Genomic DNA, 57671 nt, shown 5'->3' on the forward strand with positions numbered 1-57671 from the left:
TTCAACTTTTTCGCTAAAGAAATATGGCTTTCTGGATCATTATATGCTGCTTCCGTTGGAGTACGATAAATCTTTGCTCCCAAACGCTCAAGTACCGATTGTTTTTCCTGACTCATTTTTTCGGGCATCGTGATGATTACTTTGTACCCTAATACCGCACCTGCTAGTGCAATACCGATCCCTGTATTTCCGGAGGTCGGTTCAATCAATGTATAGCCAGGTTTGATATGGCCATCTCGTTCTGCATTAATAATCATTTCATATCCGATACGATCTTTAACGGATCCGCCTGGATTAAAAAACTCACATTTTGCAAAAAGTTCACAATCGAGCTCACGACCAAGACGATTAATTTTTACTGTGGGGGTTTGGCCTATGGTGGCAAGAATATTGGGATAAATCATATTAGTCCTTTAGTGAGAGAAATTTGATTTGATTATATGGTTTTTAGTTGAAAAAAAAAATTCTTGTATGATTAGGTGGTGATTTTAAATTTTTTAATTTATATTTAATTTCGAACTAACTGAAGCAGGGAGCTAAATATGATCAATTTAAAGTCACTTAAGTGGTGTTTGGGTATTGCTGTATCTTTAGGCTTGTGTGCGTGCATGGACATGCAACGTTCAGAACATGCAAATGCTCAGCACTATGAGCAAATGAATGCTCAGAAAGCACAACATACAACAGCGAAGCCTAAAGCGCAAAAAACTTACGCTTCAAAGGATCCTACTCAAAAAGCAACTCCAGGACCCAAACGCAACACTGCCCCACAGATTCCTGTAATACAATAATGTTGTGGCCTGGGTTAGGTACTCCCTAACTCGGGTTCTCTTTCCTGAGTTTTGTTTTTTCTTCACAGGCCGTATTCCTTAAAAAAACTGGCAGTAACATCAACATAGGTGTTAGTTTACCTAGGCTTGTAGTTTTTGACTTGCAACGGAATGACCTTCAATCTATGAAAAAGATGCATAGAATCACAAGGACTGTTTTATGCTTAGCCTCCTTTTTATTATCCTATAAATTTTTATTAGGGCCTGTAAACAGGCCCTAGTCTGTCCTACTTTGGTGCAATCATCTCTTCAGGTTTTACCAATTCTGCGAAACGTTCGGCGGTTAAAATGCCAAGTTTCACTGCGGCTTCTTGTAAAGAAGAGTTATCATGATGTGCGGTTTTAGCAATTTTTGCTGCGTTGTCATAGCCTATGTGTTGATTGAGAGCGGTGACGAGCATTAAAGAATGATGCAGGTAATAATCAATCACTTTATGATTGGCTTCGATTCCTTCGGCACAAAACTCTTGGAATGAATGACATGTATCAGCCAATAAATTGAGGGAGTGCAGTACATTAAAGATAATCACGGGTTTAAACACATTCAGTTCAAAATTGCCTTGGCTGTCTGCGATGCCAACAGTTGCGTCGTTGCCCAGTACTTGCGCGCAAACCATGGTCATGGCTTCACATTGGGTAGGATTCACTTTTCCAGGCATAATTGATGACCCAGGCTCGTTCTCAGGAATGATTAACTCGCCAATACCACAACGTGGTCCTGACGCTAACCAACGAATATCATTTGCAATTTTCATTAAAGCGCAAGCCAGGGTTTTCATTGCACCGTGTGCATTAACCAACGCTTCGTGCGATGCAAGCGCGGCAAATTTATTATGTGCGGTAACGAAAGGCAATTGGGTTATTTGAGCAATGTGTTGGGCTACTTTTGTTGCAAATTGAGGGTGAGTATTTAAACCAGTTCCTACAGCAGTTCCTCCTGCAGCTAATTCATAAAGCTCAGGTAATGCCCCTTCAAGTCGTTGCAGACAGGCATCCAGTTGGGCAACATAACCAGAAAACTCTTGCCCCAAGGTGATTGGCACGGCATCTTGTAAATGAGTTCGGCCTATTTTGACTATATCTTTAAATGCTGCCATTTTAACCGCTAAGGCATCACGCAAATTTTTTACTGCGGGGATCAATTTCTTATTAAAAGCAATTGCTGCCGCAATATGCATTGCTGTTGGGAATGTATCGTTTGAAGATTGAGACATATTTACATGATCATTAGGATGAATAGGCGATTTACTGCCCATGGTCCCACCTGCCAATTCAATGGCGCGATTTGAAATGACTTCATTGGCATTCATATTCGATTGAGTACCACTTCCTGTTTGCCACACGTGCAAAGGAAAATGCTCGTCTAACATGCCTTCACTGACTTCACCCGCAGCTTGCACAATTAAATCTGCTTTATCTTGAGGTAACTTCCCTAAGTCCAGGTTGGTTAATGCCGCTGCTTTCTTTAAGATGCCAAAGGCGTGAGTGACTTCACGCGGCATAATGTCTTTGCCTATATTAAAGTGATGTAATGATCGTTCGGTCTGCGCACCCCAATATTTGTTAGCAGGGACAGCAATTTCACCCATGCTATCAGATTCTATGCGTGTTTTGCTCATGGTTTTTAATTTCCTTAATGGCGTTTAGTGAAATAAAAAATTCTATCACATAGGGCAAAAATAAGTAATTTTTGTTATAGTGTTGCCAATTATAAATACGTAGCCTGGGTGCAGCGAAGCGGAACCTGGGATAGCATATTTTTCCGTCTCCCTAGTTCTGCCTCGCTGCACTCAGGCTACATCAAGAGAAACCAGTGCATGAGAGCGGTACGTATTTATCAACCTGGAAACTACCATACAGGCCAACTTTTAGAATTATCTCCCGAAGCCAGTCAGCACGTAGGCGTTGTTTTACGCATGCAGGTAGGTGAAAAGCTCACCTTATTTTCTGGTGATGATCGCGAGTTTGATGCAACGATAGATGCTGTGAAAAAAAAGCAGGTTATTGTAGTTGTTGGCTCGATAAATAAGGTGAGTCGTGAATCGCCATTGACTATCCATTTGGCACAAGCTGTTTCTAAGGGTGAGCGTATGGAGTTTGTCATGCAAAAAGCAGTCGAACTCGGTGTGGCCAGCATTACGCCTATTGTCACGGAGCGTTGCGTCGTTAAACTGGATAAAGAACGAATGAGCAAAAAGCTCCATCAATGGCAAGCAATTGCCATCGCCGCGTGCGAGCAATCAGGGCGTAATCATGTTCCTACAGTAAATCCACCTATTAGTTTGGCGTGTTATATCAGTGAAGTACCAGTTGGATTGAAGTTGATCTTGCATCCAGGTGAGAATAAAAACTGGCGAGATTATGAGATTGGCTCTTCTGCAATTGCGTTACTTATTGGTCCGGAAGGGGGATTAAGTGAGCATGAGGTTCAATTGGCTTGTCAGCATGGATTTCAGCTTTTATCCATGGGGCCAAGAATTTTACGCACTGAAACTGCGGCAATTACTGCATTAAGTGTATTGCAAGCAGTCGGAGGTGATCTATAATAGTACTTGTAGTCCATCTCTCTCAATGCGAAAATCTAGAAGCATAATGGATTTTGAGTGCAGGTCGAATGAAAAGCCTTTTTAAAAAAAGCGCCTTTATAGATGATGTAGATAATTTTCCGAAGATTTTTCATTCAAACTATGCCAATATTCCTTGATGCAGAGTGAGTTTTGGTGATTAACTAATTTTAAACAACAGAGGTTGACTCATGAGTGATCTTATTAAAACAATATCAGATGCAAGTTTTGAACAGGATGTAATCAACGCAAATAAGCCCGTATTAGTTGATTTTTGGGCTGAGTGGTGTGGTCCTTGTCGTGCATTGACCCCTATATTAGAAGAAGTGGCTGCTTCTCATGGTGAGCAAGTAACTTTTGCCAAAATTAATATCGATGAGCATCCACAAACTCCTGCGAAGTTTGGTGTGATGAGTATTCCTACATTGATTTTATTTAAAAATGGTCAGGTTGAAGCAGTTAAAATGGGTTTGCTTTCAAAATCTCAATTAAGTGCTTTTGTTGAGAGCCACGTTTAATTTTTTATTTTTCTATATAAAAAATGTTGTATCTTTTAGTAAAGCTGTGATAGCCTGTTGCAATATGTGATATAATGTAAAATATATCACATAGGCAGCAGAATCCTTAGCTGCATTCTTGAATAATATTTTTCCCGGATACCCAATTCAAAATTAATCAACTAATCAAGTGAGAAGTATGAATCTTAGTGAACTTAAGCAATTGCCTATTGCCGATCTCTTTAACATCGCACAAGAGATTGGTGTCGAGAATCCTTCGCGTATGCGCAAACAAGAAATTATTTTTGCCATTCTTAAGGCCCACGCCTTAAAGGGTGAAGACATTCACGGTGATGGTGTTTTAGAAGTCCTGACTGATGGTTTTGGTTTCTTGCGTTCTGCCGACGGTTCTTATTTGGCAGGCCCTGATGATATTTATGTATCACCCAGTCAAATCAGACGTTTTGGTTTGCGTTCCGGAGATACGATTTCAGGTAAAATCCGTCCTCCCAAAGACAGCGAACGTTATTTTGCTTTGTTGAAAGTTGATGAAATCAATTATGATTCACCTGATAGTGCTAAACGGAAAATTTTATTTGAAAACCTTACTCCTTTATTTGCAACAGAGCGCTTGGTTATGGAGCAAGGAAATGGCAGCACTGAAGATTTGACGGCGCGAGTTGTTGATTTATGTGCTCCTTTCGGTCGAGGACAACGTGGTTTGATTGTTTCTCCACCCAAAGCAGGTAAAACATTAATGCTGCAAAACATCGCACGTTCTATAGAAAAAAATTATCCTGAATGTTACCTGATTGTCTTATTGATTGATGAGCGTCCTGAAGAGGTGACTGAAATGCAACGCTCGGTAAAAGGGGAAGTGGTTGCCAGTACCTTTGATGAGCCTGCTAACCGTCATGTGCAAGTTGCCGAAATGGTTATTGAAAAAGCTAAGCGTTTGGTTGAGCACAAGCGTGATGTGGTCATTTTACTTGACTCGATTACGCGTTTGGCTCGAGCGTACAACACGGTGATTCCTTCATCTGGTAAAGTACTCACCGGGGGGGTTGATGCCAATGCATTGCAAAGACCTAAGCGTTTATATGGTGCTGCACGTAATATAGAAGAAGGCGGTAGCTTGACCATTATTGCTACGGCACTGGTAGACACAGGCTCTAAAATGGATGAAGTGATTTACGAAGAATTCAAGGGAACCGGTAATATGGAAATCCATTTGAGTCGTAATATTTCTGAACGTCGTGTTTTCCCTGCAATTAACATTAACCGTTCAGGTACACGTCGTGAGGATCTGTTATTAAGCCCAGAAGACCTACAACGCACTTGGATATTGCGCAAAATTCTGCAATCTATGGATGAGTGTGATGCGATTGAATTCTTACTTGAGCGCATGAAGAATCATAAAACCAATGCTGAATTCTTTGATGCAATGAAACGTCAAGAGTAGCATCTGTTATAAAAATTGTAGCCTGGGTGAAGGCGCAGCCGTAACCCGGGAATGGTTGAGTTCTTTTCAAACTGCCATTTGAAACAATAAGTCAGATAAAAAACTGAATTAGCAAAGCAGTTTTTGGCTTTGAAAGAAGGTTTATTTTTTAGTTTTGGTATAAACTTTCCCCGGATTACGGCTGCGCCTTCACCCAGGCTACTCACCATCATTAAGTTAAGAGTCCCTCCCACGCTTGTGAGGAGAGGCTTAAACTTTCTTCCTTATAGGAGGAAGGGAAATTTCTTGATTCAATGGCAGCTAGGTTACTAGGGGATAATTAATGAAATACTCTGACTTAAGAGATTTTATTGCACAACTCGAATCGCGTGATTTATTAAAACGCATATCCTATCCTGTATCACCTTATCTTGAAATGACGGCAGTCAGTGATCGAGTGCTCCGTGCTGGCGGTCCTGCGCTTCTTTTTACGAATACTCCAAACCATCACATGCCAGTTTTAACTAATTTATTTGGTACTGTTGAACGTGTGGCTATGGGCATGGGTGAAGACAGCATTAGTGCCTTGCGTGAGGTGGGTAAATTATTGGCTGCTTTAAAGGAGCCGGATCCCCCCAAGGGATTTAAAGATGCTTTTAATAAACTCCCATTGTTAAAGCAGGCATTGAATATGGCACCAAAATATGTGAGTGGTGCAGAGTGTCAAAATCATGTTTGGGAAAAAGATGAGGTTGATCTTACCTCGTTACCGATTCAAACCTGCTGGCCTAAAGATGCTGCTCCATTAATTACCTGGGGACTCGTAACGACCAAGGGACCTCAGCAAACGCGTGAAAATATGGGGATATACCGTCAGCAATTGTTGAGCAAAAATCAATTGATTATGCGTTGGCTCTCCCATCGAGGAGGGGCATTGGATTATCAAGCATGGCAAAAAGCTTATCCAGGCGAGCGTTTCCCTATTGCAGTGACTCTTGGAGCAGATCCCGCAACAATACTTGCAGCAGTTACACCTGTCCCTGATACTTTGTCTGAATATGCTTTTGCAGGATTATTACGCGGCCAACGTACCCGTTTAACACGGTGTATTGGCAATGATCTGCATGTCCCTGCGAGTGCTGAGATCATTTTGGAGGGTTATTTAGAGCCTGGAGTTGAGGCGCCTGAAGGACCTTATGGCGATCACACTGGCTATTATAATGAAGTACAATCGTTTCCAGTGTTTACTGTGGAACGCATGACCCATCGAGATAATCCTATTTATCATAGTACGTATACTGGTCGTCCGCCCGATGAGCCTGCCATTTTAGGTGTAGCATTAAATGAGGTGTTTATTCCCTTATTGCAGAAACAGTTCCCAGAAATTGTTGATTTCTATTTGCCGCCGGAAGGATGTTCTTATCGTTTGGCGGTAGTTACTATGAAGAAGCAGTATCCTGGGCATGCGAAGCGAATTATGATGGCGGTGTGGTCATTCCTAAGGCAATTTATGTATACCAAATTTGTGATCGTCTGTGATGATGACATTGACGCGCGCAACTGGCAGGATGTAATTTGGGCGATGACGACACGTATGGACCCTGCACGAGATACGGTGATGATGGAAAATACTCCAATTGATTATCTGGATTTTGCTTCACCAGTTTCCGGGTTAGGCTCAAAAATAGGAATGGATGCAACCAATAAATGGCCAGGAGAAACGCAAAGAGAATGGGGAGAGCCCATTGTGATGGATGAAGAGATCTTAAAAAAGGTCAATGGTTATTGGTCTTCTTTGGGGTTAGATAAATGAAGGAACGAACGATCAAAGCGCTTGTCGAAGATATTTCGCCGTTGACAGATAGCATTATGCGCTTGGTTTTAACACCAGAAAACTATTTAGATTATCAAGCAGGACAATACTTACAAATTGTTTTTGGTGAAGAAGCGTTTAGCTATTCTATTGCTAATGCACCATTAGGCTCTCACAAATATGAACTGCATATTCGCCATAGTTTAGATAACCCTTATAATCAGCGATTATTTGCCCATATTAAAAAGTATGGTTCGGTGAATATTCGGTTGCCTTTTGGCACATGTTCCATTGAACATTTGCATCCGCAACGCCCTATATTATTTATCGCAGGCGGTACTGGGTTTGCGCCTGTAAAAGCAATGATAGAGCACTTATTATCAACATCGGATGTCCGACCTTTCGAACTGTTTTGGGGGGCTCGCTTGCAAAATGATTTATATATGGATGAAAAGGTAACGAGTTGGCAAACACACGTGAGTCGTTTTAACTATTTTTCTTCTGTATCGGAGGATAATAGTGTGCCTCTTGTTTCCTTTGTACTTGCCAAGCATCCACATGATCTTGGTGCCTGGCAAATAGTCATTAGTGGACCTTTTGATATGGTGTACAGTACACGTGATGCATTAGTAAATAATGGTGTTTCACCGGCTCATTTATTTTCAGATGCATTTAGTTTTGAAGCAAAATAAGGAAGTATTCTATGGAGACTTTGTACCAGGTTCTAGGACTTATTGGTGCCGGATTGATTATTTTCATTTTATACCGCACGATAAAAGGAAAACCCGAGCAATTTAGTAAAGAAAGTTTAAATAAAAGTTTTTTTACGATGGGCGTCTTGGCACTTGTTTTGATTGGCTTTATTGCACTACTCATTTTAATTTTAAGAAATACATAGATTGTAGCCTGGCTGCAAGCAACCAGGCTACGCATTGTATTGCGTCTAATGTGAAGGCGTTGCCTTACGATAATGTCCTTCATTTTCTTTTAAATAAAAGGCAACATGTGGATTGTTGATGGGCACTCGACTGGTGTCCGCAATCAGCATACATTCTTCCACATAAGTAATTTGACTGCTGTCATCAACCAATAAACGATACCAAGGATTTCGCGTAGCAAATTCACGTTTATGTGCTTGCGGATTATAACGACCGGAAGCCTGAAATAGCGGATCAACGTCCACTACAATTGCTCTGTAGCGGCTGTGTTTATGAATGACTAAATCCCCAATATTGAATTGTGCAATTTTATCCATATAAGCCTCTTTGTTGGGCATCTTGAACAATATATCGGTAGAAATCAAATAAGCTTGAAGGTTATGGGAGACGGCAAGGAAGAAAATAAAATAATTGCGCGCGATCGCCTGTTGTATTCCTGTGCCCATCGCATAGTCAGCTAAAATTGTTCATATTTCTCGTGGATTAAAGACTCTATTCAGTATGTTCTTTAATAACGATGGCGAACATTTTTATTAACATAAATAGAACGAGTAACACAGCGAACAAACTGGCAAGTTCATAAAAAACTTTAGGGTAGGCTGGACTATCTGGTGTAATAGGTTGAGTCGTGCGTATTAAGCTATTTTCAGACGTATGCATATTCCACAGAACATATACTTGTTGCGTCATATCAAATTCTGCTTGGGCAAATTTTAAGAGTAGTTTTTTTTCTTCCCAAATATTATCGTGTACCGGCATTTCAGGTTGTTTTTTTATTTGCTGTAATTCCCATGCCGCAGCAATTAATTTTTTTTTGGCTAAATCTAATCGTTTTTGAATTAACTGCTTTTGGGCCTCTGCCCCTTCTTGTTCAATTCTATGAAACAAATTGCTTGTTTGCTGCATGATGGCATCAAGTAGCATTTTGGCTTCTTGCGCAGAAAAAGCACGTACAGTAACGGTTAATTCATTAGTAATTGGATTAATATTGGTTATTACTTTTTTATTGTAGTAATTAAGCAGTTCATTTTGAGATGCATTTGTTTTTAAGCGGGATAAAAAATCAATATGATGAGCGCTATAACGATTTTTTATTTCCACCATCTTTTGTAATTGTAAAAGTAAATTAAGCGAATGAATGTATTCTTCCAGTAAAAAAATACTGGTTTCTTTTGGTTTTGAGTTAAATTGGATATTTTTATTAAAAAAACTACTTAGTCTATTAATAGGGACCAGTTTATTATTTTGTTTGAATAAAATACCGGCGCTGGATTCATACTCTGGTGATTTGATAAATTCCAGGTAAGTTGCTGTAGATACCCATGGAGCAAGCACGACAAGGAAAAATAATACATTTTTACGAAGCCACGAAGTGAGGTAATGAAAATGAATTTTTTTTAAGCGTTGATATATCAAGAAAATTACGGCAGCTTTATTATAAGATTTTGATTTATCAATCGGTTGCAAACACTCCATTCTTTTAGCCCTTTCTAGTATAAGGTATTAATCATTTCTTAATTGGTTTTTAATTTGTTGGTTGAGTGGCCGCCAGATGTTAAACATATAAAAATGTGAGGTTATTAATCAATGTACTTACAAATACCTTGAAATTTTAATGTTCCATAATTTCTATCATCAGTTTATTACGAAAAACAGTATACATCCCTAAGCCTAGAGTCATCGAGATGGTAGCACATTTAAATAGGTAAAAAACATCACCAAATGTATTGTACTCTAGAGCGCTGTTAGAAAAGCATTCTCTGGATATAGTAATAAATTGAAACATAGGATTCAGCGCAAAATAGATTTTATATTGTTCAGGAAGCATCTGGGCACTAAAGAAAATGCCCGAAAATAGATACATAATGCGCATAAAGGTTTTAACTGTTTTTTTCACATATTTTATAAAAAAAGCGGATACCGCTATAAATAATCCTAGTCCTGCGATAAAAAGAACATAGAGCGCAACCGCAGTTAGCCAACGTAAGGGATCTTGTATTTGCCAACCGATCCCGAGCAAGGAGAATACTAAAAGAGTGCTACAAAAAACTAATCCCATAATCCCCAGCTCGGTAATAAGTAAAGCAAAAACAGGATCTAGGGGTTTAATCTGCCTGAAAAAAAATAGCCCTCTATTTTCCGCAATGATTATGGAGCAAGAATTAAATATATTATAGGTAAACAACCAGGGGATAGTGCCTAATAAAATGAATGTTGCTAGTGATAAGTTGTTATAAATTTCCTGATTACGAAATACTCTAATCATAGTCCACACTAGAACATGTACCCCAGGCTCTAAAAAAATACCTAATAAATCAAATATTCGTTTGTTACTGGCATTCATTGTAAAACGTTGCTGAAGATTACGAATAATTAAGGCGTACACCGATGATTTCATTACTGCCCAAGAGGTTTTGTTGCGAGTAGAAAGATTGGAGCTGATCATTGCGAGTCATTTTCGTCAGTTGCTGTAATGCCTTATGATACCTATTGCTCGACTCATTTTCTATTTTAATTAGGTTATGCCAGCTTACTATCGAGATCGTGAGAAGCAAGATGTTCTGCAAGACACAATTTTTCTATATAAAGGTTAAGGATTTTGCCAGTGTCGAGATGGATGTCTGATTATTCATCGTATATACTACCTCGTTTATTAGGCTAAACTGATTTAAAAAAGCCGGATTATATGGATTTTTCCACTAACATCGAGACATTTTTATCTGACAATATATCGGATACGGTATTCATCCAAAAAGCCTATTACTATCTTTTAGGCAGAGAACCAGATCCTCACGGAATGCAGCATTATCTTTCTTTGCTTCATGATGGCGCAGATAGGATGTCGATCTTGTCTTCTTTACGTTTTTCTGCGGAGGGTAAGAGAAGATATAAAAGAATCAAACAGTTTGATCAAGCCATCATACGTTATAAACGGCGCTCTCGCATTCGACGTTTAATCATTCGTTTAATAGGACGGAAAAAAAAGAGTCCTTCCACTAATATTCAACCGCTGTTATCAGCACGGGAACAAGTAATTTATTTACAACTTCAACAGGCACTTCATTCAAACAGGGAGTAGTTATTATAAATGCGCATTGTATTGGATTTGCAAGGGGCACAAACAGCGAGCAGCATCCGTGGTCTTGGTCGTTACTCACTTTCACTTGCTAGGGCAATTGCCCAGAATCCTCGTGGGCATGAAATAATCATAGCACTTAATGGCCACTTTGAAAAAACAATTGAACCTATACGTGGCTTATTTTCTGGAATACTTCCTCAAAAAAATATTCAAGTTTGGACTCCTCCCGTTTATCCTGCTTCTAGTGACAATTCTCTATTACAACAAAAAATATCGGCACACATTTATGAAGCATTTTTGGCTAATTTAGCCCCTGATTTAATTCATTTTCTCAGTTTCTTTGAAGGATATGGTAATCCGGCTACAACCAGTATTGATCAGTTTATTTCTGTATGCCCTATCGTAGTGAGCCTACATGATTTAATCCCTTTAATTTATACTCAGGATTATTTAGAGCCTAATACACACTATAAAGAATTTTATCTGCGTAAAATAGAACAGTTTAAACAAGCAACAGCATGGTTTGCAGTATCTAATTCAGCGGCACATGAAGGCGAATCACTACTAAAATTAGACAAAGAAAAAATAGTTAATACTTATGAAGGTTGTGACTCCATTTTTAAAAAAATAACGATTCCTCACGTTGAAGAGACAATTCTGCGTAAAAAATTTCATTTGGCTCAAGCGTTCATCATGTGTGCCGGTGCAACAGATGTACGTAAAAACCATTTAAGTTTAATCAAGGCATATGCGAAGTTACCTGCGCTGCTTCGTAAACAGCACCAACTCGCGATTGTTGGGGATTTACCTGAACATGATAAAACAACCTTTTTAAAGCTTGCCAAAACTTGTGGTTTAAAAGAGCATGAATGTGTCATCACCGGCAAGGTTACTGATCTTGAGATGGCCAAGCTTTATAACCTATGCCATTTATTTGTTTTTCCTTCGTGGCATGAAGGATTTGGACTGCCGGTATTAGAGGCAATGAGTTGTGGTGCAGCAGTTATTGGTTCTAATACCTCAAGCATACCGGAGTTAATTAATGATGCAGACGCTTTGTTCAATCCTTTTGATGAATTAGCGATTACCAATAAAATGGAGGAAGTACTTACTAATGAATCCTTTAGATTATCGTTGATTGAAAATGGATTAACACAAGCGCAATTATTTTCATGGGATAAAAGTGCTCAATGTGCTGTGACGGAGTATGAAAAAATCCATGCCATGATGCTAGAAAAAAAACAGCCATTAAACGTCGGGAGTAAATCTCGTCCTCGATTAGCATTTGTATCTCCTTTGCCTCCGGAAAAGACGGGTATTGCTGATTACTCTACGTCATTACTGTCAGTTTTAGCGTGTTACTATGATATTCATGTAATCGTCGAACAAAAAAAGGTCGATTCGGCGATAAAAGCAAAGTTTCCAGTACATGATGCGGCTTGGTTTATGAAGCATTCTAAAGAGTTTGACCGCATAGTCTATCAGTTTGGTAATTCACCATTTCATCAATACATGCTTTTTTTGTTAAAAAAAGCCCCAGGAATTGTAGTACTGCATGATTTTTTCTTGAGTGAGTTGTTTGCTTGGGACACTGCAAAAGATGAGAGTGTTTGGCTACAAACTCTTTATCAGGCTCATGGTTATTTGGCTTTAAATTGTCACTTAGCACAGAAAAACATTAAGAAAAAATATCCTCTTAATCTCAGTGTATTACAACAAGCACAAGGAATAATTGTTCATAGTGAACATGCACGCCAATTGGCGAATCAATGGTTCCCTAAAAATAAAACTGCTCATTGGGCGGTCATTCCTCATTTCGCAGCGCCTCAATCTGCACCGGTAAATCGTATCCAATCACGGGCGTTCTTAGGTCTAGAAATGAATGAGTTGGTGATCTGTAGTTTTGGATTTATTGCACCAACTAAACTGCATCAGCAAATAATAGAAGCCTGGAGTCATTCAACTTTAGCACGGAATAAAACGTGTAAATTGATTTTTGTGGGCGAAAATCATGGTGGTAACTACGGTAGCAATTTATTGCAAATGATAAAGCAATCACCCAATGCAGAAAATATTCTTATAACAGGATGGGTTGATAAAGCGATCTTTGAGCATTATTTGGCCGCTGCAGATATAGGAATACAATTGCGAACTGATTCTCGAGGAGAGACTTCCGGCGCTACCCTTTATTGTATGAGTTATGGGATCCCCACCATTATTAATAAGCATGGTTCAATGGGAGAGTTCCCAGATGACGCATTCTGGGCTTTGCCTGATGAGTTTACCAAAGAACAACTCGTCGAGGCATTAGAGCGATTGCACGATGATCTCGATTTACGGATCAGTTTAGGAAAAAATGCGCGAAACATTAGTGAAACTCAGTATGCTCTTAATCTGTGCGCTAAACAATATGAGACGGCGATAGAGGGTTTTTACAAAAAATCAAAAGCCAATACTCCTCAATTAATTCAATCATTAGTACATATTGAGCCAGGTAATTTTTTTATGGATCCTCAAGAGGAGCTAGCTGTTGTGCGTTCAATAGCACAAAATAGTTCTTTACCTGTTGCCAGTAAACTATTATTTCTTGATATTTCAGGAACAGTTGGTACGCAACTAAAAACAGGCATAGAACGGGTATCCCTTGCTTTAACCCGCACACTTATTTTGTCTCCTCATTCAGGATATCGAGTAGAACCGGTATATTTAAGTAATCAAAATGGTCAATGGCATTATCGGTATGCACGTCAGTATACAGCGACGCTTTTGGGATTACCTGCTCATACCTTTGTTGATGATATTGTTGATTTTAATAAAGATGATATTTTGTTAGGGCTGGATCTGGATCGAGATAAAGTGATTCAGGCTAGTCAACAGGGTTTATACCGTCAATTAAGAAATTGGGGATTATCCGTTTATTTTATTATCCACGATTTATTGCCTATTTTACTTGAGCAACATTTTCCACCAAATACATATGAGACTCACTTTTTATGGCTAAAAGCAGTAGCACAATTGGATGGCGCCATCTGTATTTCAAAGACCGTGATGAGTGAGATGCAGCAGTGGCTTGAAGTGAATCAGCCAGAACGTTACCTTGCTTTTAAACTGGCATATTCTTATTCTGGGGCTAATTTTGCGAACCCTTTGGCCACCTTATCGATACCTAATGGCCAATCTTCAATAGTCGATACAGTCAATTCTCAACCTGCTTTTTTAATGGTGGGAACAGTTGAGCCACGCAAAGGACATTTACAAGTAATCGAGGCCTTTAGTTTATTATGGCAACAAGGCTATGAGGTGAATTTAATTATTATTGGTGCAGAAGGCTGGTTAGATTTACCAGATAATCAACGGCGTACTATCCCTCATATTGTTCATGTCTTAAATACGCATCCAGAAAATGGGAGACGGTTATTTTGGTTTAAGAGCGTAAGCGATGAGGCATTGCAAGAAATGTATCAACATGCTTCCTGTTATATCGCTGCAAGTGAGGGAGAGGGGTTTGGTTTACCTTTAATGGAGGCTGCAAGCTATCACCTTCCAATTTTAGCTCGAGCAATTGCGGTATTCAAAGAAATTTTGGGAGACAATGCGACTTATTTTGAGACGCGAGACAGTCAGAAACTAGCTAAAGTTATCATCAATTGGCTCGATGAATTTGATAAAGGATCATGCCCTACGCCACAATTGCTCAAAAGCCTTACTTGGGAAGAAAGTGCCAAAAATTTACTAGAAATACTAGGAGGTGATCAATGGCCAATCCGCTGGATGCCAAGACCGATAACCAAGGTGCATGATGTACAGGAAGAAACAGTCAGTTGAGTATATGTAATCTATTTTAAACGGCGAGCTCATGATTAATACCGATGCTAATAATGCAAAAGAGTATATAAGAACTTTATATCGAGGCGTGCTTCATAGGGAGCCAGATGCGGAAGGTTTTAACAATTGGCTACATCAGCTAAATTCGGGGGCTATGCAGCCCTATGAAATTTTTGAATGTTTTTTAGCTTCGGATGAAAAAAAAATGTTAGCCAGTAAGCTTGCTGGGGCTAATTATCATGTTCCTGATGAGCTCATGATAACTTCTTATCCTATCAATCGAGTTCTTTGTATTGGTTCTTGTCTTATCGAATCATGGATTAACATCATTGCTCATGTCGGAGGCGGGACGGTTTGTGATCATATTTTGTATAATAATGTTGCCGAATTGCCTGAACAACCACCAGTGCCAATCGATGAATATAATTTTCAAGTGATTCAGATACCGTTAAGATCCGTTTTACCAGAGACTGCTTTTTGGGGCTTGGACTATACCACAGAAGAGCCTTTTCAGGCTTTATTTGCAGAAACGAAACAAAGAGTAATTTATTTTCTGCAAGCCGCATTGCGCTGGAATGTGCAGTATGGATTATTAACTTTTGTATGTAATTTTCTTACACCACAACAAAATCCTATGGGAAGACTATTTCCGCGTCATGATTATCGTAATATGCTTTATTTTATTGAACAGCTAAATGTTTTTTTGTCACGAGAATTGTGTTCTTACCAACAGGTATATTTTCTGGATATCAATCAAATTTCTTTTATTCATGGACAAAAAAACGCTCGAGATGATGTGTTGTGGTTATCAGTACATAGTTCTATCTTATCTGATTGGGACTATCAGTTTGATCAAGATAGAGTTCAACCAATACAGCCAGCGAGTTATTCATTTATCACCAGACAAAAAGAATATATTGAAGCAATCTGGTTGGAACTGGTTGCCATGTATCGTTCAATCCGACAAGCTGATGCAATTAAATTAGTGGTTTTTGATCTGGATAATACGCTTTGGCGAGGCGTTGTTGCAGAAAGCGAGCAAAAGGGGTATTTAACTTTGGAAGGCTGGCCACTTGGCCTGATTGAAGCAATTCATGTGTTAAAAAAGCGTGGTATTTTGCTGGCCATAATTAGTAAGAATGACGAACAGCATATCCGTATGCTCTGGCCGGAAATTATGGGTGGCTTAATTGATTTAGATAGTTTTGCTTCCATCAAAATCAATTGGAATTCTAAAGTAAATAATATGCAAGAGATTATTAATGAGCTTAATTTACTTCCGGCCAATGTTCTTTTTATCGATGATAACCATGTTGAGCGGGCGCATATTAGGAATAGTTTCCCAGAAGTTCGTCTATTAGGTGATAATCCCTATTTGATTCGACGAGTTTTATTGTGGAGCCCTGAGCTGCAGGTTGCCCAATTGACGAAGGAGTCTGCGCGTCGCACAGAAATGGTGCAAGCGCAAATGCAAAGAGCACGGGATCATCAAAAACTATCCCGGTCTGAGTTTTTATCATCATTGAATATCCAAATAACTCAGAATAAAATTCACACTACAAATCATCAACGCTTCTCTAGAGTTCTCGAACTTTTAAATAAAACGAATCAATTTAATACAACCGGTCAGCGTTGGACTCATGAGCAATGTGTGGCGCATTTTTCCTCTGGGGGGGTAATTTATTTTTTTGACGTTGCTGATAAATATTCTAATTATGGTTTGGTGGTTGTGGTCATTCTTGCTCACTCCTCTATAAAACAAATGGTTATGAGTTGTCGCGTCATTGGCTTGGATATTGAATTGGCAGCAATTAACTCAATTTGTCATGAATTATGGAATGATGGCTATGTTGATGTTGATGCCGAGTTTGTTGAAACAAAAACGAACCTCCCAGCACGAAATCTTTATAAACAATGTGGGTTTATTGCTCATGGCACGATTTGGCGCAAGCAGCTGCATGAACATATCGCTGAACACATATGTCGCGAAATCTAAAATCAGGCACCAAGACTTGTTATTATTGGCAAGCATAGTAATATCCTTGGCATTCTTTGGCCATACTCGATCGTTGTGCACAATTTATTGACCCGACTCAATTTGCTACGTAGTTCTTTTAAAGAAATGCAATTTTATGTGACGTTCCGCGCGCATTGGCGAAAAATTGAAATTACAACAGCAAAATATAGGCATTGGCTTCGTCGATTGGGGAGAAATTTATTTTGGATTCTAACCCATCGTTTTTATATTAAAAAAAATCAAAAAAAATCGTTATCTTTACTACGCCTCATGAATAACTCATCCCAAGAAGCAGTGATAGATAAAACTAAAGTGCAACGAGTTTTAGATGATCTTACAAAAAATACTGCTTCAATAAATATGGGTTCGCCAGTGTTATTGGCGCATTTGCAAAGGTATGTTAGGGATGCAACTGTTTTGCACGATGCACCGCAATTATTCATTGATATATCTGAGTTAGTTAAAAAAGATTATGCAACGGGCATTCAACGCGTAGTCCGCTCTATTTTAATTCACTGGCTTTTAGCTCCCCCTTCAGGTTGGCGGGTACAGCCGGTGTACGCCACTAAATATGATGGCTATTTATATGCTCATCACTTTACGATAAAACTATTGGGAAGCGATAAATTTTTTTTAAAAGATACTCCTATAGCCTATCGTGCGGGAGATATTTTTTTAGGATTGGATCTTTGTTATGAAATAGTGATCGCGCAACAGAACTTTTATCAAAAACTGCGAGCATGTGACGTTAAAACTTGCTTTTTAGTCCACGATTTATTACCGGTTTTAATGCCACATTATTTTCCTAATGTAGCAAGCAAGTTATATCGAGATTGGCTTGAGGTAATTGTTAGCAGTAATGGTCTTTTTTGTGTCTCGCAAAGTACGGCCCAAGTGTTAGAAGAATGGATAACAAACAATAAACTAAAGCCAAGGGGTAACGCGCCGATCTCTTGGTTCCATCTGGGGTCTGATCTACAAAATTCGGTACCAAGTTTGGGATTACCTGCAGATGCAGAATTATTTCTTAAACAACTACAGCAGCATGTGAGCTTTTTGCTTGTTGCGACTTTGGAACCACGAAAAGGCCATAAGCAAACCCTGGATGCTTTTGAGTTGTTATGGCAACAAGGTCATTCTATTAATTTAATTTTAGTGGGCAAAACCGGTTGGATGATGAACTCTTTTGTAGCACGCATCAAGTCTCATCCTCAATACGGCATTCATTTATTCTGGATAGACAATGCGAGCGACCAATATGTGCAACAATTATATGAGGCTGCCACGTGTCTACTTTTTCCTTCAGAAGGGGAGGGATTCGGTCTACCAATAATTGAAGCGGCTAATTATGGATTACCTATTTTGGCGCGTAACCTCCCAGTATTTAGAGAGATTGCGGGCGAATATGCTCACTATTTTAGTGGTTATAAGGCTGCTGAACTCGCGGAAGCGATAAGTAATTGGATACGGCTTTACCAACAGGGGTTAGTAACCGACTCATCAGCAATGCCCAGATTAACTTGGGCGGAAAGTTCTGCTCAATTATTAGCCCGTATTAACCCTGGCGATTATATAAATCAATAGCGTCATCTATCCGATGATAAACAGATAATTGTTGCTTATTAAGATAGATGGCCTGATTACAAAACTGTTTCACAGTTTCCATATCGTGTGACACCATAATAATGCCTTTATCTGCAGCTTTATCTTTAAAAACATCTAAACATTTTTGTCTAAAATAAGAATCACCTACAGCTAAAGTTTCATCGATTACATAATAATCAAAATCAAAAGCCATGGACATGCCAAAGGCTAATCGTGAAGCCATTCCTGAACTATAAGTTGAAACCAGCATGTCAAAATAATTGCCCACCTCAGCAAAATCTTCAACAAATTTTATTTTTAATTCTTGCTCTGCAGAACTACAAGAAAAAAGGCGACATATAAAGCGAATATTCTCTCGCCCTGTTAAGTTATTAATAAATCCGCTGCTTAAACCAATTGGCCAAGAAATAGTACCAGAGCGCGTGATTGCTCCCTCGTTAGGCCGTTCCACATCACATAACAAACGTAATAAAGTAGATTTTCCTGCCCCGTTGGGACCGAGCACAGCAAGCTTATCTCCAAAATTCAAAGTAAAGGATAATTTTTCAAAAAGGGTGTTACGCTTGCCGTGTACTTTATAATATTTAGTAATATTATCTACAATAATCATTTTGCCTGCTCATTATATAATGTAATAACAACAAAAATTCTTTTGTCAAAACGTGTTCTTATCACAGTTAAGTTTATAAGGTGACTTAATCCAGTCCTCAAGCGCATGAGAGGATTCTACTTTATTAATTATTGTGGTAATAGTCTGTCTTAACTCTTTACGCGATACCTAATCAACTAAAAAGGATAGTGTAAATGATTTGACCTAACACTTGGCGCGTTTTGTCTTATCTGTTCTGATGGCTCTGTTACCAACATTCCGAAAATAAAATAACTGTGAGGGGGCGCTCATTATGGTGATGCCGTCGCTCAGTTGGATTGTTAAAATATTCCATGATAGAATTTTAATTACATTAATTTTCAACTTTATCCTTATGAATTTTATCAAATTTTCTTGCACTGCTGCTCTGCTTGCAACCAGTTCTTTGTTAGCTGCAGCAGCTGCCCCTACTGTAGGATGGACTGGCTTTTATGCTGGCATTAATGGTGGTTATGCCAATGCGCGTAATAAAGTACGCACACATGTTTCTACGCTGCGCACCTTACCCTTGCCCATTGCTTCTCCTGCACTAGGAGCGTCTACTTCGGTAACTGCAGGCACATTTTCTTTATCACCAACGTATCAAGACTTTATCGGTGGCGGACAGGTTGGATATTTGTACTCTTTGAATCATTTTGTTCTGGGGGTAGAAACGGATATTCAAGGCATAACTCCTGGAACTAAAACAAGTTCTGCACACCAAATTGTTCCCATTCCTAGAGCTACCACGTCAAAAATAGAGTCAAATTTGGCTTTAACTCAGGATATTGATTATTTAGGAACAGTACGTGGACGCTTAGGCATTCTAGCTACCCCTTCCTTGCTTTTCGCGGCAACAGGCGGTTATGCCTACGGGGGAACTCGTTTGGATGCTGAGCTTGCTCAGAATTATCTGGGAACGGCAAATAATTTAGTAAAACGATTTACCAGTGATGTGCATTCCTCTTCGACACGGAGTGGTTGGACTGTAGGGGGGACTTTAGAATGGCGTTATCAAGGGCAGTGGAGTACGAAATTAGAATATTTGTACTATGACTTAGGCTCCAAAACATATAACGCAACTCCTCTAGTCAGTATGATTAATGGGGGACCCAATGCCGGGGATGCATTTTTTGTTAATGCCGTAAGTGCTACCTCGCAATTCAATGGCCACGTAGTTCGTTTAGGTATTAACCACTTATTTGCGTGACGCTTATTTACGTGCCCGAAAAAAGCATGAAGGTCGGGCCCTGGCCCGACAATATAATTGTTGCAAATTGGTCTTGCTGCTCCACCTCAATGCGCGGAAAATTTTTTAATTGTGCCATTCAGGATTCGACCGAAAATGGTCCAGCTCAATCGAGTTTATTCCCTTTGCAGCATAGGCTTGCTGAACTGCTGTCCATGTTTCATCATATGCATTCACACTTGGAATAATGAGATAATGGACACAGGGATCAAGCACACATACTTTTTCGCCTGCTTCGATCAAGCCTTCGGCAGCTTGTTGAACGCAAATATTTCCGCAAATTCCCGTAATCATCAGCTCGTTGTATGCTTGATTTTGAAAAAACTGGAGAAAAGACAGCGCACACTCATCATAAATAGGATTTGTTGCATTTAAAAAGCATGGATCACTTAAATCAATTCCCTCTTTCAGTTTCATTCCTGCGGTAGGTGCAGAGAAATTGATTTTAGCAAAGCGATAGATTGGGATTTTTCCTTGCAAGCGCTGTAGCCGCTCTTCGATGGGCTGTGAAATAGCTGCACCTATGGTACCGGTCACACAATGTAACCCATATTGATTCGCTTCTGGATTAGCTTGCTGTAATTCATTATATTCAATATGCAGGGCTCGCTGAGTATGTATTTTCCCATAACTTTGCATCATTATCTGCGCGTCGATGCTGTCCATAGTTCGCTGTGCCACATGCGCATCTTGCGTGGTAATAATCTCGATTTGACGGCAAAGTATGGGGCGATTTGCAATAAGTTCGGCAAGCGCATCAAGTAATGCCATATTGCGAACCAGCGTTGTTTCGCCACCCGGGGCATATAAAGCAAAACCTTGCAGTACGAAGTCATTTTGTATATCGACTAAAATAATAGCTAATTTTTTAGTTTCACTTAGTTTTTCGCGGACAATTGTTTTTAATTCTTCTTTCAGCCAAGGATCTGATTTACTGTATTGCTGTTTGATTTCATGAAAATGAGACGAGACATGTTGACGTAATAATTCTTGTGTCTGAAGATGTGCTACCAGCCTTAATTCATTGGACATATTCATCTTATCTTAAATAAGAAAATTAAGCTGAATGATACAAATATAAACGGTTTATTTCTATTCTATGATGAGAATTTTATATTCAATGGATGTAGTTGCAATAGCTGTCATTCCCGTCTACACGGGAATGACATGAAACTTAATGGCAGTGCTGCTACACCTAGCCGCTTACAGTATTGAATAGGTTTCTTATATCTTCCAGAGCCTCATCCGCAGGAGCTTCGCTTTCTTTTTGCGTCTCAGCCTCATCACAGAAAAAGATTGCTCTTTTCATTACCTCATTTGAATAAATCAATTTACCTGTTGTAACCAGGTTAAAGACAAAGCTGGCGATAATCACAGGCCAAGATTTATGTTCACTCATGACATCATCATGACTGTGTAAGCGTGCTTTAAATTTCATTTCAAATTTTTGATATGCCTCTTTTTCTGGCATCCCAGTGCGATTTTGATAAATAAAGTGCTCGATATCATTTCTAAGATCCGCAGCAAGCTGTTTCATGATTCCATTTTCATGTTCAGGCAAGGTTTCTGCATAAGTTTCTATATCCGCAATGTTTTTATATAAACGGCGCATTTTCAGAGCATATTGCCGATGTCGTTCATCTTTTCTTTGTAAAGTTGACAGTGCTTGTGTCGCTTGTTGATGAAGATTTTCTACAGCTTCGGGTTTAGAATCTACATCCATGAGCATCACTACAATTCGATTAAGGACGGCCTGCATTTTGACACCAGGAAATTTATCCATGCTCGTAGTAATTTTGTCAAGCACTGCGTCGTTGTTGCCGTTCTCTACATATGTCTTTAATAGTCCATTTTCTTCATTAACCAGTTCACCAATGAATATATCGCGGTTATCCTTATCTTCAGAAGTAAAAAAATCTTTAACCAGATACTGATCTTCACGTTCCTTCTGATACGTTTTAAGCATTTGCATCACGGTGGTGGTAAGGGTTCCGCGTTGTGCCATTGCCTGTTGCTTCGCTACGTTCTCTTGCATTGCCAGGTTTTCTTGTATGTCTGGCCGTTGTGCGGGTATTTGTGGTTCTTGCTGTCTTGCTAATTCTTGTTGGCTTTCTAGTTGTTGTCTTAGTAGCTCTTGTTGTCGTGCTAAATTCTGCTGTCTTTCCAGTTCTTCTTGCTGCTCTATTTCCCCAATTTGTCGCTCAAGCTCTGCTGCTTGCTCTGTAAGCTCTTTAATTGTAACGCTATCTATTTGCGTTATCTGCTGGCTCAGTTGCATTACCGTTGTGGCAAGTTTTTCTTTTTCCTCATAATTGCTGGTTAGTTTTAATTGATGAGTCCCTAATGCTCTTGAAGCCGAGGAAAACTCCCTTAAACTCTGCTCGTCAACACTAAGAGGGTATACAAGACTAGCCAGTTTTTTGGAAACGGCGTCTGATAAATTACGTCTATCTGTAGAATCCAAGGTCCAAGTATATTTGTCTAGAGTTTCTCCGAGCAGTTCCAGTAAAAGAGCAAAGCCTTTATTTTGAGCGGATGCAGAACCTGATACACCCGATTGATTTACAAGTCTTGTAACTTCCTCTTTGCTATATCCGGTTTTTAGATGTTTTGCGACACTTTTCAGTAATTCATTGAATTTACTTGTTTTATTATAAAGACTTTTAGTACGTTCTTCCTCTACACTTAAAGTAGCCATTTGTTTTTGGGCATAGTCTAAGACTGCTTGCTTGTCTTCCAGATTCAACCTGTTTGATGGGCCTGCTTTTATCTGCACCAATTGTAAAGCTAAGGGTATTCCCTGCTCTATGATGCTTTTATTGTCGTGATTAAGGGCGGCTATGGCCTCTTCGTTTTCACGTTTTGTTTTTTGTAATTGAGCACCATACTCTCTTTGTAATTTAATTTGTTCTTGTTTTGCTTGATATTGGCGTTTTAATTCTTTTTTTTCTAACATCTTACATCCACATGCTTAAATTATGAGCGGGCGATTATAAAGCACAATGATTGATTGGTCATTAAGCGGGCATCTAATTTATTTAAAAAAATGCGCAGTGGGCTAAATTAAATAAATGGCGAGAATAATTCCTGCCTCATAAAGCAAGCAAAGTGGTACGGCGAGTATGATTTGCGAAAAAACATCGGGGGGAGTTAGTAACATGCCTACAATAAAAGCAGCAACAATGACATAAGGTCTGATTTTTTTGAGTGTCATCACTTCAATGATTTTTAAGCGCACTAAGACAAAACAAATCAACGGTACCTGAAAGCAAAGTCCAAAGATCATGAGCATTCTAGTGATGAAATCCAATGCATAGGTCATATCAGGCATGTAGCGCACTCCTTTAGGCAAGGCGTGGGCAAAAAAATGAAACATAAATGGCAGTACCAAATAAAAACAAAACAACACCCCAGCAAGAAACAGTAAGAGGCTGAAGATTAGAGCAATACGCAGTGTCGTTTGTTCTCTTCGATAAAGGCCTGGACTAATAAAACGCCAAAATTGAAATAAAGCAATGGGGGCGCTTAGTAATATTGCTGCATCCGCAGCGAGCTTGAGTGGGGTAAATACGGGTGAGGTGACTTGCGTAGCAATTAAGCCCTCTTGCGATGAAAGCGTATGCAATAGTGGGCTAACTAAGGCCTGAAATAAATCATTTGCCCAAAAAAAGAAAATAAAAAATAAGCTGCCAAACCAAATTAGAGTTTGTAATCCACGACGGCGTAATTCTATGAGATGATTGAGCATGAGTTTTTTTTATGTATATTAATTTCCCTTCTCCCCATGGGGAGAAGGTGCCTGCTAGGGTGGATGAGGGCGTTTTTAAGCCTCAGCAAGCTCTTTGTTTTTAACGCCAATTTTTTCGGGTCTGATTTCTCTTAAACGATTAAACTGATCAACAAAAACCACGGTTGGAACTAGACTGGCGCAGTCTTCTTCCAATACTTGACTAAAAGAGGCAATAATAATTAAATCTCCGGGAGTTACCAGATGTGCCGCAGCGCCATTAACGCAAATTTCCGTAGATCCCGGTCTGCCAGTGATGGCATAAGTCTCAAAGCGAGTGCCGGCAGTAATGTTCCATACATTGACGGCTTCATAAGGCAATATATTTGCTGCTTTAAGAAGCTCTGGAGAAATTGTAATGCTTCCTTCATAGTCCAAATCGGCTTCTGTGACACAAGCACGATGAATTTTTGATTTTAACATTTTTCTATAAGCCATAATTATTCCAGCCTTGTTCATAGTGGCCGAATTTTACACCAAATTGATAAGTTTATGCTATACCCAAGAAACGCAAAAAAAGTGATAGGCTAAAAATAGCATTTTGGATTTTCTTGGGTATATCAATTTGCGCTTGGATTTTACAACCGATTGTGAACGGAGTTATGGAAAACCAGGACTCTGCTTTGCTTGCCTAGGCTACTTTTTATTAGGGATGCACGGTATAATTAGCTTTTTACTTTATGGGATGAACTAAGGTGAGGCATAGCCCACGCAAGCGGTTTGGCCAGAATTTTCTACAAAATCGGCACATTATTGATGACATTGTACGAGCAATTAATCCGCAAGCAGAAGATAATATGCTGGAAATTGGTCCAGGCTTGGGTGCGTTAACTGAACCATTGTTGCGGCGTTTAAATCATTTAACCGCTGTCGAAATCGATACCGATTTACAGAAATATCTTGCAGATCTGGCTATTGCGCAGGGGAAATTGCGTTTGGTTGCCGCTGATGCATTAACCCTTGATTACAGCCAATTTGGCTCCCAACTCCGTGTGGTAGGTAATTTACCCTATAATATTTCCACACCTTTGTTAATCCATTTATTACGCTTTACATCATCTATAGAAGACATGCATTTTATGTTGCAAAAGGAAGTGGTAGAGCGTATCGCAGCAGAGCCAGGTAGTAAGGCCTATGGCCGTTTAACGGTGATGCTGCAATATCATTGTGCTGTGGATTATTTGTTTGATGTTCCCCCGGAAGCATTTGATCCACAGCCCAAAGTAGATTCCGCGGTGGTCCGTCTTATACCCCATCGCGTTTCTCCCTTTGAAGAAGTTTCTAAAGCGCAGTTGGAGCGACTAGTGGCTAGTGCATTTGCTATGCGCCGAAAAACGCTTAATAACAATTTAAAGGGGATAATAACGGCTGAGCAATTGAGCACTTTGGGAATTGATGGAAGTAAAAGACCAGAACAAATTTCTATTTCGGAATATGTTCAACTAGCGAAATTTATTTCCAATTAGTGTAAAATTAATCATCATGGACATAATTTTTCAATTTGGAGTTATTAAATTATTATGGAGATGGCCTTGTTTCACCGTCAACGTCAGCGTAAGGGTTCTTTGTCCTCACAAGGTAAATCCTTAAAAGATTTAACCCGCATTGTGAATGCGAATCTTATTTTATCAGAAGATAAGCGGCAGACATTGCTCAAAAAAATTAGAATGTTATCTGGTCTGGAAACTGCGCGCTATGATAGTTTGTGCGGCATGCTGATTAATAATTTAGCCAGTTATTGTCAAAACCTACCTGAAACATCAAATAGTTATTATTCACAGCAAGGTGGACTCATCGATTATGCGCTAAACCGTACCGAAGCGGCACTGAGTCTTTTTCAGGAGTTCATGCTGCAGGATCAGCCTGATTTATTATCTGAAGAACAAAAGCTTTGGCAATATGCGCTTTTTTCCGCAGCAATTCTTCAAGGTATAGGCAAATTGTTTGTTGATTACCGTGTTAGTTTTTATGACGCGAACGGTCAATTTTTAAAAGAATGGAATCCTTTGCTGGAGAATATGAGTAATACCGGCGTTTATTACTTTTACGAGTTTGAAAAAGAGCCCGAAATAGAATTTCGACGTCGTCTCAATTTATTGTTGGCAAGAGCCCTTATGCCAGCCAGTGGATTTGCCTGGTTAGCATCTAATCCGGAAGTTCTCTCGGTATGGCTTGCTTTATTAAATGAAGATGAGCGTTCGGCCGGGACTTTAGGTGCCATTTTAATTCGTGCAGAAGCGATTGCCATCCAGCGTTATTTACTTGAGTTTATGGTGAGGGGCACTGCGGCTCATAGCGGGGGTCGTTACCGTGCAGGTACTTTTTCTGGTGGTCAGCCTGAAAGTTTATTAGAAAAAGAACAAGCAATGGGGATGGAATTTATCCAATGGATGATAAAAGCCTTGGATGAAGGCCGAATTATGATTAATAAAGCGCCATTGTTTATGGTACCTGGTGGTATGCTAATGTGTGCGGAAATGTATCAATTATTCGTACGTGAACATCCTGAATATAAAAATTGGCAAGCAGCCCAAAATGGATTCTTATCCTTAGGCTTACATACTCGTGCTGCTGATGGTGGTGTGCTCAGCCGATTTGAAACAAAAAATCAAATGGAAACCGGAATTGTATTTTCTAAGTATGCTTTAGCTTTACCAGAATCAGTAAAAGTAATGCAAATGAATACCGGAAAAGTAGAATCTATGTCTGCCACGGAATTGATTCATAAAGCACAATTTAGCAGTCAGTTTACCCAGCAACAAAGCCGTGGGTTGACTAATTCATTGCAAAAATTGGATGCGGCAGGGAAATGGCAAGACGTTGACCATGATGGACATACGCCTAGGCCAGGAGCAAAGAACGGTGCCTGATTATGCAATTGGTGATGTGCAAGGTTGTTATGAACCTTTACAACGGTTATTGGAACTCATAGATTTTGACGATAAAACAGATCGCCTATGGTTTGTTGGTGATTTGGTGAATCGAGGCCCAGAATCTTTGGCTGTCTTACGTTTTGTGAGTTCTTTACCCGTTACGCCCCGCATCACCCTTGGCAATCATGATTTACACCTGCTTGCTTCGCTCTTTGGTGGTAGACCATGGCAAGGACATGATGATACTTTGCAGGAAGTAATGCATGCTGCAGATGCTGAAGTTCTTGGGCATTGGTTAAGAAAACAATCCATTTTATATTATTCCCCAGAGCTGCATGTGCTTATGTGTCATGCGGGAATTTGTCCTTTGTGGGACTTGCCACAGGCGGTACAGCTTGCCAAGGAGCTTGAAGAAGTACTTGCTGGTGAACATTATCGCGATTTTTTGTCGCAGATGTATGGCAATCAACCCAATATATGGTCTGATGGTCTCAGGGGAAGTGACAGACTGCGGGTGATTACTAATTATTTTACACGTATGCGTTTTTGCGATGCACAAGGGCAGCTTGAGTTGAGTTATAAAGGAACTATTGCTCAGGCGCCCGCAAATCTTTATCCTTGGTATGAGGTACCGCATCGTAAAGAACTTGATGTGGATCTTGTTTTTGGACATTGGGCCGCTTTAATGGGGCAATGTCCTAATCCTAAAATTCATGCAATAGATACCGGATGTCTTTGGGGTGGCCAATTAACTGCATTACGCTTGCAGGATATGCAGCGATTTGCAGTCTGGAATAAAAAATGATGTTACTAAAAAATGTGCACTCCATCGCTGCATCTTTCAGGTCACGGTATGTTTTGGGGAACAGAAAGGGCATTACGTTTTTCTTAGTTTGCCTCCTCTTAGGCTTTAATGCCTGGTCAATTCCAGTTAATGACGATTTACAAGTAAAACAAGCGGAAGAGCGGCTGCAGCAAGCAATAAAAAATCCTGAATTTATGTTACATAACTGGATAGAGCTCCCCACTTCTCCTGCCGCACGTAATAAAAAAGTTCATCATTTGAGTCTAAGGGATGCGATTTTATTGGCTTTACGTTACAACCCCAATATTCAAAATGTGGAACTGGATCGCATTGTGCAACGTTATCAATTGCGCCTGGCGCACAATCAGTTTGAATTACAATATGCTTTAGGTGCTTCGGGCGTGTTGCAAAAAAGCAAGTTCAATGGTGTGGGTACCGATACCACGCATACTCTGCTCGCCAGCCCCGAATTTAATTTGAAAACAAAACTCGGTACTGAAGCCAATTTATCGATAAATAATAACGTCTCTGAAAATAATAATTACAATCCTACCTTGAATTTTTCCTTGACCCAGCCCCTATTGCGGGGGTTTGGGAAATCAGTCAACGAGGCAGCACTTTTAGATGCAGAAGATAATGAGTGGTTAAACAAATTAAACTTACAACAGTCAGTGGCAGATCAGATCACACAAGTCCTTATGGCTTATCGCATGCTTATTTTGAGTGGGAATAATTTACAAAATCAGCGTTTGCAGCTAAAAGAGGCCAAAAAGTCTTATGAAATTAATGAGAAAAAAATAAAAGCGGGGCAATTAGAACCGACTGGTAATATTCAGCAATCCTATCAAATCGAGTCATTAAGTTTAATGGTGGAACAGGCGGAAAATGATTTTCAAACGGCATCGCAGGATCTTTTACAGACCATAGGCCTTGACCCAGAAATGCACATCTCAGTTCCTAGCGATGTTGTTTTAGAAAAACTCACAGTACCTAATTTACAGCAATCTATTGATCAAGCTTTAAGCCATAATACGATTTATTTAGCACAAAAAATGACATTGCGGGCTGATGAGCGTGCCTATAAAGTAGCTAAGAATCAACAACTCTGGCAATTGGATGTGTCAGCCAATGTGCAAAGTGGGGTTGTGAATGATGTGACCGGCGTTAATGGAGGTATTAGTGGAATTTACAATGGAAATAACCTCACTGAGGCTGCTCGTTTGACCCTAACTGTGCCTTTGCATGATATTGGTCGGCGCAGCCAATTAATTAACGCTAAAGTGCGCTTGGAAAAAGACCGTTTAAATTTACTTGCTACAAAACGCGCTTTAATAACGAATATAACCAATACGATTAACAACATAAATAGTTTGGCAAAACGTTATCAATTGGCGCTAAAACAAGTGAAGCTGGCAGAGCAATCGTATGCATTGGAGAAGAAAAAACAACAGGCAGGCATATCCAGTGCGTTGGATGTAAATAACACGCAAAATCAGCTGATTCAAGCGCAGTCTGGGTTAATCAATGCAAAAATTGCATATCTCAATCAGATATCTAATCTGCAAAAGACTTTGGGAACAACGTTGGAGCATTGGCAAATTAAATTAAGGTATGGTGGATGAATAGGTATCTCAACAAGTCAAAACTTATAATTTTATTATTGATAGGATTTCTTTTATGTTCATGTGGGCATCGTGAAAAGCAAAAAACGGTCGCATTACACCAGTATAAAGTTACAGAACAAACCATGCATAAGACCTTGCATTTTACCGGAACGGTTCAGCCTTTGCATGAAGATACAATTGCCAGTCCAATTGAAGCTGTGGTTGAAACAATGAATTTTCATTATGGGCAGTTGGTTAAAAAAGGCGATATCATTTTAACGCTTAACTCAACTGAGTTACAAAGGCAATTTAATGACACTTTAACTGAATATTTAAAAGCTAAAGACAGTTATACCATAGCAAAGGCCAAATTTGTTGGAACTCAGGATTTATGGGATGCAGGCTTATTATCCAAAAATAACTACATGAGTGAAAAATCCAATGTGGATACTGGTCGGGTTACCTTAATGCAAACCACGCGTAAGTTGACGGAAATGTTGGAAAAACTTGATGAAAATGGCCCCAAAAATCTATCTGCTTTAAGTTTGGCTGATTTCGATAAGATAAAAAACATTTTGGCCGCAAATCATAATATGATTCGTTTAAAAGCACCCAATGAAGGAGTATTGCTGTACCCACCTAAAGCCGGTGAGGATAAAAGTGCGCGAGTTACTGTAGGAACTACCGTAAAGCCGGGCCAAGTTATTGGTTTAATTGGTGACTTATCTGGGATCCACGTCGAAATTGATGTCCCAGAAATTGACATCACTCAGATTCAAACTGGCATGAATGCTACAGTAAGCGGTGTTGCATTTGGTAAATATCAATTAAAAGGACAGTTGGTTACCGTGAATGCACAAGCGTCAACGAGCAATGGGCTGCCTTTTTTTACCGCAGTAGTTGAGGTTAGAAACTTAACTCCCGAACAACAACGTTGGATCAAAGTAGGTATGAGTGCATCCATAGAATTAAGCGTAGATAATGGCAAACAGCTGCTGATACCTATTGCTGCCATAAAACGTGAAAAAGGCCAAAGCATCGTGCAGCTACAAACTAAGCCAGGTACTAGTGAAAAGCGCGTGATTACAACAGGCGCTGCGCAAGCAGATTTAGTGGTTGTCGAGACCGGCTTAAAGGTCGGTGATGTGGTGGTTTATGAGTGATCTCGTTATAAGTCGCGATAAAAACGCTGTTTCTGAGTTAGACGGGGATATGCGTGCTCTGAAACAACGTTTAAATCCTGCATTGAAACCGCTGGATGGGCGTCATGCAACCAAGACTCAGCAGCCATTAATGGCGCTGTCTAATATTATTAAAACCTACCACTTAGAGGGAATCAGCACGACGATTTTAAAAGAAATATCGCTTACCGTATATGAAGGCGATTTATTGGCTATAGTCGGTGCCTCTGGTTCAGGCAAGTCGACTTTGATGAATATTATGGGCCTTCTGGATAAAGCAGATTCTGGCACTTATTTATTGAAAAATCGTAATGTTGCTGCATTGACTGACGATGAATTAGCCGAGTTACGCAATCAAAACATTGGATTTGTTTTCCAACAATTCAATTTATTGCCAAGATTTAGTGCCATGCAAAATGTGGCATTGCCATTAGTTTATCGCGGTGTGGGCGCTGCAGAAATTAAGGAACGAGTTCTTGTTGCCCTAGAGCGCGTAGGGATGCATCAATATGCACAGCACCGACCCACACAATTATCAGGTGGACAACAACAACGTGTTGCGATTGCTCGTGCTTTGGTAACGGAACCACAAGTGATTTTGGCGGATGAACCTACCGGTGCTCTTGATTCACGTACCGGTAATGAAGTAATGAATTTATTTTTAAGTTTGCATGCTCAGGGACGTAGTATCATTATGATTACCCATGATGAGCAGGTTGCTGCATTGTGTCAGAGAAAAATCACTCTTGTGGATGGTTTTGTGATGGCGGAGACTGCATCATGAATTTTGCTGGACATTGTCAGCAAGCCTTAGTTAATTTGACCGCTGCCAAATTACGTTCTTTTTTAGCTGTTTTAGGCATTTTGGTGGGTACTGCTGCGGTTGTTGCTTTAATTAGTAGTGGTCAGCTTGCTACGGAAAAAGCATTAGCGCAATTCAAGGCCTTAGGTACCGATTTATTGGCGGTTGCTGTTTATCCAAAAACGACTGACAAATCCGGAAGCATGGAATCAATTTCTGCGGCGCAATGGGAACAATTACCTGAACGCATACCCTCTATTATTGATATGGCGCCCTATAGTACAGCGTATCAACCTTTAAGTTTTCAGGGAAAACAAATGCAAGGAGCGGTCATTGGCGCGAATGAGCATTTGGCGAAAATTGTGCATATTAAGTTAGCGGCCGGCCATTTTGTTTCTTTTGTTGAATCTTATGAACATTATTGTGTGATTGGTGCGGGTTTGGCACGGCAAATTCAAGAGATCAGTTTTGATGATCCCATAGGCAAACAATTACGCATAGGACAATCCTTATATACGATCATCGGTGTGGCTGAGCCTTGGAAAGAAAATGGCTTTTTTAATGAAGATGTCAATCAGGCTGCCATTATTCCTTTGGCAGGAATTAATCTCGTCAGTAAGGATGCGAAGGTAAATAATGTGGTGTTGGAGTTGAAACCTGATAGCCCTATAGATGAGGTGATTGAGGAAATAAAACAAATTGTTGGTTCGATAGCCCCCAAGCTGAGCGTTTTCTCGCGTAGTGCCAAACAAATTATTGCCAGTATGGAAAATCAAGGGCACATTTTTACCTTATTGCTGGGGGTCATTGGTGGCATTTCATTGCTGGTTGGTGGCATTGGGGTGATGAATGTCATGTTGGTTTCAGTCAGTGAGCGAAAAAAAGAAATTGGTATCCGTAAAGCAGTTGGTGCCAAAAATAGTGAGATTCAAGCGCTATTTTTAGTCGAATCAGTCATGCTTTCTTTACTGGGTGGTATTCTTGGCGTGCTTTTAGGGCTAACTTTTACACGTATTTTGGCCTATTTTAGTGATTGGAATTTTTCAATCTATCTTCTTCCGCCGATAGCGGGTTTTTTAGTTTCGGCCGCCACCGGAATTTTCTTTGGTTTTTATCCCGCACGACGCGCTGCAAAATTAGAACCGGTAGTTTCTTTGCGTAGCGAGTAATGCTTGAGCGTTATGTTCGTAGCCTGGTTAGCGTAACGAAACCCGGGGAAGAATGGGTTGCCAAACTAGGTTCCGTTACGCAGCATCCAGGTTACATGTACACAATTTATCTCTCTATTGCACTGAATTTATAAGTAACTTATGATGAAAAATTCTTTTTATCATTAAATGGACTTGCATATGGTTAAAAAAATTTTGTGGGTGCTGGTCTTAACATCAGGTTTTATTTCTTTTTCTTTTGCTGATTCTGCCTCGCCACAAACTGCGTCTTCAAATAATGCCCAAGTCCCTTCAAGTTATATGCCGGTAGTGATTCACGAGACTTTTGCGAGTATTTTGCAGCGTATGAGTAGCGCCAAAGAGGCGATCAACACGCGTCAACAAGAACTGTTAAAACGGCGTTATGACTTGAGTAATAACCCGTCTAAAACGGTGACGATGTCTGGCGGTAAACCGATACAAGAAGGTGTTCGCGTGAAGCTTGCGGAAGGGGTTACTTGGGACCAGCTCGCGAAAATGAGTCCTGATGATATTAAGAAAAAAGGCCTATTCCCACAAGGATTTTTACCGCTACCGCACCCCAATCATCCTGAAGGAGGGATGTTATTTCCCAAATTTGTTATTGATGAAATTAAGAAACAAGAAGATCGCGATCTGACCCGTTTTGATTTGGATTTTGATATTCCGGATCATTTTTTACCTCCTTACCCTGCGCCGATTTTTCTGACAACAAGGCCCGATCTTGGTGATGTATCACAAGGTAAAGTGGTCACACTCGAAAACTATTATGAATTATTTAATGGGATATTGAATCCGAAACAAATCGAGGGATTACGTTTATTACTTACGCCCTTCCCACAACAGCAGTTTAACCAAACCGAAGACCGACGTTCCGTAAGACCAAGTCGTGGCGTGGCGTGTTTTGATTGTCATACCAATGGGCATACGAACAAAGCAACGCATTTGGCAGGTGATGCTAGACCTCAAGAATTTCGTCATCGCATCGATACCCCGACTTTACGCGGTGTGAATATTCAAAGATTGTTCGGCTCCCAACGTGCATTAAAAACGATTGAGGACTTTACGGAGTTTGAGCAACGAGCAGCTTATTTTGATGGTGATCCTGTTATTGCCACTAAAAAAGGAGTCAATATTCTGGAGCGCGGTAGTCAAGTTCACTTCATGGCGGAATTCCAAGAAATTCTGGATTTTCCTCCAGCACCTAAATTGAATTGGGAAGGCAAACTGGACCCCGCCAAAGCAAGTCCTGCAGAATTACGTGGGCAAGAATTATTCTTTGGTAAAGCAAAATGTTCCACTTGCCATACACCACCGTACTATACTGACAACACCATGCATAACTTACAGACAGAAAAATTCTACCAGCCACAGTTGATTAACGGTATAAAAGCAGTTGGCGATGGACCAATCAAAACATTTCCTCTACGAGGAGTAAAAGATTCTCCACCATATTTACACGATGGTCGCTTGTTAACTCTGGCAGATACAGTTGAGTTTTTTAACTTAGTCTTGCAATTGCAGTTAACTCAAGACGAAAAAGCTGATTTAACAGCATTTATGGAAGCGTTGTAATACTCAAGGTATAATCGCTTAACTTGGTAGCCTGGGATACGTAGCCTTGGCTGCACCCAGGCTACAATAAATGTCAAAACTACGGTTTTAAGATAAATGGTCTATCTTATATTAAGATGGCAGTTCGATAACTAAAAAATCAGGGGGAAGGGCTATGAAAAAATGGGGACTTGCGATTATCGCATGTGTTCTAGTACATCATGCTGCCTTTGCACAACAGAATTGGAGTAGTTGGGTTGCAGAAGTCAGAACAGAGGCCTTGCAAAAAGGGATTTCACCAGAGATTTTTGATGAAGCCTTTGCAGGGATCCATGAGCCAAGCCATCAAATTAAAGGACTTTTACGTTCGCAGCCAGAACATCGCCTTACCTTTATGAAGTACCGCAGCACACGCGTCGATCCCTATAGAATTACTATAGGACGCAAGGAATATAAAAAGAATCAGGCAGTATTGGAAGCAGTAGCCAAACAATATGGGGTAAATCCTTGCTTTATCGTCTCATTTTGGGGAATGGAAACGAGCTATGGTACTTATATGGGGAATTTTCCCGTTGTGAAAGCTTTAGCGACGCTTGCTTATGACTCCAATCGTAAAGATTTTTTCCGTAAAGAGTTATTTATTGCCTTACGTATTCTGAATGAAGGACACGTTAGTTTGACTGACTTCAAAGGGGAGTGGGCTGGCGCCTCTGGGCAGCCACAATTTTTACCTTCGAGTTGGGTTAAATATGCTGTGGATTATGATGGCGATGGTCGAAAAGACATTTGGAGAAGCAAACCCGACGTATTTGCTTCAATTGCAAATTACATGAAGCAAAATGGATGGCAAACCGGAGAGCCATGGGCAATCCAAGTCAAGTTACCGCGTAAATTTGATATGGCAATGGAGGGTAAAACCATTGTCAAACCTGTGAGTGATTGGAATGCTATGGGGGTGCGAACAGAAGATGGTAAACCGTTACCTTATCAAAATCTGCAAGGTAGTATCGTGCAACCATTAGGTGGGCCAACCTTCTTAACCTTCCCTAATTACAAGATGATTTTGCATTATAATAATTCCATTTATTATGCAGGGGCGGTGGGTTATTTAGCAGACAAAATTTGTCAAGCGCAACCAAGGTAAGCTATGGACGATTATCTAGATAAAACAGCCAGTTTGACTCCTTTAGCAAAAAGGATAATTTGCGATAAAGCCACAGAGTATCCTCACACTGGGTCTTATAATTCGGTTATGACTATCGGCACTTATTTGTGCCGACGCTGTGGTTTGGCCTTATTTCGTGGGTCAAGTCAATTCAGCTCAGGGTGTGGCTGGCCTAGTTTTGATGATAACATCGTCCATGCAGTGAAACAGATTCCAGATAGCGATGGCAGGCGTATGGAAATACTCTGCTCGCGTTGCGATGCCCATTTAGGGCATGTCTTTACTGGCGAATATTTTACGCAAAAGAATTTGCGTCATTGCGTTAATTCAGCCTCCATTGATTTTGTAGCATCCAACCTGGTTTTAGATACTGAAGAAGCGATTGTGGCTGGTGGATGTTTTTGGGGCGTGGATCATTTTTTAAAGCAAATCCCCGGCGTTCTTCGCGTTGAGGCGGGCTATACTGGGGGTATTACTACAGAACCAAGTTATGAGCAGGTGTGTCAAGGTGATACAGGGCATTACGAAGCCGTACGGGTTATCTATGATAAGGCCAAGACCGATTACCATCAGGTTCTGAAACGCTTTTTTGAAATTCATGATCCTACACAAAAATCGGGACAAGGTCCTGATATAGGCCAGCAATATCAAAGTGCTGTATTTTATTACAATCAAGAACAATTAGAAGAAGCGGAAACCTTAATGCAAATGCTGCAAAAAAGAGGTTATCAAGTGGCTACCCGTCTTTTTCCAGTACAAACATTTTGGCCGGCAGAAGAATACCATCAGGATTATTATGCCAAACATCATAAAGCCCCTTATTGTCATCAACCAGTAAATCGTTTTGACTAAGATTGTATGGTGGAAAGGAGTAGCAAATGGAGTTTACTTTTCGCATTGCTAAGAAAAAAGACAAAGAAGAAATCTTTTTTTTAGTAAACAAATTGGCGGAACATGAGCGCAAAAAACCGGAAGAAGTCAATTTGACTCTAGATAAAATAGAGTCTCATGGTTTTGGGCTAACGAGGTATTTTTATGTCTTACTGGCTGAATATAAGGAAAAGCCAGCTGGTTATGCCTTATTTTTCTTTTCCTACTGCGCCTCAGAAGCAGCCCCCATTCTTTATGTCGAAGAGCTATTTGTAGATGAACTCTATCGTAACCATGGCTTGGGTTCTGCATTGTTGTCAAATCTTGCCCACATAGCAATCGAGAAAGAATGTTGTCGCATGGAAGGACATACAATGACCTGGAATAAGAAAGGAATTGAGTTCTTTGAATTTATAGGGGCATCTCCGCGAACCGATTTGCTGCAGTTTCGGTTAGCAGGCGAGCATTTGCAAAAATTGGCAGCACAAAAATAGAGGTATTTATTTTTTCAATTTGCTCATAACGATACCTAAGAAAGGAAATGCCAACAATTGAATTGCAATGGAGAAGATAACCAGTGCAGAAATGGAAATGTCATAGAGTACACCCATAGCCACACTCCCCAAAAACCAAAAAATGCCAAATCCGGTATTGAACACTCCATAAGCTGAACCTCGTTTTTCTTTGGGTATCATGCCTGCAACTATAGCCCGCATCAGTGATTCATGAGCACATACACCAATGCTCCATAAAATAACTCCTGATAAAGCCAGACTGGCATTGCCCAAAAAGACTAAAGGTGCAAAAAAGCACGATAAAAAAGAAACGATAACTAAAATAATAAAACCATAACGATCATAAAGATGGCCAAGTAATGGAGCACTTACTATGTTAAATCCTTTTGCTATTGCATAAGAAATTGGGATCCATAGTGGAGATAAAAGACCTGTTTTTTGAAAATGATAGGCGATTAAAGGAAAATCGGCATAGCCTGCTGCTATGAGTGCTGCTCCAGATAAATACAACCAAAAAGCGGTATTCATACCCATGCCCGCCACTTCAAGTGTATCGTGGTGTACCTCTAAATCCTGAGGGCGTGGATAGAGCCAGCGTGCGAGCAATAAAGTACTTAAGGCACATAATGCGGGGATTAAGAGTAAGGCAAAGCAATACTGATAGCCTATTTTAAAATAAAGTGCCAGGGCAAGAATCAAAGGACCTAACATCGCACCTGTTTGATCCAATGCTTCATGTAAGCCAAAAGCCCAACCCATTCCTTTTTGGTGTCCTGCATGAGCTAGCATTGCATCACGAGCCGGGGTACGAATTCCTTTACCTATACGCTCAGTAACAATCAAGGTGGCAGCAAACCACCATTGGTCTGTTATTGCTAACAAGGGGACGGCTAATAAATTAAGGGTATAACCTAAAATAGTAATGGTCCAATACTTGTGTGTGCGATCAGTAAGATAACCTGAAACCATACGGAGTACATAACCCAATAACTCTCCAAAACCTGATACAAAGCCAACTACAGCAGCATTGGCCCCTAATAATGCTAAGTATGGGCCGGTGATACTGCGCGCTCCTTCATAAGTCATATCTGCAAAGAGACTTACAATACCCGTAAGAATAATGAATTTAAGGGCTGCATCTTGAGATAAATTTTTTTGAAGACTCATGAGTTTGTCTCTATAAAGTCATTATCTTGTAGCCTGAGCGAAAGCGAAGCTGTAACCCGGGGCAATATGGTTACGGCTGCTTAATCTTTTTCTACGCCCCTCAGTCAAGTGGGAGATGTAGGATAAGTGTCAATGCTTATACTCAGATTACAATTCATAAATCTATTATAAGCTTCTTAACGAGTATTTAAATATATATGTTCAAATCCTACGATGATGCATTTTTGTTGTTGTGTGTGCTCCTACAATCTTGCATATAAATCCAGATTTCATGAGGCTACAATGAGATACACTCATTGCATGTAAGTAGCTTACAGCCTTTATATGGAAATCATTCGCTAAAATGATTAATTATGGCAAAAAAATATCATAAAAATTAAACAATAAGATTTAAAATAAATCTGTTGTAGCCTCAAAACAATTTCGTTAGTGTAAGTACAGTGGTTGCATTATCCACTTTCTCTGACGCATAACTAAAATTTAGGATGATTGTTCCTTTTTATACTGCTCATCTGCTTCTTTGGCTTTACGCTGATTTTCTTGCAATTGCAGTACATCAAGTTGCTGTTGCCAGAGTGCCACAGCCTGTGCTTTAAGTTGATGAAACTTTCTTACTAGTAATCCTAAATGTGTTGCCAGCATCGGAAGCTTCTTAGGCCCAAATACAATGAAAGCAACAATCAAAATGACAAGAAGCTCACCGCCGCTCATGAGAGTTTATTATCCTCTTTTGCGGGCTCATTGCTTTGTTCTTCATTCAAAGCTTTGCGGAAGTTTCGAATAGCTTCACCAAGATCAGTACCTATGGTTTTCAATTTGGAGGTGCCAAAAAGAGCAATGATAATGACTAGAATTAATAATAAAGACAGAGGGCTAATACCACTTAATCCCATGTTAGTTCCTCGCGTTACGGTTAATAAGTACAAACAGCCCCGTTAGAATGGCTCCAGTTAGAGTAAGCGGAGCGAGCTGTTTGTGATGGATAAGATGCAAATAGTCTAAGAGGCTAACTAAAAGGAAAGAAAGCCCCGCACCAAGTGCAATGCTGTTCCATTGTACTGCTGGTTTTTCATTTTCTGGCTGCGCGTTGGCGCGTTCTTTATTTATTATTAATTCTTCTTTTTTAAGCTCTAGATAATCAAAAAGCAGTTTGGGCATGTGCGGTAACTGTTCTGCAAAGAAGGGTAGATTCTGTTTTAATTGGTTGAGAAATGCTTTGGGGCCTATTTGATCTTTTACCCATTTTGCAAGAAAAGGTTTAGCAGTAGCCCATAAATCCAATTCAGGATAGAGTTGACGTCCTAGCCCTTCTACAGCCAGCAAGGTTTTTTGCAATAAAATGAGTTGTGGTTGTACTTCCATATGGAAACGTCGTGCAACCTGAAAAAGACGCAATACCACTTGTGCAAATGAAATATCTTTTAAGGGCCGTTCAAAAATGGGTTCGCATACCGTACGAATGCCGCTTTCGAACTCTTCAACACGCGTATCACGCGCAACCCATCCGGACTCAACATGCAATTCGGCGACTCGTCGGTAATCTCGATTAAAAAAGGCCAAAAGATTTTCAGCTAAGTAGCGCTTATCGTTATTATTTAAAGTGCCCATGATGCCAAAGTCTATACATATATATTGTGGCTCTTTGGGATTTTTATAGGAGACAAAAATATTCCCTGGATGCATGTCTGCATGAAAAAAGCAGTCACGAAATACTTGCGTAAAGAAAATTTCTACGCCACGTTCAGCAAGCTTTTTTATATCTACTCCGTGTGCTTCTAAACTTTTAATATCTGATACCGGGATGCCATGAATTCGCTCTAGTACCATTACATTGGGGCGAGAATAGTCCCAATATATTTCTGGAATGTACAAAATGGGTGAATTTTCAAAGTTTCGTCTTAATTGCGCCGCATTTGCGGCTTCTCTTGATAAGTCCAGCTCATCAAGTAGCGTGTGTTCAAATTCTGTGACAATTTCCTTAGGTTTTAAGCGCCTAATTTCAGGCCAGTAGCGATCTGCCCATTTGGCTATAGTATGCATAATGCTCAAGTCTTGCTCAATAATGCGGCGCATATTAGGTCGCAGAACTTTGACAATCACGTCTTCACCAGTTTTCAGGGTTGCTGCATGGACTTGCGCCATAGACGCTGATGCAAGGGGAATGGGATCAAATTCTGCAAAGACTTCGTAGGGAGATAAGCCATAGGCTTTTTCAATAATAGCCATTGCTTGTTCGCTGGGAAATGGAGGTACTTTATCTTGTAATTTACTCAGCTCAAGAGCGATATCTAGAGGCAAAATATCGGGGCGAGTGGAAAGTGCTTGCCCAAATTTGATGAAAATAGGCCCAAGCTCTTCCAATGATTTACGCAGGGCTTCGCCATGTGTCAAATGTTCTTTGCGAAACCAATTCCAAGGATTTAAATAAACAATGAAGCGCAGCGGTGCAAACAATCTTAATGATACGACCACATTATCCAGCCCGTTTTTCGCTAGGATGTAGTTGATATGAATAAGACGAATGAGTTTTTTAATTGATTTCATAGCGGCTTATTAGTTGATTGACATGGGCTTGTAGGCGTTCAACGCGTAAGGATAACTCATCGACTTCTGCAAAAAAATCTTCCAATTCATATTTTGTAGGAATGACGCGTAGCTCTTCTTGGAGGTATTCGGACATATTCTGGCGCATGGACTCATCAATTTTCTTTTTGAATGATAATCCCTTACGCACAAAAGAACCAATTTGATGTGCCACCACATCGCCGGTAAAATGAGCCAGATGGCCTTCCCAATCAATGTCCATTTCATCAAATAGCTTTTTTACTTGCTGCCCTAATTCCGTGTCTCCAGTCATGCGGATTTTATCATTAAATAAAGAGCGAGCTTTCGATGCGGGCAATAAACTGAGACGGATTAAACCCAAAGGATTGCTGTGAATTACGGTGTCTGCCTCTTTGTCGCAGCGATCAAGCAAAATGATTTCGCCATCTTTAAATAGAATGAAAAAATTAACATTTAAAGGGCTGATTATCATTTCAAGCGTTTTGTTATCAAGCGATTTTAGCTTGACTGGCATTTGTTCATCCAGTTTGGTGGCTTTATTAATGGCTATTTGAAGCGCTTTTAAGGAGTATTTTTTTAACATAATGCACTCAATATTTATAGGCAATGTGCAAGGCAACTATGCCTCCACTGAGATTGTCATAGTGGCAGTCTTCAAATCCCGCACACTCAATCATTTCCTTTAGTTTCGTCTGATCTGGATGCATGCGTATGGATTCAGCAAGGTATTGATAACTGGATTTGTCCTGCGCAATAAATGCTCCTATTTTAGGTAAAATATTAAACGAATACCAGTCATAAATTGGTTTTAAGCCAGGAAATGTCGGCGTGGAAAATTCAAGAATCATCACTTTCCCGCCGGGCTTGCATACACGATACATGGAGCGCAGGGCTTCTTCTTTATCGGTGACGTTTCGCAAACCAAAACCCATGGTAATACAATGAAAACTATTATCAGCAAAAGGAAGGCATTGGGCATTACCTTGTACGTAATCAATATTTTTGTATAACCCTTCGTCCAATAAACGATCACGCCCTACATGCAGCATGGCCGAATTAATGTCTGTAAGAACAACACGGCCTGTTTCCCCAACTTTCTTGCATAATAATCGTGTCAAATCGCCACTTCCCCCTGCTAAGTCTAAGACAGACTGGCCTGGATGTACTTGGCTTAAGGCAACAGTATAACGTTTCCATAGATGATGAATTCCTAAAGACATTAAGTCATTCATCACATCATAGTTTTTTGCTACAGAATGAAAAACTTCAGCTACTTTTTTCTCTTTTTCACCCCAGGAAACCGTAGAGTAACCAAAATGGGTTGTTTTTTCTTTATCAGTCATACAGAGAGCATAGATTTGTTATTTAATGCACCATATTAACTGATCTTTACTAAGATACCCAGCCCTGTGTCGTTTTTGACGTGGAAAAAAGTGTGAATTGAATGTCACAGAACATGGATAGTACATTCAGAGCTTGATATTCAATAAAAAATATCTAAAATTAAATATATTATTATTGATAAACAATAATTATTGGTTATAATCCTTGCTAATTATTACTTACAGGATATTGACCATGCAAAAAATAAAAAACACAAGCCATGTACTTTATTTATTATTTCGTACTCTTTGTTGGCTTATTCCATTAGCGACCACATTCTTGATCCTCTTAAAATTTGATTGGATGTGTCATATAGGGGCTTGGTCTTCGGTGATTTCTGCTGAACAAATTCGTGATCCGGCTCATTTTTCTTGGCTGCATCGCTGTATCCTGTTGGCCATTGAATGGATGCCGATGACCATTACAATTTTAATTTGCCATAAGCTGGCTAAATTATTCAGACTTTTTGAACAAGGATATTTATTTGAAGAGGAAAATATCAAGCTAATTAAACATGTAAGTATTTATATGATTGTGGGGGAATTGGTGCAGTTGTTTTATCAGCCATTAATGACCGCAGCACTCACCTTTACTAATCCTAAAGGAGAACGTTTTGCTAGTATTACCTTGAACTCAGCAAATGCATCCACTTTAATTACTGCGTTTATTATTTTGGTGGCTTCCTGGATTATTCAAGAAGCCCATCAACTAAAATCTGAAACGCAATTAACAATCTAAGGAAGATGCTCGTGTCTATTATTGTTAATTTGGATGTGATGATGGCAAAACGCAAGTGCAGGCTGAAGGAACTGGCTGAGGCAATAGGCATTACTGAAGCGAATTTGTCTATTTTAAAAAATGGTAAAGCGAAAGCGATACGCTTTGCAACACTGGAGGCGATTTGTGCTTATCTAAATTGTCAGCCTGGAGATATCCTTGAATATCAAATGGAGCAGCACGATGACATCCGGTAGCCGGTTGCTTGCAACCGGGAATGGAGTCATCTCTTCTTAATGGCTGAATTATTCAATCCTGGTTGCAAGCAACCAAGCTACAATGTGGTGATAAGTAAACTAACTCAAAGGCTTGCTAATGCTTGTAGGTAATGAATTTCATTGGGAGGAATATTATTTTTTTGCGCAAGCCACATGCATTCGGCTAATTGCTCCATCATTAAATGTTCTACTTCTAAAGAATCATTATATTTTTTGATTAAATTTTTATAGATGTCGTGAATGCCGGCAGGGCGATCAGTAACTATTTGTTCTCTGATTGCAAGATGAAGTCCCATATGCAGGAATGGATTGGGGGCTCCTGATTCTGGGAAATAAGATTGTTGCTGAAATTTTTCCTGATTTTCTAGTATCTTATGGTATTCAGGATGGGCTAATATCACTTGTACAATCTCATTTTCTAAAGGTGACAACAATTTTTTATGTTGGTATTTTTCCCAACTGGAAAAAAACATTTGTCGCGTTTCTTGGATGGTATCGCCGTAAAACATGTATTGCTCATATTCATGAAAGCTTGAGTTTAACCGAAGTGAGTTGGAACAACAATGGGACCTCTTAAACGCTACTGCCTTATTGATGCGGCGCGTGCGCACAATCCAGTTATTCTTACTCCTCTCTCAGGCACTTCACTTGCTGGTTGACATGGATAAGGGGTTATGAGATATTCACGCTGCGAGGTTGGACTTGCTATGTGTCATTCCACTGGGTCAATTGGCGACACACTGATTGGCCCTTTCTACTAAATCGATTTTCCAATCATCTCTGAAATTAAGCTTAAACAATCAGTACCCAGTTTAATCCCTATCAAGGCCATCAATACACCACTAAGTAGCTCAATTCCTTTCCACACAGTCGCTTTAGTTAATACATCTGAAAAATATCGCGCGGTAAATGTTAATGAACTAAACCAAATAAAACTTGAAGTAAGCACACCTAATAAGAAAATATGTTCCTGATGGGGGTATCCACTACTGCCGCCACCAATAATGACTAGAGAATCAATAATCGCATGGGGATTCAGTATACTAAACCCTAAAGCGAGGAGAATGATTTGGGCTCTGGTACGTGGTTGATAGGTGCTTTCTGTATTTTTTTCTGACTTTGAAAATGCATTGGTTAACGCTTTTGCAGAATAAAAAAGTAAAAATCCTGTGCCTAACAGCATCATCCAGATTTGTAGAACGGGGCGTACGAGCAACAATTCATGCAAGCCGGCAATACTCGAACAAATTAAAATTAAATCACAGATAAAGCATATGACGGCGGAAAGAATGGCGTGATTTTTTAGGGCGCCTTGTTTAATCAAAAAGACGTTTTGCGGCCCTAGAGCGATAATTAAGGATAAACCTAAAAGCAAACCATCAAGATAAACAAACATAATCACAATATAAAAATAATTAAAGATAGCGATTATAACATTGCAACTTATGCGTTGTGGAGTATAAAATGCGACGATTACTCTATCTCCGCAAGAGAAGCGTACAAAATAAGAACAAATAGGAGGGGGCGTGGGCTCTTTGTTACTAAGAAGGCTAATTGTCACAACTTTGACAGTGCTTGGCATGGCGGGTCAATTATTGCATGCAGAAAATGCTGCACCTGCTCAAGAGAAATTACAAGTTCATGATGGATATTATCCGGTTTATCCACCAACTGCCCCAGCTACGGGCGAACAGCAAGATTTAATTCAGCGTGGAGAATACTTATCAAAGGTAGGCGATTGTATTTCCTGTCATACTAATGTTAAAGCAGGCACTCCCGCTTATGCAGGTGGACTTCCTATCGAAACTCCTTTCGGGACATTTTATAGCCCTAATATTACTCCGGATAAAGAAACTGGGATCGGTAACTGGACGGAGAAAGATTTTATCCGTGCGGTTAAAGAAGGCCGTGATCCTAAAGGTAGAAACTATTTTCCAGTATTCCCTTATATTTATTTTTCTAAAATTTCGGATGAAGACGCGCGTGCTCTATACGCGTATTTTATGAGCTTGCCTCCGGTTAATTTAAAGAACAAATCATTACCGTTCCCCTTTAATGTACCAGGAGCTCGCTTTTCTCTTTGGGGATGGAACTTATTATTCTTCTTCCCTGAAGGACATGGGTTTCAATATGAAAAAGGCAGGTCTCCCGAGTGGAATCGTGGCAAATACATTGTTGATGGTTTAGGCCATTGCAGTATGTGTCATACCCCTTTAAATCCATTTGGTGCGCCAAAGAACAAATATTATCTAACGGGTGGCTTTATTAATGGGTATTGGGCACCAAACATTACCAAGTATGGATTAGAAACCGCAACGCATGAACAAGTTGCTGATGTGTTTAAATTAGATAAACTGATAAATAATGCGGGTCCAGTGGCTGGTCCTATGTCTGAAGTAAATCATAACAGCATGATGTATTTAACTGATGCGGATAGGATGGCTGTTGCTACGTATCTTAAAACGGTAGTGAGTGAAGAACCTTTAGGCTTACCTGGCTCATCTGAGCGGCCTTCGCTCGATCGAGGAAAACAAGTTTATTTCACCGCTTGTGTTATTTGTCACCAAGAAGGTGTGATGGGTGCTCCCTTAATGGGGAATGCCGCGGGTTGGTATGAGCGATTAAAATCAAGTGGTTTAACGGGATTATATCACCATGCAATTAGTGGATTTAACTCAATGCCGGTAAAGGGTGCTTGTGTGACCTGCTCCGATAATGACATTATTTCTGCTGTTGATTACCTATTAAACGAGTCATTGACGCGTACTGAGTTAGAAAATCTTAAGTCAGGCGGTACCGAGAAATATCCTGCAAGCGGAGAAGCTGTTTACAACGACAATTGTGCTGTTTGTCATAACGAAGGGAAAAACGGTGCGCCTAAAATTGGCGATAAAGACGCGTGGAAACCCTTACTTGCAAAAAATATGGATGTACTGATTGAGAATACTGTACGCGGAAAAGGTCATCCGAAAAACGGAGGCTGCAAGCAATGTACTACGAATGAAGTCATTGAAGCGGTGAAGTATATGGTCAGTAAATCTAAAACCGAAGGAAACTACTCGTTGTGGTAGTGTAGTATCAAAGCCCCTCTCCAGCCGTGAGGGGCACAAATTAAAAACGTATAAACACTAAATTGAAGCTAGGTAGTCTAGCTATTGACAAGGCGAGGAATGGGGATGTTAAACAGGTTGAAGATCTGTAGATTATTAACAATACTTGGTGCCTGGGTTGCGAGCCAACCAATATTCGCTGCTGCGGATTTCTGGCAGTTAAATATGTACGAAGGGGTAACACCAATCAGTCGGGATGCGTACTATCTGCACATGGTTTGTATGGCAGTATGTGCCATTATCGGGATTGTTGTCTTCGGTGTGATGATTTATTCCATGATCCACCATCGAAAATCCAAAGGTTATAAGGCGGCAACATTTCATGATAATCCTCGATTAGAAATAGTCTGGTCGCTTATTCCTTTCTTGATTCTCGTTGGACTTGCAGTACCTGCAACACGTGTTTTAATCCGCATGGATGATACAAGACAATCAGAAATAACTGTAAAAGTAGTTGGTTATCAATGGCGATGGCAGTATGAGTATCTGGATCAGGGAATAAGCTTTTTTAGTACCTTATCTACACCTTTTGCCCAAATTCAAAATAAAGAGGAAAAGAGCGAATGGTACTTATTGGAAGTAGATAAGCCATTGGTTTTACCAGTGAATAAGAAAATTCGCTTTTTGGTTACTTCAAATGATGTGGTCCATTCATGGTGGGTACCTGAATTGGGTATTAAACGCGATGCGATACCCGGCTTCATGTATGAGGCATGGGCTACAATACAAAAACCAGGAACCTATAGAGGCCAGTGTGCTGAACTTTGTGGTGTCAACCATGGATTTATGCCCATAGTTGTTGAAGCAGTAAGCCAGGAAGATTTTGATAAATGGGTTGCTGCACAAACCAAATCACAAGATCAATACGATAAAGCAGAAGCGAATGCTGCCGCACAGAAAACAATGCCACGCGATGAGTTGCTTGCTCTTGGAAAACAAAGATATGAACAATTCTGTTCTCCATGTCATAGACCGGACGGAAAGGGTATTCCGCCAATGTATCCTGCACTCCGAGGCAGTTCGGTAGCAACGGGTCATCCTATTTCACGACATATAGATACAATACTACATGGTATTCCTGGCACGGCGATGCAGCCCTATAAGGATCAGCTTAACGATGAAGAAATCGCTGCGATTGCGACTTATGAGCGTAATGCCTGGGAAAATAATACTAATGACGTAATCCAAGCTGCGGAAGTTGCGGCACAACGTCAAAAAGCCAATCAACAACCAACCATGGTTAATAAAGTTCAAGCTGGAGGTTTGCAATGAGTAGTTATACATTAGCACACGATGAAAAACATGACGATCATGGTCCTGAACAAGGCAAGGGCGTCTTCGGATTTATAAAACGCTGGTTGTTTACTACAAACCACAAAGACATAGGTACACTTTATTTGTGGCTTGCAATGATCAGCTTCTTTTTAGCTGGCGGCATGGCGCTGCTTATTCGTGCAGAATTATTTCAGCCAGGCCATCGCTTTGTTGATCCTAACTTCTTTAACCAAATGACAACACTGCATGGCTTAATCATGTTATTCGGTGTGGTTATGCCGGCATTTACAGGAATGGCTAACTGGCAAATTCCTATGATGATTGGTGCTCCAGATATGGCTTTACCGCGGTTGAATAACTGGAGTTTCTGGATTTTACCATTTGCGTTTACATTATTATTGTCAACTACGTTTCATGCTGGAGGGGGCCCCAACTTTGGTTGGACTATGTATGCACCTCTATCTACCAAATACGCGCCGCCCAGTACCGATTTTATGATTTTCTCAATCCATATGATGGGTATTTCCTCTATTATGGGTTCAATCAATATTATCGCAACCATATTAAATTTACGTGCACCTGGTATGACTTTGATGAAGATGCCAATGTTCGTATGGACCTGGTTAATCACTGCCTTTTTATTGATTGCGATTATGCCCGTATTGGCTGGGGCAGTAACCATGATGTTGGCTGACCGCCATTTTGGTACCAGCTTCTTTGATGCTGCAGGTGGTGGTGATCCCATCCTCTTCCAACACGTATTTTGGTTTTTTGGACATCCCGAAGTATATGTTCTTGTACTCCCGGCGTTTGGTGTTATCTCCGAAGTGATTCCTACCTTTAGTCGTAAACCTTTGTTCGGCTACTATTTTATGGTTTATGCGACAGTCAGTATTGCTGTCTTGTCCTTTATTGTTTGGGCGCACCATATGTTTACAACGGGTATACCCTTGGGCGCGGAATTATTTTTTATGTATACCACGATGCTTATTGCGGTTCCCACAGGGATTAAAGTGTTTAACTGGGTAAGTACTATGTTCAGAGGCTCTATGACCTTTGAAACGCCAATGTTGTTCGCCTTAGCCTTCGTCTTTCTATTTACTATAGGAGGATTTACTGGTTTGATGTTGGCATTGGTACCTGCAGACTTCCAGTATCAGGATAGTTATTTCGTAGTGGCACATTTCCATTATGTGTTGGTTCCTGGCGTAATTTTCGCCTTATTTTCTGCAACATACTATTGGCTGCCCAAGTGGACAGGGCATATGTATAGTGAGTGCTTAGGTAAATGGCATTTTTGGTTATCTGTTATTTCGGTGAACGTGGCGTTTTTCCCCATGCACTTTTTAGGACTCGCCGGTATGCCAAGAAGGATTCCAGATTATGCTTTGCAATTTGCCAATTTTAACATGGTCTCTTCGGTCGGAGCCTTTATTTTTGGTTTTACGCAACTACTGTTTTTATATAATGTGATTGCTACGGTGAGAAAGAAAGGGACTAAAAAAGACCTTGCAGCTGGAAGAGCTTGGGAAGGTGCATATGGTTTAGAATGGACATTACCTTCTCCACCGCCATATCACACATTTACAACTCCACCCAAGTTGGATTTATAGGCTCGTTGTATGAAGAATGAGAAAGGCCATAAGAGGTTAATGGTTATTTTAGCTGGCCTTGTGCTAGGTATGTTCGCTTTTGGTTTTGCATTAGTGCCCATTTATAATAGTTTGTGTAAAACATTGGGCATTAATGGTAAAACAAATCCTGAGGCAGTAGCTTATGATGCAACTAAGGCCAAAGTTGATAAAAATAGAGAAATAACAGTCGAGTTTGTTGCTACAAATAATAGTGGTGTGCCATGGGCATTTTATCCTAAGACCCGCAAAATAAAGGTACATCCTGGCGAAATAGCAAAACTTGCATTTTATGCAGAAAATAAAACGGATCATCCGATGACAGTGCAAGCTGTACCCAGTGTTACTCCCGGTATTGCTGCTAAGTATCTGAAAAAAACCGAATGTTTTTGCTTTACTCGGCAATCATTAAACGGACATGAAGCCATGAATATGCCGTTACTTTTTCATTTGGATACTGATTTACCCGAAAAAGTGCATACAGTGACATTGTCTTATACTTTATTTGATGTAACCGATAAAGGTTAGATGTAAGATTGCAAACTTTGCGTGGATAATCTGTCAAAGTCTATACGATAATGCAGAAAATCACTGTGACGTATTGGGCGGTTTGATTGGATTAGATTCTCTCCCTGAGAGCGTTTTAAAGATTATTGATACAGGAGATAAAAATATAATGGGAGCACATGGTACTTATTATGTCCCTAAGCCAAGCCATTGGCCTTTGGTTGCATCATGTGGGCTAACTACTATGCTTGTAGGTGCGGCATCTTGGCTTCACCATGATTGGTATGGGCCCTACATATTCACTATTGGCATGGGAATTATGATTTTCATGTTGTTTGGTTGGTTCGGCCAGGTAATTTATGAGAACTCAAAAGGAGTCTATGACCTACAGGTTGACCGCTCGTTTCGCTGGGGTATGTGCTGGTTTATTTTTTCTGAGATTTGTTTTTTCGGTGCATTTTTTGGCGCTTTGTTTTATACCCGATTTTGGGTTGTCCCTCTTTTAGGTGGCCATGTACATCCAATAACTCACTTTACTTTATGGCCAGATTTTATTTCTACTTGGCCTTTATTAGATAACCCAAGCAATAAAGTTTTTGCTGGAGCTGAGGAAGCAATGGGCGCTTGGGGCTTAGCAGCAGTGAACACGCTTATTTTATTAACCTCGGGGGTTACTATCACCTGGGCACATTGGGCTTTAAAATTACAAAAGCAAAAGCAATTAATTATTGGAATGGTTTTAACTATTGCTCTAGGTATCACGTTTTTGATCTTGCAAGGTTATGAATACCATGAAGCTTATACTAAGATGAATTTGACTTTATCTGCAGGTATTTATGGGACGACTTTTTTCATGCTCACTGGATTTCACGGTCTCCACGTTACCTTAGGTACGATCATGTTGATTGTTATCACGGTTCGCTGCAAGTTGGGCCATTTTACCCCAGAACGGCATTTTGCATTCGAAGGTGTCGCTTGGTACTGGCACTTTGTGGATGTGGTTTGGCTATTCTTGTTTGTTTTTGTTTACTGGCTATAAGAATCGATATTTTTCCGAGCTACGTACCGTGCTTTATGCACGGTACTCAATCGAGACTGGGCCGTTAAAACCTATAGTCGTCAAACTATGAAATTAAATCAAAAGTAGGCTGGGTCTTGACCCAACGGCCCGTGAGCGGTCCTTTTTAACAATCCCGCTTACATTTTTTTGCTATTTTTGACCGTGATACCATGAATAAGCTACTCACAGCCAGGTGCTGCCGCATTAACTAGCCTTCTTCAAAAAAACAACTTTAAGATTAAATTTAGAGCCGAGTATTAATTAACAGGCCAGGTTGAAATTGGATTTCTTGGATAGATAATTGATAAGTAAAAAAAGAGTGAGCAAATTTGATTTCCTCAATAATTGCTTGGCCACGAAAGTGCTTGGCAAAAAAGGAAACCTCAATGTCTTTTTCAATATATTCATCACATTTTAGCTCTAATTTTTTATCAGACAAACTAAGCAGTTGGCCTACAAATTCATCTTCGCCAATTTTCATTAGAATGTAAACGGGTTGAACAGGCTGTATTAACATTGCAGTCTCCGAGCAATACAACCAGCTTATATCTATAAGTGTAGCTTAATATAAATTTCTTTTTTAATTCGCGGTGATAAAGTATTCGTGCCAAACTCAATTACTAGACTGTTTAAAATTAAGCTTTGTCTACACTGCTGCACTCAGAGCAGGGATAACCTAGGTCACACTAGGTTATCGTGCTGATAAGAATAACAAAATTATTGTTGTGTGCGACTTAATTGATCGATGATAAGCTGCAAACGATGTTCATTATCATAGTGAATGACTAACGAACCTTTGCCTGCTTTCCCTGGTTTAAGCTTAATCGCGGTTTGCAAATGTTGCTCCAGACTACTCAACTGATCGTGATATGTATGGGAATGGTCTATATGTGGTTGTTGCTCTTTTATTTTTCCAGATTTAATACGTTCAACTAACTTTTCCGTTTCCCGTACAGATAGATTTTTCGCAACAATTAGCTGAGCAACTTGATTTTGTTGTTCTTCATCTAACATTAACAAGGCGCGTGCATGTCCCATATCGAGATCACCATGCTCTAAAAGTTTTTTAACACCAGCTGATAAAGCCAATAATCGCAAGTAATTACTGACTGCAGTTCTAGACTTACACAAAAGATCCGCAACTTGTTGATGCGTTAAAGAAAACTCATGAGTCAGTCTATGCATCGCGCGTGCTTGATCCATTGCATTGAGATCTTCACGTTGCAAATTTTCAACTAAAGCCATGGCCATAGCTGTTTCATCATCAACTTGTTTTAAAATAACAGGAACTTCCGTAAGTCCTGCTAGTTGGCTGGCACGCCAACGACGTTCACCCGCGATAATTTCATAGAGACCGCTACTCAACTCGCGAACTAACAGAGGCTGCAGCAAACCCTGTTTCTTAATAGATTGAGCAAGCTCCATCAGCGAGGCTTCTTCCATTTCACCACGGGGTTGGTATTTCCCTGGTTGCAAACAATCCACTGAAAGCTTCAGACTTTCAGCTTGTGGCTTCTCATTTAAAAGAGCGCTACTTGATTGGCTCAATAAAGCGGATAAATTACGTCCTAAACTACTACGTTTTACTGTCATAAATTACCCCATTTAACCTACTACAGTCTGTTTATTAATTAACTCGGAAGCAAGGACCATGTAGGCTGCTGCACCGGGTGATGTTTTATCATATTGTAAGGCTGGCAACCCATGGCTCGGTGCTTCAGCAAGTCTGACATTACGTGGTACGACGGTTCTATAAACTTTAGTTGGAAAGTGTTCCATGAGCTGTTTTGATACTTCAGAACACAATCGATTACGCGCATCGTACATGGTTCGTAGTACGCCCTCAAGATGCAAACGTGGATTTACTGATGCTTTAACTTGTTCAATGGTTGAAAGCAAAGCCGCCAAGCCTTCCAATGCGTAGTATTCACATTGCATAGGGATAAGTACCGAGTCAGCCGCTACAAAAGCATTGATTGTTAGCGTATTTAGGGCTGGTGGGCAATCGATTAAGACAAAGTCATAATTATTTTGAATCAGCTGTAATGCTTTATACAAAAATGTTTCACGATGATTGCGCTCCATGAGACTAACTTCCGCAACGGTTAAATCATCGTTTCCAGGAATTAGATCATAACCGCATGTAGTGGAAAGACACGCTTGTTCGGCAAGGCAATCATGTAATAAAACATCATTGGTCGTATGTACCAGCTGACTTTTATCAACACCACTACCCATGGTTGCATTACCTTGCGGGTCCAGGTCAATCAGTAAGACCTGTTGTCGATTTGCTGCTAAAGAAGCAGCTAAATTAATAGCAGTAGTAGTTTTGCCTACGCCACCTTTTTGGTTGGCAATGGCTATAACTTTTGCCATGATTTATTCCTTGGTTAAACCTGAATTAGCGGCAAACTAGAGCTTACTTTCTACTATCTTGGCCAAACTGCCTGATTTTGTGCTTCAATACTCACATACTTCGTGTATGCAGCGTTTCGATGCTCGAAAATTGGGGCCATTTTGGCTCGAGAGAGTTAATGTAAACCTAGTCCCACTTTATTCTTAGGTTAATTTTCAATAATGACGCAACAGCGCTCGCCTTCAACCCCTGCGACAGTATAGTGCTGCACTGTGCAGTTTTGCTTTATCTCATTTAATTCTGTATCAGGAGAACGCCCTTTCATTGCTAACCAGATTCCTTCATTAGCAATAAGATGTTGCGTCCACTGAATCATTTGTTCAAGGCTACTAAAAGCTCGACTTAATACTGTATCAAAACCTTGAGTTGGGTGGTAGTTTTCGACTCTAAATTGTACAACTTCAACATTTTTTAAATTGAGCTGTCGTTTTACTTCCTGTAGGAAACGTGTTTTTTTTCCGTTAGAGTCCAATAAAACAAAATTAAGCTCGGGTCTGGCCAAAGCAAGGGGAATACCTGGTAAACCTGGGCCGGTTCCTACATCAATAATTTGCGTACCTTTAAGCCAAGGTAAAATCGCCAAACTATCCAATATATGCTTACCCACCATAGATTCAAGATCACGAATTGCAGTGAGATTATAAGCCAAATTCCACTTATTAAGTAAGACTAAATAATCAGCTAAAGAGGCTGTAAGTGCCTGCAAATCAAATTGCTGCAAGCCTTCTTCAAGCTGTGATTGTATTTTTGCTCTAGATTCCTTCATACCTCAATTCGCTGTTTTTTTAAATGGACTAAAAGGAGCGACAAGGCAGCAGGAGTAACACCCGAAATACGTCCAGCCTGAGCCAAAGTGGCAGGTCTTATTTTTGTTAGTTTTTGGATAACTTCATTCGATAATCCAGTCACTTCGCTGTAATCTAACGACTCAGGTAACACGGTGTTTTCATGTTTACGCATTTTTTCTATATCGAGTTGTTGTCGTTCAATATACCCTGCATATTTGTTTTGAATTTCTATCTGTTCACTAACCTCAGCGGATAATTCAGGTAAGTTTAAATCATCGAGCATTAATAAATGTTGATAATTGATTTCAGGACGCTTAAGAAACTCCGAGGCTCTATGGTCATGCTGCATCGGATTGTGCAGGACCTCTTTTAAAGGCTCATTATGCCCTACACGAACCCAAGTTTGATGTAACAATGCTTGTGTGGATTCTATGGCTTCAGTTTTGCTAGAGAAATGTTGCCAACGCTCTTCACCGACTAAACCTAACTCTCGGCCTTTAGCCGTTAAGCGTAAATCCGCATTGTCTTCACGTAAAAGTAGGCGATATTCGGCACGAGAAGTAAACATTCTATAAGGTTCTTGGGTACCACAGGTGATGAGATCATCAATCAACACCCCTATATACGCTTCATCACGTCGGGGACACCAAAGTTCTTTTTCCTGAACCTGAAGAGCAGCATTCATTCCGGCAATGATTCCTTGTGCGGCAGCTTCTTCATAGCCGGTGGTACCATTGATTTGGCCTGCGAAAAATAAATTGGGAATTGGTTTCGTCTGCAAGAATGAGGTTAATCCACGAGGGTCAAAATAATCATATTCAATGGCATACCCTGGGCGTGTGATATGGGCATGCTCAAAACCTTTAATCGTACGCACAAATTGAACTTGAACTTCAAAGGGAAGACTTGTAGAAATACCATTAGGATAGATTTCTTCGGTGGTTAACCCTTCAGGCTCGACAAAGATTTGATGCGATAGTTTATCCGCAAAACGAACAATTTTATCCTCAATAGAAGGGCAATAACGAGGACCTACACCTTCAATAACCCCTGCGTACATGGGAGATTGATGCAGATTATTGCGAATAATATCGTGTGTGGCTTCTGTTGTATGGGTAATATGGCAAGACACTTGTTGTGGATGATCACTGACATGTCCCATATATGAAAAAACAGGGATGGGCGTATCACCTGGTTGCTCTGTCATTTGGCTGTAATCTAAAGAACGTCGATCAATTCGTGGTGGCGTCCCCGTTTTTAAGCGGCCAACTGGTAAATCAAGATCACGCAAGCTTTTTGCTAAAGCAATCGCAGGGGGATCACCTGCTCGACCGCCAGCATATTGGCTCATGCCTACGTGAATTTTACCTCCCAAAAAGGTGCCAACAGTTAATACCACCGCACGAGCTTTTAAGGTAAGGCCCATTTGTGTAACCACAGCTGTTACTCGACCACCTTCGATCAGTAAATCATCAACTGCTTGCTGAAATAGAGTTAGATTTTCTTGGGTTTGCAGTTGCTCTCTGATGGCTTGACGATAAAGCACACGGTCAGCTTGTGCACGAGTAGCACGCACGGCGGGTCCCTTGGAGGCATTAAGCGTTCGAAATTGAATTCCTGCTCTATCAGCTGCTTTTGCCATCGCTCCATCTAAGGCATCAATCTCTTTGACCAAGTGTCCTTTTCCTATTCCACCTATGGCAGGATTACACGACATTTGCCCGAGCAAATCCATGTTATGAGTCAGTAATAATGTTTGCGCACCCATTCGTGCTGCTACAAGAGCCGCTTCTGTGCCCGCATGCCCGCCACCTACAACAATAACATCATATATTTTTTCAAGATTCATGACTGATCAATATTTGTGTAACAAAAAGAGGAATTATACACTTTTTTATTAATTGTCCCAATATTAAGAGTATTTGTCCGCGTTTCTAATTAAAAAGGCTAAAACGATTTACCCTTGGACATGTTGAATGTTAACGATTCTTTTCCTGTTCAGCCTTATATCATAATTAATTGGTATAATGTAAAAGGGTGGAGCAATTTTTATTGAGGAAGCAATGTTCTTTAAAACTGATATTGAAACATTTGAACATCTGGAAGCAGATTCCGTAGAACAATTAAGGAAAAAGTTAAAGGTTATGAAAGGCATTAAAGCATCAAAAAAGTCGATTGCCTTAGCCATATTACGCATGCTTCCATTTGCAAGTAAATTCATTGATTCCCTAGGGGGCGCCGGTGGCGCGATTAATCGTTTGGTCGAGGTTAAAGGCCTTGTAAATAATGCGACAACTGCAGCAGCTGAAAGTTTTCAAATTATTAAATTACTGACAAGTACCACGGATTTTATTGTGATCCCAATTATTTATTTTGGTGCTTATATAACCAATCAAAAAGTGCCTTTCACTTTGTCGCGTAATGCACGCTTTGTGTATGCAACAGTTCTTTTGGGCCTTGCAATAACTGCTTTGGCTTTCCCTCCTTCCGCGCCTATTATTGCTTTGGTGACCGCACTTGGTGCATTGGGTTTGAGTGTAATTACTTTGGCCAAACTTTATTATAAACGTTATGAAGTTGAAGAGCAGTTGACAAAAATAAAGAGGGAAATTGAGGGACAAAAAAATCTGGTGGATTATTTAATTGACCATTTAGAACAATTAGAAGCAGACGCCAAAAAGGCCAAGGAAGACGGAAAAATAGAAGAGTACCAAGCCTTAATATCTAAAATCGAAAGTGAAAGAAATGACATTAAAGGCCAGTTAAATTCTTTACAAGAATTATATAATAATCAAGTAAGTTGCGAACAAAAACTAGCAAAGTTGGGTACAACGGCTGTGTTGGATAAATCAGTAGCTATCGCTTTTGCCTCTCTGGCACTCATTGGTACAGTGGTCAGCCTCATAGCTCCTCCAGTAGGGGTTGCAATACTCGCGGTAACCGCTTCTTTGGCAGTTGCTTATACGATTGGCCGACTTATCTATCCTGCACTGAAGTTTCTTGTAAATAAAATAGCCAATTATGTCACAAGAAAATCTGAATCTGCTCAAGAAGATAGCGAGGGTTTAGGAGAGAAAGATGCCCTGAGTGAATCAGAGTCCGAATCTGAAAGTTCGGCCCAGAGAATTAAAAAAGATATGCCTGATATAATGAAAGTGGCGAACCGATTAAAAGACACAGTAGCGGGTGACCCTAATATCCCTCAAGAGACCCAAACAGAACAAGCCACTCAAAAGCTTATTCCCCAAAAAAGAAGCTCTAAAAAAAATAAAGAAGATGTAGAACAGGATGAGCGGGAGGATGAATATCCAAAAATTTAATACAATGAAATGAGTTACCGTCATCCTAAGGTGTTTACGACGGAGGATCTCCTGATTTGAGCACCCATTTTGTTTGTCATGATAAACATACAGCACGGGTAGGCTGGGTTGTTACGCCTGAGGTATCCTCACCTTGGATCCCCTCTCCACCGCGCCTGCGTAGGGGAGAGGGTTAGGGTGAGGGAGATTTTTGCTATGTGTTGCAAATCAAGCCGGATTAATAGGCGGTAGGTTGTTCTTATCTTCTTTCTTATTGGTATTATTTTTTTTCATTTGCTGAATGCTACGCCACAATTCATCCCCACGCCACAAGGTTTTTTCTTTGCTTTTGTATAATACTTGCGACAAAATTTGTATTTGTTTTTTAAACGGCACATCCGTAGTAAGACGGGTTAAATCCGTTAGATTTAATATGGGGGCATCGGGCCATTGCAAGCTTGCCCATTTTAATAATGCATCACGTGCGCGTTGAGGATTTCCTTGTGTGCAGGCTTTATGAAGTTCGTTTAATGCCGTTTTGTATTGACCTTTGCCAGTATTTTTATTACGTTTTTGCCAAGCCCATAGGGCTATAGTAAACAGCCAGGCACAAGCAAAAAGTGCTGCAACTATCCAGGCCCATGTG

55 protein-coding genes (2 of these 55 only partly in view) are annotated in these 57671 nt (G+C 40.1%); 31 read left to right on the forward strand and 24 right to left on the reverse strand.

The features are described 5' to 3' along the window. Positions 1-404, reverse strand: the 5' end (the start) of a protein-coding gene (locus tag Lste_RS13605; RefSeq protein WP_058511460.1) for a pyridoxal-phosphate dependent enzyme. 547 nt of this gene lie to the left of the window's left edge; the window shows 404 of its 951 coding nt (coding positions 1-404); its start codon is at positions 402-404; its stop codon lies off the left edge, out of view. A gap of 138 nt (positions 405-542) precedes the next feature. Between Lste_RS13605 and Lste_RS13610 the strand changes: the two genes are divergently transcribed. Continuing rightward, positions 543-791, forward strand: coding sequence for a hypothetical protein (locus Lste_RS13610; RefSeq protein ID WP_058511461.1), 249 nt, complete (start codon positions 543-545; stop codon positions 789-791). Between the two features lie 266 nt (positions 792-1057). Here the strand turns inward: Lste_RS13610 and fumC are convergent, their stop codons facing one another. After that, positions 1058-2449 carry a class II fumarate hydratase gene (gene fumC / locus Lste_RS13615; protein ID WP_058511462.1) on the reverse strand — a complete coding sequence of 464 codons (1392 nt, stop codon included), beginning with the start codon at positions 2447-2449 and terminating at the stop codon, positions 1058-1060. A 198-nt stretch (positions 2450-2647) separates the two neighbouring features. Between fumC and Lste_RS13620 the strand changes: the two genes are divergently transcribed. From Lste_RS13620 to Lste_RS13645, 6 genes are all read left to right on the forward strand, one after another. Next, a complete protein-coding gene (locus tag Lste_RS13620) occupies positions 2648-3376 on the forward strand; it encodes a 16S rRNA (uracil(1498)-N(3))-methyltransferase (protein WP_058511463.1) in 729 nt (242 codons plus the stop codon). A 209-nt stretch (positions 3377-3585) separates the two neighbouring features. Beyond that, on the forward strand, positions 3586-3912 hold the full coding sequence (gene trxA / locus Lste_RS13625; protein ID WP_058511464.1) for a thioredoxin: 327 nt from the start codon (positions 3586-3588) through the stop codon (positions 3910-3912). A 178-nt stretch (positions 3913-4090) separates the two neighbouring features. Beyond that, the gene (rho, locus tag Lste_RS13630; RefSeq protein ID WP_019232746.1) at positions 4091-5353 is read left to right on the forward strand and encodes a transcription termination factor Rho; all 1263 of its coding nucleotides are present in this window, start codon (positions 4091-4093) and stop codon (positions 5351-5353) included. A gap of 322 nt (positions 5354-5675) precedes the next feature. Next, positions 5676-7145: a 4-hydroxy-3-polyprenylbenzoate decarboxylase gene (ubiD, locus tag Lste_RS13635; RefSeq protein ID WP_058511465.1), complete on the forward strand. Its 1470-nt coding sequence runs from the start codon at positions 5676-5678 to the stop codon at positions 7143-7145. Further along, entirely contained in the window at positions 7142-7837 is a 696-nt protein-coding gene (locus Lste_RS13640) for an NAD(P)H-flavin reductase (protein WP_058511466.1), read from the forward strand. The genes ubiD and Lste_RS13640 overlap by 4 nt, the downstream gene beginning before the upstream one ends. 11 nt (positions 7838-7848) lie before the next feature. Beyond that, positions 7849-8043, forward strand: a complete 195-nt coding sequence (locus Lste_RS13645) for a hypothetical protein (protein WP_058511467.1) — start codon at positions 7849-7851, stop codon at positions 8041-8043. Between the two features lie 45 nt (positions 8044-8088). Here the strand turns inward: Lste_RS13645 and hspQ are convergent, their stop codons facing one another. The 3 genes from hspQ to Lste_RS13660 form a co-directional block, all read right to left on the reverse strand. Continuing rightward, entirely contained in the window at positions 8089-8400 is a 312-nt protein-coding gene (gene hspQ, locus Lste_RS13650) for a heat shock protein HspQ (RefSeq protein WP_058511742.1), read from the reverse strand. Between the two features lie 175 nt (positions 8401-8575). After that, entirely contained in the window at positions 8576-9559 is a 984-nt protein-coding gene (locus Lste_RS13655) for a hypothetical protein (protein WP_058511468.1), read from the reverse strand. 136 nt (positions 9560-9695) lie between these two features. After that, positions 9696-10529 (reverse strand): ABC transporter permease, encoded by an 834-nt coding sequence (locus tag Lste_RS13660; RefSeq protein WP_058511469.1) that lies wholly within the window; start codon positions 10527-10529, stop codon positions 9696-9698. Positions 10530-10769: 240 nt separating this feature from the next. On the opposite strand from Lste_RS13660, the gene Lste_RS13665 reads away from it, so the two are divergent. From Lste_RS13665 to Lste_RS13680, 4 genes are all read left to right on the forward strand, one after another. After that, positions 10770-11162: a DUF4214 domain-containing protein gene (locus Lste_RS13665; RefSeq protein ID WP_058511470.1), complete on the forward strand. Its 393-nt coding sequence runs from the start codon at positions 10770-10772 to the stop codon at positions 11160-11162. Positions 11163-11171: 9 nt separating this feature from the next. Continuing rightward, positions 11172-14987, forward strand: coding sequence for a glycosyltransferase (locus Lste_RS13670; RefSeq protein WP_058511471.1), 3816 nt, complete (start codon positions 11172-11174; stop codon positions 14985-14987). Between the two features lie 31 nt (positions 14988-15018). Continuing rightward, positions 15019-16983 (forward strand): HAD-IIIC family phosphatase, encoded by a 1965-nt coding sequence (locus tag Lste_RS13675; RefSeq protein ID WP_058511472.1) that lies wholly within the window; start codon positions 15019-15021, stop codon positions 16981-16983. 75 nt (positions 16984-17058) lie between these two features. Continuing rightward, positions 17059-18588, forward strand: a complete 1530-nt coding sequence (locus Lste_RS13680; RefSeq protein ID WP_162264146.1) for a glycosyltransferase family 4 protein — start codon at positions 17059-17061, stop codon at positions 18586-18588. Here Lste_RS13680 and Lste_RS13685 read toward each other — a convergent pair. Then, positions 18560-19219: an ABC transporter ATP-binding protein gene (locus Lste_RS13685; protein WP_058511474.1), complete on the reverse strand. Its 660-nt coding sequence runs from the start codon at positions 19217-19219 to the stop codon at positions 18560-18562. The two genes, Lste_RS13680 and Lste_RS13685, sit on opposite strands and share 29 nt — an antisense overlap. A 373-nt stretch (positions 19220-19592) precedes the next feature. Here Lste_RS13685 and Lste_RS13690 point away from each other — a divergent pair, with 373 nt between their 5' ends. Continuing rightward, on the forward strand, positions 19593-20447 hold the full coding sequence (locus Lste_RS13690; RefSeq protein WP_162264147.1) for an outer membrane protein: 855 nt from the start codon (positions 19593-19595) through the stop codon (positions 20445-20447). A 105-nt stretch (positions 20448-20552) separates the two neighbouring features. Here Lste_RS13690 and Lste_RS13695 read toward each other — a convergent pair whose 3' ends face one another. From Lste_RS13695 to panD, 4 genes are all read right to left on the reverse strand, one after another. Beyond that, a complete protein-coding gene (locus tag Lste_RS13695; protein ID WP_237760487.1) occupies positions 20553-21518 on the reverse strand; it encodes a cysteine hydrolase family protein in 966 nt (321 codons plus the stop codon). Between the two features lie 163 nt (positions 21519-21681). Then, on the reverse strand, positions 21682-23442 hold the full coding sequence (locus Lste_RS13700; protein ID WP_058511477.1) for a Rad50 family protein: 1761 nt from the start codon (positions 23440-23442) through the stop codon (positions 21682-21684). Positions 23443-23544: 102 nt separating this feature from the next. After that, positions 23545-24234: a twin-arginine translocase subunit TatC gene (tatC, locus tag Lste_RS13705; RefSeq protein WP_058511478.1), complete on the reverse strand. Its 690-nt coding sequence runs from the start codon at positions 24232-24234 to the stop codon at positions 23545-23547. Between the two features lie 75 nt (positions 24235-24309). Beyond that, positions 24310-24711, reverse strand: coding sequence for an aspartate 1-decarboxylase (gene panD / locus Lste_RS13710; protein WP_058511479.1), 402 nt, complete (start codon positions 24709-24711; stop codon positions 24310-24312). 257 nt (positions 24712-24968) lie between these two features. Here panD and rsmA point away from each other — a divergent pair, with 257 nt between their 5' ends. From rsmA to Lste_RS13765, 11 genes are all read left to right on the forward strand, one after another. Continuing rightward, entirely contained in the window at positions 24969-25739 is a 771-nt protein-coding gene (rsmA, locus tag Lste_RS13715) for a 16S rRNA (adenine(1518)-N(6)/adenine(1519)-N(6))-dimethyltransferase RsmA (protein WP_058511480.1), read from the forward strand. Between the two features lie 54 nt (positions 25740-25793). Beyond that, positions 25794-27143: a TraI domain-containing protein gene (locus Lste_RS13720; RefSeq protein WP_058511481.1), complete on the forward strand. Its 1350-nt coding sequence runs from the start codon at positions 25794-25796 to the stop codon at positions 27141-27143. After that, positions 27136-27951: a symmetrical bis(5'-nucleosyl)-tetraphosphatase gene (locus tag Lste_RS13725; RefSeq protein WP_058511482.1), complete on the forward strand. Its 816-nt coding sequence runs from the start codon at positions 27136-27138 to the stop codon at positions 27949-27951. Before Lste_RS13720 ends, Lste_RS13725 begins: the two co-directional genes overlap by 8 nt. Then, positions 27948-29573, forward strand: coding sequence for a TolC family protein (locus Lste_RS13730; RefSeq protein ID WP_058511483.1), 1626 nt, complete (start codon positions 27948-27950; stop codon positions 29571-29573). The genes Lste_RS13725 and Lste_RS13730 overlap by 4 nt, the downstream gene beginning before the upstream one ends. Next, positions 29570-30718 (forward strand): efflux RND transporter periplasmic adaptor subunit, encoded by a 1149-nt coding sequence (locus Lste_RS13735; RefSeq protein WP_058511484.1) that lies wholly within the window; start codon positions 29570-29572, stop codon positions 30716-30718. Before Lste_RS13730 ends, Lste_RS13735 begins: the two co-directional genes overlap by 4 nt. Positions 30719-30848: 130 nt before the next feature. Beyond that, a complete protein-coding gene (locus tag Lste_RS13740; RefSeq protein ID WP_058511743.1) occupies positions 30849-31520 on the forward strand; it encodes an ABC transporter ATP-binding protein in 672 nt (223 codons plus the stop codon). Further along, on the forward strand, positions 31517-32707 hold the full coding sequence (locus Lste_RS13745; RefSeq protein ID WP_058511485.1) for an ABC transporter permease: 1191 nt from the start codon (positions 31517-31519) through the stop codon (positions 32705-32707). Before Lste_RS13740 ends, Lste_RS13745 begins: the two co-directional genes overlap by 4 nt. A 180-nt stretch (positions 32708-32887) precedes the next feature. Further along, positions 32888-34300, forward strand: coding sequence for a hypothetical protein (locus Lste_RS13750; protein ID WP_058511486.1), 1413 nt, complete (start codon positions 32888-32890; stop codon positions 34298-34300). 154 nt (positions 34301-34454) lie between these two features. Next, positions 34455-35423, forward strand: a complete 969-nt coding sequence (locus Lste_RS13755) for a lytic murein transglycosylase (RefSeq protein WP_058511487.1) — start codon at positions 34455-34457, stop codon at positions 35421-35423. Positions 35424-35426: 3 nt separating this feature from the next. Continuing rightward, entirely contained in the window at positions 35427-36296 is an 870-nt protein-coding gene (locus Lste_RS13760; protein ID WP_058511488.1) for a bifunctional methionine sulfoxide reductase B/A protein, read from the forward strand. 26 nt (positions 36297-36322) lie between these two features. Beyond that, positions 36323-36808, forward strand: coding sequence for a GNAT family N-acetyltransferase (locus Lste_RS13765; RefSeq protein WP_058511489.1), 486 nt, complete (start codon positions 36323-36325; stop codon positions 36806-36808). Positions 36809-36814: 6 nt separating this feature from the next. On the opposite strand, the gene Lste_RS13770 is transcribed toward Lste_RS13765, so the two are convergent. The 6 genes from Lste_RS13770 to ubiE form a co-directional block, all read right to left on the reverse strand. Continuing rightward, positions 36815-37996 carry an MFS transporter gene (locus tag Lste_RS13770; RefSeq protein WP_058511490.1) on the reverse strand — a complete coding sequence of 394 codons (1182 nt, stop codon included), beginning with the start codon at positions 37994-37996 and terminating at the stop codon, positions 36815-36817. Between the two features lie 480 nt (positions 37997-38476). Next, positions 38477-38707, reverse strand: coding sequence for a Sec-independent protein translocase subunit TatA/TatB (locus Lste_RS13775; RefSeq protein ID WP_058511491.1), 231 nt, complete (start codon positions 38705-38707; stop codon positions 38477-38479). Next, positions 38704-38889 (reverse strand): twin-arginine translocase TatA/TatE family subunit, encoded by a 186-nt coding sequence (tatA, locus tag Lste_RS13780; protein ID WP_058511492.1) that lies wholly within the window; start codon positions 38887-38889, stop codon positions 38704-38706. The genes Lste_RS13775 and tatA overlap by 4 nt, the downstream gene beginning before the upstream one ends. 1 nt (position 38890) lies before the next feature. Continuing rightward, a complete protein-coding gene (gene ubiB, locus Lste_RS13785; RefSeq protein ID WP_058511493.1) occupies positions 38891-40540 on the reverse strand; it encodes a ubiquinone biosynthesis regulatory protein kinase UbiB in 1650 nt (549 codons plus the stop codon). After that, positions 40527-41144 carry a ubiquinone biosynthesis accessory factor UbiJ gene (locus tag Lste_RS13790; protein WP_058511494.1) on the reverse strand — a complete coding sequence of 206 codons (618 nt, stop codon included), beginning with the start codon at positions 41142-41144 and terminating at the stop codon, positions 40527-40529. Before Lste_RS13790 ends, ubiB begins: the two co-directional genes overlap by 14 nt. 7 nt (positions 41145-41151) lie before the next feature. Next, on the reverse strand, positions 41152-41904 hold the full coding sequence (gene ubiE / locus Lste_RS13795) for a bifunctional demethylmenaquinone methyltransferase/2-methoxy-6-polyprenyl-1,4-benzoquinol methylase UbiE (protein WP_058511495.1): 753 nt from the start codon (positions 41902-41904) through the stop codon (positions 41152-41154). A gap of 235 nt (positions 41905-42139) precedes the next feature. Here ubiE and Lste_RS13800 point away from each other — a divergent pair, with 235 nt between their 5' ends. Together Lste_RS13800 and Lste_RS13805 are read left to right on the forward strand one after the other, a co-directional pair. After that, entirely contained in the window at positions 42140-42682 is a 543-nt protein-coding gene (locus tag Lste_RS13800; RefSeq protein WP_058511496.1) for a DUF2975 domain-containing protein, read from the forward strand. A gap of 11 nt (positions 42683-42693) precedes the next feature. After that, entirely contained in the window at positions 42694-42918 is a 225-nt protein-coding gene (locus Lste_RS13805) for a helix-turn-helix domain-containing protein (RefSeq protein ID WP_058511497.1), read from the forward strand. 104 nt (positions 42919-43022) lie between these two features. Here Lste_RS13805 and Lste_RS13810 read toward each other — a convergent pair whose 3' ends face one another. Beyond that, positions 43023-43448 carry a DUF1841 family protein gene (locus tag Lste_RS13810; RefSeq protein ID WP_058511498.1) on the reverse strand — a complete coding sequence of 142 codons (426 nt, stop codon included), beginning with the start codon at positions 43446-43448 and terminating at the stop codon, positions 43023-43025. A 248-nt stretch (positions 43449-43696) separates the two neighbouring features. Then, a complete protein-coding gene (locus Lste_RS13815) occupies positions 43697-44335 on the reverse strand; it encodes a LysE/ArgO family amino acid transporter (RefSeq protein ID WP_058511499.1) in 639 nt (212 codons plus the stop codon). Between the two features lie 130 nt (positions 44336-44465). Here Lste_RS13815 and Lste_RS13820 point away from each other — a divergent pair, with 130 nt between their 5' ends. The 5 genes from Lste_RS13820 (at position 44466) to Lste_RS13840 (ending at position 50501) form a co-directional block, all read left to right on the forward strand. Continuing rightward, positions 44466-46010: a c-type cytochrome gene (locus Lste_RS13820; protein ID WP_058511500.1), complete on the forward strand. Its 1545-nt coding sequence runs from the start codon at positions 44466-44468 to the stop codon at positions 46008-46010. A gap of 105 nt (positions 46011-46115) precedes the next feature. Beyond that, positions 46116-47321 carry a cytochrome c oxidase subunit II gene (gene coxB, locus Lste_RS13825; protein WP_058511744.1) on the forward strand — a complete coding sequence of 402 codons (1206 nt, stop codon included), beginning with the start codon at positions 46116-46118 and terminating at the stop codon, positions 47319-47321. Beyond that, complete coding sequence (ctaD, locus tag Lste_RS13830; RefSeq protein WP_058511501.1) at positions 47318-48937, forward strand: cytochrome c oxidase subunit I; 1620 nt, start codon at positions 47318-47320, stop codon at positions 48935-48937. Before coxB ends, ctaD begins: the two co-directional genes overlap by 4 nt. A gap of 9 nt (positions 48938-48946) precedes the next feature. Then, complete coding sequence (locus Lste_RS13835; RefSeq protein WP_058511502.1) at positions 48947-49483, forward strand: cytochrome c oxidase assembly protein; 537 nt, start codon at positions 48947-48949, stop codon at positions 49481-49483. A gap of 148 nt (positions 49484-49631) precedes the next feature. Then, positions 49632-50501, forward strand: a complete 870-nt coding sequence (locus Lste_RS13840) for a cytochrome c oxidase subunit 3 (RefSeq protein ID WP_058511503.1) — start codon at positions 49632-49634, stop codon at positions 50499-50501. Between the two features lie 265 nt (positions 50502-50766). Here Lste_RS13840 and Lste_RS13845 read toward each other — a convergent pair whose 3' ends face one another. The 5 genes from Lste_RS13845 to mnmG form a co-directional block, all read right to left on the reverse strand. Further along, complete coding sequence (locus tag Lste_RS13845) at positions 50767-51039, reverse strand: hypothetical protein (protein ID WP_058511504.1); 273 nt, start codon at positions 51037-51039, stop codon at positions 50767-50769. A gap of 200 nt (positions 51040-51239) precedes the next feature. Next, entirely contained in the window at positions 51240-52115 is an 876-nt protein-coding gene (locus Lste_RS13850; RefSeq protein WP_058511505.1) for a ParB/RepB/Spo0J family partition protein, read from the reverse strand. A 12-nt stretch (positions 52116-52127) separates the two neighbouring features. Beyond that, complete coding sequence (locus tag Lste_RS13855) at positions 52128-52898, reverse strand: ParA family protein (protein WP_058511506.1); 771 nt, start codon at positions 52896-52898, stop codon at positions 52128-52130. Positions 52899-53086: 188 nt separating this feature from the next. Next, positions 53087-53704, reverse strand: coding sequence for a 16S rRNA (guanine(527)-N(7))-methyltransferase RsmG (gene rsmG / locus Lste_RS13860; protein WP_058511507.1), 618 nt, complete (start codon positions 53702-53704; stop codon positions 53087-53089). Next, positions 53701-55575, reverse strand: a complete 1875-nt coding sequence (gene mnmG, locus Lste_RS13865) for a tRNA uridine-5-carboxymethylaminomethyl(34) synthesis enzyme MnmG (RefSeq protein WP_058511508.1) — start codon at positions 55573-55575, stop codon at positions 53701-53703. Before mnmG ends, rsmG begins: the two co-directional genes overlap by 4 nt. A 214-nt stretch (positions 55576-55789) precedes the next feature. Here mnmG and Lste_RS13870 point away from each other — a divergent pair, with 214 nt between their 5' ends. Next, positions 55790-57046, forward strand: a complete 1257-nt coding sequence (locus Lste_RS13870) for a hypothetical protein (RefSeq protein ID WP_058511509.1) — start codon at positions 55790-55792, stop codon at positions 57044-57046. Positions 57047-57253: 207 nt separating this feature from the next. Here Lste_RS13870 and Lste_RS13875 read toward each other — a convergent pair whose 3' ends face one another. Next, positions 57254-57671, reverse strand: partial view of a protein BatD gene (locus tag Lste_RS13875; protein WP_058511510.1) — the final stretch only. It continues 1241 nt past the right edge of the window; 418 of the gene's 1659 nt are visible here — the last part of the coding sequence; its start codon lies beyond the right edge, outside the window; its stop codon occupies positions 57254-57256.

The organism is Legionella steelei (genome assembly GCF_001468005.1).
GTDB classification, from domain to species: domain Bacteria; phylum Pseudomonadota; class Gammaproteobacteria; order Legionellales; family Legionellaceae; genus Legionella; species Legionella steelei.

Bases quoted from the DNA above. Each gene is read 5' to 3' on its own strand.
- Lste_RS13610 (WP_058511461.1), top strand. From the start codon at position 543: ATGATCAATTTAAAGTCACTTAAGTGGTGTTTGGGTATTGCTGTATCT.
- fumC (WP_058511462.1), bottom strand. From the start codon at position 2,449: ATGAGCAAAACACGCATAGAATCTGATAGCATGGGTGAAATTGCTGTC.
- Lste_RS13620 (WP_058511463.1), top strand. From the start codon at position 2,648: ATGAGAGCGGTACGTATTTATCAACCTGGAAACTACCATACAGGCCAA.
- trxA (WP_058511464.1), top strand. From the start codon at position 3,586: ATGAGTGATCTTATTAAAACAATATCAGATGCAAGTTTTGAACAGGAT.
- rho (WP_019232746.1), top strand. From the start codon at position 4,091: ATGAATCTTAGTGAACTTAAGCAATTGCCTATTGCCGATCTCTTTAAC.
- ubiD (WP_058511465.1), top strand. From the start codon at position 5,676: ATGAAATACTCTGACTTAAGAGATTTTATTGCACAACTCGAATCGCGT.
- Lste_RS13640 (WP_058511466.1), top strand. From the start codon at position 7,142: ATGAAGGAACGAACGATCAAAGCGCTTGTCGAAGATATTTCGCCGTTG.
- Lste_RS13645 (WP_058511467.1), top strand. From the start codon at position 7,849: ATGGAGACTTTGTACCAGGTTCTAGGACTTATTGGTGCCGGATTGATT.
- hspQ (WP_058511742.1), bottom strand. From the start codon at position 8,400: ATGGATAAAATTGCACAATTCAATATTGGGGATTTAGTCATTCATAAA.
- Lste_RS13655 (WP_058511468.1), bottom strand. From the start codon at position 9,559: ATGGAGTGTTTGCAACCGATTGATAAATCAAAATCTTATAATAAAGCT.
- Lste_RS13660 (WP_058511469.1), bottom strand. From the start codon at position 10,529: ATGATCAGCTCCAATCTTTCTACTCGCAACAAAACCTCTTGGGCAGTA.
- Lste_RS13665 (WP_058511470.1), top strand. From the start codon at position 10,770: ATGGATTTTTCCACTAACATCGAGACATTTTTATCTGACAATATATCG.
- Lste_RS13670 (WP_058511471.1), top strand. From the start codon at position 11,172: ATGCGCATTGTATTGGATTTGCAAGGGGCACAAACAGCGAGCAGCATC.
- Lste_RS13675 (WP_058511472.1), top strand. From the start codon at position 15,019: ATGATTAATACCGATGCTAATAATGCAAAAGAGTATATAAGAACTTTA.
- Lste_RS13685 (WP_058511474.1), bottom strand. From the start codon at position 19,219: ATGATTATTGTAGATAATATTACTAAATATTATAAAGTACACGGCAAG.
- Lste_RS13690 (WP_162264147.1), top strand. From the start codon at position 19,593: ATGAATTTTATCAAATTTTCTTGCACTGCTGCTCTGCTTGCAACCAGT.
- Lste_RS13695 (WP_237760487.1), bottom strand. From the start codon at position 21,518: ATGTCCAATGAATTAAGGCTGGTAGCACATCTTCAGACACAAGAATTA.
- Lste_RS13700 (WP_058511477.1), bottom strand. From the start codon at position 23,442: ATGTTAGAAAAAAAAGAATTAAAACGCCAATATCAAGCAAAACAAGAA.
- tatC (WP_058511478.1), bottom strand. From the start codon at position 24,234: ATGCTCAATCATCTCATAGAATTACGCCGTCGTGGATTACAAACTCTA.
- panD (WP_058511479.1), bottom strand. From the start codon at position 24,711: ATGGCTTATAGAAAAATGTTAAAATCAAAAATTCATCGTGCTTGTGTC.
- Lste_RS13720 (WP_058511481.1), top strand. From the start codon at position 25,794: ATGGAGATGGCCTTGTTTCACCGTCAACGTCAGCGTAAGGGTTCTTTG.
- Lste_RS13730 (WP_058511483.1), top strand. From the start codon at position 27,948: ATGATGTTACTAAAAAATGTGCACTCCATCGCTGCATCTTTCAGGTCA.
- Lste_RS13735 (WP_058511484.1), top strand. From the start codon at position 29,570: ATGAATAGGTATCTCAACAAGTCAAAACTTATAATTTTATTATTGATA.
- Lste_RS13740 (WP_058511743.1), top strand. From the start codon at position 30,849: ATGGCGCTGTCTAATATTATTAAAACCTACCACTTAGAGGGAATCAGC.
- Lste_RS13745 (WP_058511485.1), top strand. From the start codon at position 31,517: ATGAATTTTGCTGGACATTGTCAGCAAGCCTTAGTTAATTTGACCGCT.
- Lste_RS13750 (WP_058511486.1), top strand. From the start codon at position 32,888: ATGGTTAAAAAAATTTTGTGGGTGCTGGTCTTAACATCAGGTTTTATT.
- Lste_RS13755 (WP_058511487.1), top strand. From the start codon at position 34,455: ATGAAAAAATGGGGACTTGCGATTATCGCATGTGTTCTAGTACATCAT.
- Lste_RS13760 (WP_058511488.1), top strand. From the start codon at position 35,427: ATGGACGATTATCTAGATAAAACAGCCAGTTTGACTCCTTTAGCAAAA.
- Lste_RS13765 (WP_058511489.1), top strand. From the start codon at position 36,323: ATGGAGTTTACTTTTCGCATTGCTAAGAAAAAAGACAAAGAAGAAATC.
- Lste_RS13770 (WP_058511490.1), bottom strand. From the start codon at position 37,996: ATGAGTCTTCAAAAAAATTTATCTCAAGATGCAGCCCTTAAATTCATT.
- Lste_RS13775 (WP_058511491.1), bottom strand. From the start codon at position 38,707: ATGAGCGGCGGTGAGCTTCTTGTCATTTTGATTGTTGCTTTCATTGTA.
- tatA (WP_058511492.1), bottom strand. From the start codon at position 38,889: ATGGGATTAAGTGGTATTAGCCCTCTGTCTTTATTATTAATTCTAGTC.
- ubiB (WP_058511493.1), bottom strand. From the start codon at position 40,540: ATGAAATCAATTAAAAAACTCATTCGTCTTATTCATATCAACTACATC.
- Lste_RS13790 (WP_058511494.1), bottom strand. From the start codon at position 41,144: ATGTTAAAAAAATACTCCTTAAAAGCGCTTCAAATAGCCATTAATAAA.
- ubiE (WP_058511495.1), bottom strand. From the start codon at position 41,904: ATGACTGATAAAGAAAAAACAACCCATTTTGGTTACTCTACGGTTTCC.
- Lste_RS13800 (WP_058511496.1), top strand. From the start codon at position 42,140: ATGCAAAAAATAAAAAACACAAGCCATGTACTTTATTTATTATTTCGT.
- Lste_RS13810 (WP_058511498.1), bottom strand. From the start codon at position 43,448: ATGTTTTACGGCGATACCATCCAAGAAACGCGACAAATGTTTTTTTCC.
- Lste_RS13815 (WP_058511499.1), bottom strand. From the start codon at position 44,335: ATGTTTGTTTATCTTGATGGTTTGCTTTTAGGTTTATCCTTAATTATC.
- coxB (WP_058511744.1), top strand. From the start codon at position 46,116: ATGTTAAACAGGTTGAAGATCTGTAGATTATTAACAATACTTGGTGCC.
- ctaD (WP_058511501.1), top strand. From the start codon at position 47,318: ATGAGTAGTTATACATTAGCACACGATGAAAAACATGACGATCATGGT.
- Lste_RS13835 (WP_058511502.1), top strand. From the start codon at position 48,947: ATGAAGAATGAGAAAGGCCATAAGAGGTTAATGGTTATTTTAGCTGGC.
- Lste_RS13840 (WP_058511503.1), top strand. From the start codon at position 49,632: ATGGGAGCACATGGTACTTATTATGTCCCTAAGCCAAGCCATTGGCCT.
- Lste_RS13845 (WP_058511504.1), bottom strand. From the start codon at position 51,039: ATGTTAATACAGCCTGTTCAACCCGTTTACATTCTAATGAAAATTGGC.
- Lste_RS13850 (WP_058511505.1), bottom strand. From the start codon at position 52,115: ATGACAGTAAAACGTAGTAGTTTAGGACGTAATTTATCCGCTTTATTG.
- Lste_RS13855 (WP_058511506.1), bottom strand. From the start codon at position 52,898: ATGGCAAAAGTTATAGCCATTGCCAACCAAAAAGGTGGCGTAGGCAAA.
- rsmG (WP_058511507.1), bottom strand. From the start codon at position 53,704: ATGAAGGAATCTAGAGCAAAAATACAATCACAGCTTGAAGAAGGCTTG.
- mnmG (WP_058511508.1), bottom strand. From the start codon at position 55,575: ATGAATCTTGAAAAAATATATGATGTTATTGTTGTAGGTGGCGGGCAT.
- Lste_RS13870 (WP_058511509.1), top strand. From the start codon at position 55,790: ATGTTCTTTAAAACTGATATTGAAACATTTGAACATCTGGAAGCAGAT.